Origin of the sequence: Burkholderia sp. COPS (assembly GCF_019425585.1) — a bacterium.
Lineage (GTDB): Bacteria > Pseudomonadota > Gammaproteobacteria > Burkholderiales > Burkholderiaceae > Burkholderia > Burkholderia cepacia.
This window is the reverse complement of record NZ_WIXR01000030.1, coordinates 1-56676: the sequence shown is the minus strand read 5'-3', so window position 1 is coordinate 56676 and position 56676 is coordinate 1. Positions and strand designations below refer to the sequence as shown.

The following is a 56676-nucleotide window of genomic DNA, read 5'->3' as shown; positions in this document are numbered from 1 at the left end:
GGCCGACCTGCACCGAACGCTGCCCGATCGTGCCGTCGACAGGCGCGACGATCGTCGTGCGCTTCAGGTTGCGGTACGCGAGCTTGAACTGCGCGGCCGCCTGCACGACGGCCGGGTTTTCGTCGACGGGCAGCCTGGTGCCGAGCGCGCGCGCCGCGTCGAGCTGCGCCTGCGCGGCCGCGAGATTCGCCTGCGCACCGGCGACCGCCGCCCGTGCACGTGCGAGTTCCTCGGGGGCGACGATCTCGACCGATGCACCGGAGCGCGCGGCGAACGCACGCTGCGCGAGCGACAGGTCGGCGCGCCGCGCGTTCACGGCCTCGACGTACATCGTGTTCGAGATCTTCGCGTTCGCGACCTGCCGCACGGCCTGTGCGAGCTGCGCCTTCGCCTGCGCGAACGCAACGGACGCCTCGGTGTCGTCGAGCTTCACGAGCGTCTGGCCGGCGCGCACGGCCTGCGTATCGGCGACCACGACATCGGTCACCGATCCCGGGATCTGCGCGGCGACCTGCACGATGCTGCCGGCCACGTACGCGTCGTCGGTGTCTTCGTAATAACGATCGCTCAGCAACCAGTATGCGATCCATGCAAGCGCGGCCACCAGCACGACCGCGAAGAACACGATGAAGCGCTTGCGACGCGTCGCGCGGCGCGCGTCGAGTGCAGGATCGTTCAGTGCGGCCGGCGGCGCGGCGGTATGTAGGTTGTCGTGGTGCATCAGTCGCTTTGCGTAACGATCAGACGATCGTGCTGGAACAGGGGGATCGGCGGCATGACCGACTGGCTCGGCGCCGGAGTCGCAGCCGCCGTGCGCGCGGGAACGGCGGTGCCGCGAGGCGTCGCGCCGACAGCCGGCGTGCGTGCCGCGTCGTCGCGTCGTGCGGCACCGGTATCCGATGCGGCGACGCCCTGCGGGACGGCCACGCTCCGCGCACGCGCATCGGCCGACGGCCCCGCCATCGATGTGCCCGCGTTCGCGGCGGATGCGGTCGTGGCGGTCGCAGCCGCCATCGCGAGTGCTGCGGGCGCTGCCGGTGCGACGGTCGACGCACCTCGCTTCGCCGCCCCGCTACGCGCCCGATGCGCGGCCGGCGCCTGCGCGACCGTCGCGCCCGCATCGAACCCGCCGCCCAACGCACCGACCAGCCCGACACGCAGCGTGCGCTGCCGGCCGAGCAGCGCGATCAACTGCGCGCGCTCGTCGATCAGCGTGAGATCCGCGACATCCACGTCCTTCTGCATCAGCACGCCGCGCCGATGGCGGTCGGTCGCGATCTGCACGATCTTTTGCGCGGCCGCGACCGCATCCTGCTGCTGTGCGACGAGCGTCTGCGACGTCTGCAGCGACGTGACGAGCTGCGCGACCTGCCCGAGCGCATCGTCGACGGTCTTGTTGTACAGCCCGATCGCCACGTCGGCCTGCGCGACGTCCGCACCGAGCTTCGCCTTCAGCCGGCCGCGATCGAAGACCGGCAGCGAGATCGCCGGGCCGACCGAACCGGCGAGCGCGTCGCGCGAGAACAGCGACGCGGGCGTCAGCGCGAACACGCCGCCGAGCGCGACGAGGTTCACGTCCGGATAGAACTGCGCGCGCGTCGAATCGGCATTCGCGAACGCGGCTTCAACACGCAACCGCGCGGCGACGATGTCGGGCCGGCGGCCGAGGAGACCGGCCGGCAGCCGCGCGGGCAGCACGCCGCCAGCAAATGCGCCGACGCGCGGCCGCTGCAGCGCGAGCCCGCGCTCCGGGCCGCGGCCCGACAGCACGCCGAGCTGCAGTTGCGCGAGCTTGATCTGCTCGTCGTTCTGCGCGATCTGCGCGAGCAGCTTGCTGCGCTTGATCGAGGCATCGCTCGCGTCGTATGCGTTGTCGAGCCCGCGCGCGGTGCGCTCGCGCAGCACGGTCGTCACGCGCTGGCTCACCTTCAGCTTCTGCTGCAGCAGTTCCTGCATCGCATAGGCCTGGTCGAGCTGGCAATACACGGTGACGATCGCGACCGCCAGCGTGAGCCGCACCTGTTCGGCCTCGACCCGCGCCGCTTCACGCAGCGACAACAGGCTCTTCGTCGCGGCGCGGTTCTTGCCCCACAGGTCGAGCTGGTAGTTGAGCCCGACGAACACCGACGACGGCGATACGTTCGGATCGCCGAAGATCTCGACCGGCACGCGGTAGCCGCCGACCGACACGTTGGCGACGTCGTCGCCCGGCTTCGGCATCCGTGCGCGGCTGACCGTTGCGCCGGCCGTGCCCGTCAGCCCCGTCAACGAATCGAACTGCTGAAGCTGCGCCTGCGCGATCCGCAGCCGCGCCTGCGCAACCTGCAGGTCGGGGTTGTTCTGCGAAGCCTCGGCGACCAGCGCGTCGAGCTGCGGATCCTGCAACTGCTTCACCCAGTCGGGCGCGGGCCATGCGCCGTTCACGCCGGGGCCGGCCGTCTGCGCGAGCGCATCGTCGGCCGGCGCGTGCAACGACAGCGACGGCAGGAAGCCCGTCGGCACGCATCCGCCCAATGCCAGCGACACCGCCGCGGCACCGATCGCCGCGCCGCCCTTCATGCGGTGCGCCCAACCCGCCGCTTGTTTCACCCGCCGCATCTCGCTCCTCATCCCTGCTGAATGCGCTGCTCGACGCGCCGCGCACGCTCGGCCAGCCGTGGCCGCGTGCGCTCGAGCGGACCGAGCCGGCCGAACAGGCCGTCCGCGATGCCGAACAGGATGCCGACGAGCTTCGCGCGCTTGTCGCGTTCGACGAGCGCGATCTGCACGACCTGCCACACGGTCAGCAGGTTCGGCACGATCGCCACCGGAAAACGCAGCCCGTACTGCATCCCGAGCTGCACCGCATTGCGTGCGCTGTAGTAGCGCCGTTGCCACGAGTGATTCATCGACGTCATTTCGAACGGGCCGATCGCGTGGCGCTGCTTCGCGCCGATCCGGTGCGGCAGCACCAGCGACGGCACGACATAAAGCGGCACGTTGCGCGCCAGTGCGCGAAAGCTGTACTCGGTGTCGACGTGATCGATGAACAGGGTCTCGTCGAAGCGGCCGAGCACGTCGAACGCCTCGCGCGACACGACGCAGCCCGACGAGATCAGGAACGCGCAACGCTGCAGCGACGCGCCCGGCTCGATGCGCAAGCGGCGCAGCCCGATCCCGTTGGTCGAGAGTTCGGGCAGGAAACTGCGCGCGTTCTCGTCGAAAATGCGCGGGCCGGCCAGGAACGCGCGCCCCGCGAGCCCTGCGCAGACGTCGCGCATCGCGGGGAAGTACGCGGCGGGCACGGACGAATCCTGGTCGAACAGCGCGACGGCATCGACGCGGTCGCGAAACAGCGCCGCGAGGCCCGCGTTGTACGCGCCGGCAATGCCGCCGCGATTGCCGTGATGCAGCAGCGCAATGCCTTCCCTATCGCACAGCGCGCGCGCCCGCGCATCGGGCTGCGGCGTGTTGTCGACGACGAGCAGCGCGTCGCACGCGTGCCGCCAGGTGCCGAGCGCGTCGAGCTGCGCGTCGCTCGGGTGATACAGGATCACGAGTGCGCCGAGTGTCGTCATGTTCCTCTCCTCAATGCCCGAACGACGCGGCCGCGCCACGCTTCGGCCGCGTCAGCCACATCATCGCCGCGAGTGCGAGACACGTCATGCTCGCCATCCAGAACATGTCGTTGGTCGCCATCATGTAGGCCTGCTGCATCACGACCTGGTGCAGCGTCGTCAGCTCGCGCACGCCGTCCACGCCCATCGCGTTCAGCGTGTGCACGAAACGCTGCGTGTTCGCCGATGCGTGCGTGACGGATTGCGACACGACGTCGTAGTGATAGGTCGCGCGGTTGTCCCACAGCGTCACGCTCATCGCGGTGCCGAACGCGGCCGACAGCGTGCGCAGGAAGTTCGACAGGCTCGACGCGGCGGCAAGCCGGTCGTCCGGAATGCGCGACAGCGTCGCGGCCGTCAGCGGAATGAAGAAGCACGGCAGCCCGATCCCCTGGATCAACCCGGGCGCGGCGATCTGCGCGAACGTCATCTTCAGCGTGAAATGCGCATCCCATGCGAGCACGGCCGCGAACACGAGGAAGCCGAAGGTCGCGAGCACGCGCGCGTCGAAGCGATGCGCATGCAGCCCGACGAGAATCGAGAACACCAGCGCGAGCACGCCGAGCGACGCCGTCGCGAGCCCCGCGTGAAACGCGTTGTAGCCCATCACGGCCTGCATCCACAGCGGGAACACGACGCCGACCACCGAGAAGCTCATCATCCCGAGCGAGATGATCAGCACGCAGAACGAGAACGTGCGATCGCGGAACAGGCTCAGGTCGACGACGGGATGCGCCTCGCCCGCCTCCCAGATCAGCAACGACACGATCGCGAGCGCCGCGACCACCGCCAGCGTGACGATCAGCGGCGAGCCGAACCAGCCGCGATCATGGCCGAGATCGAGCATCGCCTGCAGCGAGCCGACGCCGATCACGAGCAGCACGATGCCCGGCACGTCGATCGGGCCGGCCGTGCCGCGTTGCGCGTCGGGGCGCAGCATCGCGGTGCAGACCGCGAACGAGAACAGCCCGATCGGCAAGTTGATCAGGAAGATCCACGGCCACGAGAAGTTGTCGACGATCCAGCCGCCGACCACCGGCCCGAAGATCGGTGCGAGCAGCACCGTCATCGCCCACAGCGCGAGCGCGATCGTGCGCTTGTCCGGCGGGAACGTGCGCAGCAGGATCGTCTGCGACAGCGGCACCATCGGCCCCGAGCACAGCCCCTGCAGCGCGCGGCAGATCACGAGCACGTGCAGGTCGCGCGCGAGCCCGCACAGCAGCGACGTCAGCGTGAACAGCAGCACCGCGCCGACGAACAGCCGCAGTTCGCCGACGCGGCGCGCGAGCCAGCCCGTCAGCGGCACCGCGATCGCGGCCGCGACCGAATACGAACTGATCACCCACGTGCCCTGGCTGTTCGAGACGCCGAGACTGCCGGAAATGGCCGGCACCGCGACGTTCGTCACGGTCGAGTCGAGCACCTCGATGAAGGTCGCGAGCGACAGCGCGAACGTCAGCAGCGCGAGCCGGATGCCGCGCACCGGCTGCGCGGCCGGTTCCGACGCCGTGGCCGGCGCATCGAACGCGGACGCCGCGACGGGCTCGCCTTGAAGCGGCGACGCGGTGCTCATGCGCCGGCCGCCGCGACAGCGGCCCGCGCGGTCGCCCGCGTGCGCTTCGGCGCGAACCGTTCGATGAAATCGGCGGCCGCGCGACAGCCGTCCGGCGCGGCGTCGAGCAGCGCACGGGCGCGCTCCGCATGCACCGCGAACGCGGGTTCGTCGAGCACGTGCGCGAGCGCCGCGCCGAGACGCGCGCCGTCGATCGGGCCGTCTACGCGCACGCCGCAGCCGCTCGCCGCAACGCGTTGCGCGTTGTCGAACTGGTCGTGCGCGAACGGCGTGACGACCTGGACGATCCCGGCTTCGAACGCGAGCGCCGCCGTGCCGATCCCGCCGTGATGCACGAGCGCGCGGCAGCGCGGCAGCAGCGTGCGCATCGGCACGAAGCGGCGCACCAGCAACCGGTTGCCGTCCGGCGCCGCATCGTGCGGCGTCAGCAGGATCCCGCGCGCGCCGGTCGCGCGCAGCGCGTCCGCCACCGCGCGCGCATACGCCGCGTGATCGACGAGCGTCGAGCCGGCCGTGAACACGACGGGTGGCTCGCCGGCCGCAAGAAACGCATCGAGTTCCGCATCGTCGTCAGGCACCGCGATATCGTTGAACAGCGGAAAACCGCTTTGCAGATGATTCGACGGCCAGTCCGGCTGCGGCGGCGCGAACCAGCCGGGAAACAGGCACAGCACGCCGTCGGTGGAATGCAGCCAGCGGCCCAGCACGCGCCGCGCGGGCGCGAGCCCGAGATCGCGGCGCACCGCGTTGAGCGCGGGGCCGCATGTGCGATCGAGCACCTGGCGCTCGATCAGTGTCATCAGCGCCGTCTTCACGGGCAGCGGCCAACGCGCGGGAATCGTCAGGCGCGGGTGGGTCGGCGGCGCATGCGCGGACAGCAGCGTCGACGGCGATACCTGCACCGACACATACGGCGTGCCGTGCAGCTCCTGCATGAAGCGCGCGGAGAACGCCCACAGCGTGCCGACGAGCACCGTGTCGCCGTCGGCCAGCGCACGCAGCGCGTCGTAGTGCGGGCGCAGCGTTGGCGCGATCACCTGCCACAGCGTGCGAAACGACGTGCGCGAATCCCACAGCGCGGGGTTCGCCATCGCGGCCTCGTATTCGGCCGCGGTGCCGATCGGCACGAATTCGAACCCGCAATGGCGCACGGCTGACTCGAACGGCGCGTGCGTGCAGAACACGACGTCGTGGCCGCGCGCCGCGAGCGTGCGCGCGACGCCGAGCAGCGGATGCACGTCGCCCGCCGAGCCGATCGCGGTCACGATCATCTTCGCCATCGCGCGCCTCGCGGGGATCAGTAGAAGCCGGGAATCAGCGCCGCGACCTCGCGGCGGTACTGCGTGTATGCCGGCCCGAAATACCCGGTCAGCCAGCTTTCCTCGACACGCACCTTGTACGCGAGCGACGCGAACACGAGCAGCACGCCGATCGCGCCGCGCCATTCGCCGCCGATCAGCGCGGCACCGGCGAGCGCGATCAGGCAGCCCGTATAGATCGGGTGACGCACGAGCGCGTACGGCCCGGTGCGCACGAGTTCATGGTCTTCCTTCAGCGTGACCGACACGCTCCAGTTCGTGCCGAGATGCAGCCGCGCCCACACCGAGAACAGCAGGCCCGCGACCAGCACCGCGAGCCCGCACTGCGCCTGCAGGCCGAAGCGCTGCCAGTCGGGCACGAGTGCCTGCCACGACGGATCGGGCAGGATGATCAGCGCGCCGCCGACGATCAGCGGAATCGACTGCAGCGTGCGCGAGCGCGACGCTTCCTTGCGCACGGTCGCCTTCACGCCTTGCGAAGTGGCGATCCAGTAGGCGAGCCACGCGGCCCACGGAACGACGATGGCGATGGTCTGAACGATATTCACGGCTGGCCTGCCTCGTTGGGATGGGAATTCGGATGCGCGTTGCGTACCGGACGCACGGCGCGCGGCGTCACGACGACAGCGCGTGCATCGGCGCGGGCACGCACGCCTGCGCGGCGGCGAGCGCGATGCCGGGGGCGAGCGACGACTCGCCGCAGAAAAAGTCGAGCAGCGCCGCACGCGTGTATTCGCGCTGCGCGCGGCCTTCGATGTCGAGGAAGTGGCCGGCGTCCGGCACCGTCGCGAACCGCGCGCGCGGCACGTGCGCGCCGAGCTGGCGCACGTCGGCGGGCGTCGTGTATTCGTCACGCTCGCCGTTCAGGAACAGCAGCTCGCAGCCGATGTTCGAGAACTCGCTGAGGTAGCGCTCGGGCTGCAGCGACAGGATCTGGTCGACGTGGAACGCGACCTGGTCCTGCTCGTCGCGCGGCAGGCGCGTGAGATAGCGGTAGTTGTACAGCTTCATGATGCGCGGCAGATAGCGGCCGACGGTGTCGTTCAGCAACTGCGCGGCCTTCAGGTTCTCGCCGGCCGCGATGTGGTCGCGGGCGCGCGTCACGTAGTCGACCATCGCGTCGTTCAGGAACGGCGAGAACGAGCAGATCGCCGCGCGCCGCACGCTCGGGCAGCCGCGCGCGAGCGCGAACAGCGACGCCACGCCGCCCCACGACACCGACACGAGGTAGGCCGGCGCGAAACGCTCGACCAGGTACTGCAGGATCGCGGCTTCGTCGTCTTTCGTCAGGATGAAGCAGCCCGGGTTGTGCTGGCGCGACTGCCCCGCGTACGGCAGGTCGAAGCAGATCGTGTTCATCCGCTCGCCGAGATACTGGACGGTCTGCCCGAACGACGCGGTCGTCGCGAGCGCGCCGTTGACGAGCATCGCCGTGTCGAACGCCGGGTCGAACACGTTCCGTTCGACGTAGACCTTCAGACCATTCGGTAGCGGGACCACGTGTTTTTCGGTCAGCATCGTCGTTCTCCGGTGGATGCGGCGTCTCGACGTCGCGGCATGCTGCAGGTGCGCAATGGCTGCGCCGGTTTTCGCGCGCAATCCGAATCGCGCGATTGGCCAATGCACCGCGGCAATACCGGCGGCATCGATTCATTCCTCGTAGTGCGGCGCCATACTAATACGGACAATATTACTGACTCAAGTCATTCCAACGATACCCTCTACTCTGTCGGGAAATACCGCCGCTTCAAATTATTCCGTCATTTTTTATGGTAAGCGGAATCCTTTCGAGGGTGACCGCAATCGTTTGCGGAGCGCCGGCCCAAGCCCGCCTTACCATGCATTATTCATTGCAAATCAATGACTTGATCCGTTTCATTCGTTTATTTCAAACGGATTTTCATGAATGAATCGTGACGTCGTTTCTTCGTCCGACTTCGATATTTCACCGAATATCACATAGCTCAATATTCTTTCATTCCGTAATCGCTTCGACACCCGCAACGATTAACCGGATTGATTGCCGACTTCAGAAAGCGTTTTAAACAAACTTCTGTTTTCTTAACCATCTTTCGATTATTTTTCCGCACCTGCACAACGCTCGGCCGACTGCCCTTTCGTCTGCCCGGCACCCGTCGTCACCGTCAGACCCCGATTTTTTGTTGATTGAACGATCAATAAAAAACCGCTAAGCTCTCGACTTCCATGGACGGCCCGTCCGGGCGAAGGGAGTCGCGATGCCGAAAGTCGGAATGCGGGAGATTCGCCGCGCACAGTTGATCGACGCCACGCTGCGTTCGATCGACGAAGCGGGCCTGCCCGGCACGACGCTCGCGTCCGTCGCGCAGCGCGCGAACATCTCGACGGGTATCGTCAGCCACTACTTCGGCGACAAGGACGGCCTGCTCGAAGCGACGATGCGGCACGTGCTGCGCGACCTGTGGTCGGCCACCACGCGCCGCCGCGTGGCGGCACACAAGGACCCGCGCTCGCGGCTGCGCGCGATCGTCGCCGCGAACTTCGACGACACACAGGTGAGCGCACCCGTCATGAAGACGTGGCTCGCGTTCTGGTCGCAGAGCATGCACGACCCGATGCTCAAGCGCCTGCAGCACGTCAACACGCGGCGCCTCCATTCGAACCTGTGCGCGGAATTCGCGAAGGCGTTGCCCCGCACGCAAGCGCGCGAAGCGGCCAGCGGCCTCGCCGCGCTGATCGACGGCCTGTGGCTGCGCGGCGCACTCGCCGGCGGCCCGATCGACACCCGGGCTGCATTGAAGCTCGCCCACGATTACATCGACCTGCTGCTCGCGTCCGACTGACGCGCGACGCAGTCGCCCTCAAGGAGATCCTCATGTCCGTATTCGGTTTGCAGCGCCTCTACATCGGTGGCGGTTACGTCGACGCCACGAGCGGCAAGACTTTCGACACCTTCGACCCCGCCACCGGCGAACTGCTCGCGCAGGTGCAGCAGGCCAGCGCGGCCGACGTCGATCGCGCGGTTGCATCCGCGCAGGAAGGCCAGCGTGAATGGGCCGCGATGACCGCGATGCAGCGCTCGCGCATCCTGCGCCGCGCGGTCGACCTGCTGCGCGAGCGCAACGACGAGCTCGCGGCGCTGGAAACGCGCGACACAGGCAAGCCGATCGCCGAGACGCTCGCGGTCGACATCGTCACCGGCGCGGACGTGATCGAGTACTACGCGGGCCTCGCCACCGCGATCGAAGGGCTGCAGGTGCCGCTGCGCGCCGAATCGTTCGTCTACACGCGGCGCGAGCCGCTCGGCGTGTGCGCGGGCATCGGCGCATGGAACTACCCGATCCAGATCGCGTGCTGGAAGACGGCACCCGCGCTCGCGGCCGGCAACGCGATGGTGTTCAAGCCGAGCGAAGTCACGCCGCTCACCGCGCTGAAGCTCGCGGAGATCTACACGGAAGCCGGTGTGCCGGCCGGCGTGTTCAACGTCGTGCAGGGCGACGGCTCGGTCGGCGCGCTGCTGACGGGCCATCCGGACATCGCGAAGGTGTCGTTCACCGGCGGCGTCGAGACGGGCAAGAAGGTGATGTCGCTGGCCGGCGCATCGTCGCTGAAGGAAGTGACGATGGAGCTCGGCGGCAAGTCGCCGCTGATCGTGTTCGACGATGCGGATCTCGACCGTGCGGCCGACATCGCGGTCACCGCCAACTTCTTCAGCTCGGGCCAGGTCTGCACCAACGGCACGCGCGTGTTCGTGCACCGTTCGGTCAAGGACGCGTTCACGCAGAAGGTGCTCGAACGCGTGAAACGCATCCGCGTGGGCAAGCCGACCGACGCCGATACCAACTTCGGCCCGCTCGTATCGGCCGCGCAGCTCGACAAGGTGCTCGGCTTCATCGAAAGCGGCAAGGCCGAAGGCGCGAAGCTGCTCGCGGGCGGCACGCGCCTGACGGACGGCCACTTCGGCGGCGGCCAGTACGTCGCGCCGACCGTGTTCGGCGATTGCCGCGACGACATGAAGATCGTCCGCGAGGAAATCTTCGGGCCGGTGATGAGCATCCTCGATTTCGAATCGGAAGACGAAGTGATTGCGCGCGCGAACGACACGCACTACGGGCTCGCCGCCGGCGTGGTGACGGAGAACCTGTCGCGCGCGCACCGCACGATCCATCGCCTCGAAGCCGGCATCTGCTGGATCAACACGTGGGGCGAATCGCCGGCCGAGATGCCGGTTGGCGGATACAAGCAATCCGGTGTCGGACGCGAGAACGGCATCACGACGCTCGAGCACTACACTCGAATCAAGTCGGTGCAGGTCGAGCTCGGCCGCTACAACCCGGTGTTTTAAGGATCACGAAAGGAGATTGACCGTCATGACGACACGCGAATACGACTACATCATCTGCGGCGCGGGTTCCGCGGGCAACGTGCTCGCAACGCGCCTGACGGAAGATCCGGACGTGACGGTGCTGCTGCTCGAAGCGGGCGGCCCCGACTACCGCTTCGACTTCCGCACGCAGATGCCGGCGGCGCTCGCCTATCCGCTGCAGGGCCGCCGCTACAACTGGGCGTACGAAACCGACCCCGAGCCGCACATGGACAACCGCCGGATGGAATGCGGGCGCGGCAAGGGGCTCGGCGGCTCGTCGCTGATCAACGGGATGTGCTACATCCGCGGCAACGCGCTCGACTACGACAACTGGTCGACGCACAAGGGCCTCGAGAACTGGACGTATCTCGACTGCCTGCCGTACTTCAAGAAAGCCGAGACGCGCGACGTCGGCCCGAACGACTATCACGGCGGCAGCGGCCCCGTGTCGGTTACGACCAGCAAGCCGGGCGTGAACCCGCTGTTCGAGGCGATGGTCGACGCGGGCGTGCAGGCCGGTTATCCGCGCACCGACGACCTGAACGGCTATCAGCAGGAAGGCTTCGGCCCGATGGACCGCACCGTCACGCCGAAGGGCCGCCGGGCGAGCACCGCGCGCGGCTACCTCGACCAGGCGCGTGCACGGCCGAACCTCGAGATCGTCACGCATGCGCTCGCCGACCGCATCCTGTTCGACGGCAAGCGCGCATCGGGCGTCACGTACCTGCGCGGCAACGAACGCGCGACCGCGCATGCGCGCCGCGAAGTGCTCGTGTGCAGCGGCGCGATCGCGTCCCCGCAACTGCTGCAGCGCTCGGGCGTCGGCCCCGGCGCGTGGCTGAAGGAGCTCGACATTCCCGTCGTGCTCGACCTGCCCGGTGTCGGCCAGAACCTGCAGGATCACCTGGAGATGTACATCCAGTACGAGTGCAAGGAGCCCGTCTCCCTGTACCCGGCGCTGAAGTGGTGGAACCAGCCGAAGATCGGCCTCGAATGGATGCTGAACGGTACGGGCCTCGGCGCGAGCAACCATTTCGAGGCGGGTGGCTTCATCCGCACGCGCGACGACGACCTGTGGCCGAACATCCAGTACCACTTCCTGCCGGTAGCGATCAACTACAACGGCTCGAACGCGATCGAGATGCACGGCTTCCAGGCACACGTCGGCTCGATGCGCTCGCCGAGCCGCGGCCGCGTGAAGCTGCGCTCGCGCGATCCGAACCAGCACCCGAGCATCCTGTTCAACTACATGGCCGAAGCGCTCGACTGGCGCGAGTTCCGCGATGCGATCCGCGCGACACGTGAAATCATGCGGCAGCCGGCGCTCGACCGCTATCGTGGCCGCGAGCTGAACCCGGGCGCGGACTGCAAGACCGACAAGGAACTCGACGCGTTCGTGCGGGCCCGCGCGGAAACCGCGTTCCATCCGTCGTGCTCGTGCAAGATGGGTTACGACGATATGGCGGTGGTCGACGAAGAAGGCCGCGTGCACGGGCTGGAAGGGCTGCGCGTGGTCGATGCGTCGATCATGCCGATCATCACGACCGGCAACCTCAATGCGCCGACGATCATGATCGCGGAGAAAATCGCGGACAAGATTCGTGGCAAGCAACCACTCGCGCGCGTGGACGTGCCTTATTTCGTCGCGAACGGGGCGATGGCGCGGAATGTCGCGAAGGCCGTGCGGCAGCCGGAGACGGTTTGACGACGGCGGACGCACTGCCCGCTCATCAATATACTGACGAAGCGCCGCCGACAGGGATTGTCGGCGGCGTTTTTACGTGCATCCTCACCGGCGAGCGCGCCCCACGGGAGCCTGGCGAAGCAGGCCAACGTTCTCGTTGATGCGGCCCTGGATCGTGCGCAGGGTATCTCGAGTAATGATCCGCGGGTACATGTTCTCGGCCATGCCCGAGAATTGACCGGCCACTTCGCAAATGTCGTCGATCATCCTGCCGGCAACGTCGTGGGGCACTTCGGCTTCCTCGGCAAGCCGAAGCATGTGCGTGCAGGAAATCTCCAGTGCCTCCCCCATCACGTCCATCTGGTGATATCCACCGGGCCCCTCGCAGAAGGTCACATCGTAGGCCGGCGCCAGTTTCCACTGACCATGTGGCGCCATGACGTAGGCGAAGTTCTTGGGATGGTCGTCGCGGTTGTTGAACGCGACGTTGAAGACGGCGCGCTCGAAGGCCCTCCTCATCTCTCGCACGTCGTTGGTACAGATCCGGGTCGCCCGCAAGAAGTTGAGGTAGTCCAGCGAACCCGCATGCCGGTAATCGGCCCCCGTAAACGCCGCGAGACTCTGCATGGGGACACGCGATCCCTCATGCCGATCAAAGCGCTTGCTGGCGAACGCCGCCAGCCCATTGGGCAAACTGAAGTACTGCGTGTCCGGAGTCTCGATGCCACATCTGCGCAGACATTCGGCGTAGACCATCTCGATGGCGCACACCTCGGCGTGCTCGTCTCTTGCGGGGAACTTGACCAGCCAGGCTTCGAAGCCCGGTGTGGCGGCCGTGGTCAACCCGCCGGTTTGCGGATCGCGATAGATCAGGACCTTGGGCCGTGCACCTTGGGGCGAGCCGCCCACCCGCAGCAACGTCTGCAGGAACTCACCCCCTTCACCATGGAGCACGTCCTGAATTTCGGCAGCAAGCTGTTCCAGCGGGATGTGGGCGTCCGGCGCTTCCCCTTCGGGTGCGACGGGTTCGAACGCCATGGCCCCCATCGCGTTGCTGCCGATATACGCCAACCGCTCCAGGGCGCCAATGCGCGCCGTGTTGAGCCCACGACGCCGGAACATACGGTCCATCAGCAGCATGCCCCACCCGTCCGGCAACGCGTCATAGACAGGCCCCGGCAGTTGCAATTGATGAACCGGGAAATCTCGCCGCAACCGGGGCCCCTCCAGCGGCAATGTGTACAAAGACAGCTCCAGGCCCCTCTGCCTCGCCTCGTTGCTGTACTCGAACACGATCAGCGGGCGACCGGTCAGCGCAGTCGTGGAGACCAGCGTGCCCCAAAGCCACCGCTCCCCCCAGCCCTCATAGAAAACATTCACTTGTTCAGGCATCGCCGGATTTCCTCCTCGTACGGAGGCGCTTGGCTGATTTCTCGTAGCGCAGAATGTCCTCGATGCTGTCCAGCTTTGGCTGGAACAGGCCTTCGAGCTCCTTGATCCGGCCGAGCGCCATCGCCACCCGGACCACGGCCTCGAAGCCGACATTGCGCCCGGCCTCCAGGTTCGACACGGTGTTGGTCGCGATGCCGGCACGCCCCGCAAGATCCGACTGCGTCATGCCCGCAGCCAGACGCTCGGTGCGCAGGCGCTCGCAGAGTCGCTTGACGACCTCGCTCGGCTTGCTGAAGCTTAAATCCAACATAGTGCGTCTTACACCCTTTCCATGCCGGTTAACACCCAAAATTATAGAATTAACGCCACCTTGGCTCAAGGAGGCTAATTCTTTAATTCTGCGTTTTATCGGCAAAATTACCCGCTTAGCCACAGTATGTTGGATTTAAGTGGCTTCCCCTCAAAGATGCGGTCGATCAGATCGCCCCGCGGCTGCGCGAACGATCCGGGGCAGTGCAAAGGCCGCATTCCGTGTTGCACGGGTGCACGGCCTTGTTCGCGCCTCTTCGAGGATCGTGGTGGAGCCGACCGGCTGCTTGGGCTTTGCTGCAGCTCGTGGGTGAAGAGCCGGCTGCATGCCGGGAAAGTCGGCTTTCTGCTGCTGCAGCAAAGTCGAGCGCCGAGCGCTACGGTGACGTCGGGAGCTGGTCCTCGCAGGTCGGGCTCAGCCGCTATTGACCTCCTGCCGCAACCGCTCGACATCCACGCGCTTCAGATAGTTCGTGATGTTCTGCCAGATCGGATGGAACCCGTAGCCGCCATGCTGCAGCTCGTCGAGCGCCTGCTCGCGCGTCCAGCCCTGGTACACCATCCGGTACAACGCCGACACGAGGCCGGTACGATCGGCACCGTGCTGGCAGTGGATCAGCACGGGGCCATCCTGGTCGGCCGTACGCAGCGCCTTCAGCGCCGCGACCATGTCTTCGTCGCGGATGTCCCAGGTGTTGATCCGGATGCGCTGCATCTTGATCTGCGTGCCGGCCAGGATGCTGTCGTCCGCGTGAAACGAACGGAAGCTGATGACCTTGCGAATGCCGAGCTTCTGCAGTTCCGGCACATCCGCGCGCGACAGCTGCGCACTGCGGTACAGCGTCGGCGTGATGCGATGCAGGTTGTTTACATGCGCATCGGTCACGCCCTGCGCCCATTTGATCGGCCTCGGCCGGGCGGACACCTCGGAGGCCGGGTCCGCATGGGCCGGCTGCACGAGCCCGGCGAGCGTGACGGAGAGCGCGGCGATGAAGGCGAGTTTCATGTCGGGTCGGGGATCAGTAAAACGCGCGCTTGCGCTCGCGGGAAAGAATGAACAGCACGATCGCGGCGGCGCTCATCGTCCAGTAGTCGGTCGGTGCCACGCCGAACCAGTGGATATGCCACGGCACGTTGGCGGGATTGAAGCGGGCGAGACCGTAGGCCGGATTCAGCACGAACCACAGGAAATCCTCGGTCAGCCAGAACACCATGATGCACGCGACGATCCGCGCTTCGATGCGCCACGACCACCGTCGGTTGAACACGGCCGGCCAGTGAAAGAACAGCGCGACGAACGGGAAGACCCACGCGTGGTAGCCGGTCATCGGCCGGCCGCCCCAGAAGATGTCGAGCAGCCAGTGATGCTCGATGCGCCACGTCGGCAGGTTGGCCGCCCAGCCCGCGCTGCCTTCGATCTGGATCTCCACGTTCGCGAAGAAATACGCGAGCAACACGACCCATGCAACGACAAACAGCGTATGGCGCGTCGGCACGAAGCGCGCGACGCTCATGCGGCAGGCTCCAGGCCCAGCACGCGATCGAGCACGAAGCGGCCGGCAAGCGGCCGGCCGAGCGGCGCGAGGCGGCGGCGCATGTCGGCGAGACGCTCCGGCGCCTGCAGCAGCGCGCGGATCCGGTAGACGAGCGCGTCGTCGTCGATCGCCTTCAGCGCGACACCCTGTTCGAGCAGGAAATCCGCATTGCGCTCTTCCTGGCCCGGAATCGGCGAGTTGACGATCATCGGCAACTGCATCGCGAGACATTCGGACGTCGTCAGGCCGCCCGGCTTCGTGATGACGAGGTCGGCGCAGGCCATCAGGCGCTCGACCTGCTGCGTGAAGCCCTGCGGAAACAACCGGCCCGGATGTTGCGCGGCCAGTTCCTGCAACGACGCCAGCATCGCCTGGTTCTTGCCGGCCAGCGCGATCAGCTGGAAGTCGGCGTCCATCCCGAGCAGGCGCGCCGCCAGCACGTCGAGCCCGCCGAGGCCCGCGCCGCCGGACATCATCAGGAAGGTCGGGCGCGCGGGATCGAGGCCGTACTCGGCCGCACAGGCCGCGCGATCGAGCGGCTGGCCGAACGCCGGCATGATCGGGATGCCGCTGACGTGCACCGTTTCAGGCGCCATGCCGCGGGCATGCATGCGCCACGCGATCTCGTCGTTGGCCGCGAAATAACCGCGCATGTTCGGCACGACCCACATGCTGTGCAGGTCGAAATCCGTGACCTGCACCCACACCGGCGTGTCGACGCGCCCCTTGCGGATCTCGCGCGACAGCAGCTCGGCCGGCAGGAAGTGCGTGCAGATGATCGCGTCCGGGCGCTGGCGTTCGATCTCCGCGATCAGCGCCCTGCAATTGAGCCGTTCGATCGCACGCCGGATCTTCTGCGACGGCGCGGCGGGATCGACTTCGTCCGTCTTCTGGTACAGGTAGCCCCACAGCGCCGGCTGGCTGCTGACGAGCTTGATGTAGAGATCGGTGTACAGCTTGCGGAAGCCGGTGGACACGAAATCCATCACGTCCAGGTGGGTGGCTTCGATGCCGGCGGGATGATGGTCGGCGAATGCGCGGATCGCCTCGGCCGCTCGGGTATGGCCGGCGCCGGCGCTGACGCTCAGGAGGAGGATCTTCTTGTTTTGCTTTGACATCTGACTGACCGTTTCGATGAAGGTGGTCGGAACGCGGGTTCGCGGCGGCGCTCTCACACGGCGGCTGTTTGCGTCCGGCTTACAGCAAGCTTGGCAATTCTTCGGCGACGCGGGCGGGCAGTGACGTCGAAGCGGTCGCCGGCATCGTCTGCGGAATCATACTGCGTTCGGGCGATGGCGCCGGAATCGGGGGGCGCAGGCGGGATGGATGGTGCGGTGTGCGGCCAGTGTGGACTGGTGACGGCATGACGGCTCGGCGCGCTGCCGCCCGATGCCCGTTCGCGTGAGCGAACGGGGTCCGGCATGGCGCGCGAATCAGGATGCGCGTACGCGAATCGTTTGGCATCCTTGCGGATTACCTCGAAAGAGGCTTCGGAAAAGCTGGCGCGTCAGCCGGCCTTGCCCCCTTGCTCGTGGAATCAGGGCGCTACACCGGCCCGCTTCCGCATCCGCTTCCCGCGGACGATCGGATTCCATCGCGATGTCAGGCTCATTGCGCCACGCAGGTGATCGAACGCGACGTCCTCCTTCGGCCCGAAGCGGCTGACCGCCGGCCACGCGAGCACGTGATCGAGGCACGCCTGCCACTCGTCGCCATGAAAGCGGCGACCGATTTCCCGCACGGCGTCAGGCGCTGCGATCGCGATACCCGCCAGCAGGTAATAAGCCCAAAAGCTGCCCGCGCCGACGAGTTGATCCAGCCTGCATACGGATAACGCCGCGAGCAGCCCGTCCACCGACGCGAGATCGGCGCGATGCGTGCGGATCGCCCGTGCGACGAGGTTGTGCTCACCGCCATACGCGGCAATGGAGATCCCGTTGCCGGCAGCGATCACGGCCGAGAACGTCACGAGCGCAGCCATCTCGTCGATGCGCGATGCATCGTCGCGCGGCCCGCATACACGCAGCACGATCGCGTCGATGACGGCGCCCGGCAGGGTCGACGTTTCTCCGCTCGCCGCCGCGATGACGGCGAGCCTGTCTCTCAGGTTCTTCGCAGGCAGCGTGTCGCCCTGCACGCCCGTCTCATGTGCGGTGCATGTGCCGGCATCCCCCCCGCTGCATTCGAGACCGCTGGCAATCCGCTCGAGTGCGGCCCAGCCGACATCGGGATCGTCGAATGCGCACGCATCGATCACGCCGTGCGCGGTGTCGAACACGGCACGCGAGCCGGGACAACTGCGTTCGGCTTCGGCGAGCTGCTGCATCGAAGGCACATGCGAGCATGCGCCGTGCGGGTCGGTCAGGTCGCATGCACAGGCGCTGCCATCCGATGCGATCCACGGCGCGAGCCCGTGAAGCACGGCCGTTGCGTCACGCGACAGATTCGCGCCTGTCCGCATGCGTATCGCCTGCGACGCGGCGACGGTCGTGTCGCCGGCATCGGCCGCCATCGCTACGCAAGCGGCAGCGTCGAGATGTTCGATCAGGTACTGCAGCCACGCGGCTGTGCGCAGCCGGTCAGGCGTCGCGCCGCGGGCATCGCCATACTTTGCTGGATCGGTAAGCATGGGTCTTCCGGGATAGTTCTGGCCAATTTGGAATAGTGGTAATTCAGTCGAATCGGATGGCGCGGTACGCCGTACCGATCCTGCAACGCCACACGCATCGGATCGCGATACGTGCGGCCAGCCTGTCGTCACGCTGACACGGAAGACGGCTCGAGCGCATCGACGAAGCGGCAACCCGTGTACATCCCGCACGGCCTTCGTGAACGGCGAGTTCCCCGCTTCGACTCTCGACGCTTACTGCACGTGGAACTTCGGCGACGTCATGATCCAGCCGTTCACCGTGCAATCCGGCGTCAGCACAGCGTTGTTGAGCGTCAGCCGCGAGTCCGGATCACTCCACGCCGTCGTGACCTTGCTCGGTCCACAAGTACCGAGCACCCGCATGTCCAGCTTCACGTTGTCGATCGACACTTGCGTCGTGCTGTCCACGTTTCCCGTCCATGGCGCCGCACTGCTCGCGCTACCGGTGAACAACACGCACAATGTGCCGCCGGTGAACTGGGTCGACGTGATGTTGACGATGCCGGTCGGCGTGACCGTGCCGTTGACCGTCGTCGTACAGGAGATCGGACTGAACGCTCCCTTCTGGACCGACGTGAGCCCCGACGCGGAAAACGGCTCGCCGTTCGGATTCATCGGCTGGCCGTCCACGCGCGAAACGGTCACTGCAAAAGCAGGCGCGGCCGAACCTGCGGTGAATGCCACTGCAGCAACAAGCGATGCAATTTGACGAATGTTCATCTGTACGGCCTCTCTCTTGATATATGGCGGCCTTACACGAGAAACCCGACCGCTCTGCCGAATGAATCCGGCCGTCGCGCCCATGCACGCGACGGCACAAACCCATCGAAACCGCGAATACCCGCCGCACCTGTCGCGCGACCCTCGCGCGCGGCGGGTACCCGCTTCGATCCGCGACGCTTACTGCACGTGGAACTTCGGCGACGTCAGCACCGTGCCGCCCACCGTGCAATCCGGCGTCAGCGTGGCGTTATTGAACGTCAGCGAAGAGTTCGTATCGCTCCACGTCGTGACAACCTTGCTCGGCCCGCAGGTGCCGAGCAGCGTGACGTTCACCTTCACGTTGTTGATCGACAATTGCGTCGTGCTGTCGGCCTGCCCCGTCCACGGCGACGTGCTGCTCGCGCTGCCGTTGATCAGCGAGCATGTCGCGCCGCCCGAGAACGTCGTCGACGTGATGTTGACGATGCCGGTCGACGTGATCGTGCCGTTGAACGTCGCGGTACAGCCTGCGCTGATCGCGCCCTTGCTGAGGTTCGTGAGCCCGGTCGCCGAGAACGGCTCGCCATTCGGGTTCATCGGCTGACCATCAGCCCGCGAAACGGTGACTGCGAAAGCAGGCGCGGCGGAAACCGCGGTGAAAGCCACTGCAGCAACAAGCGATACGATTTTGCGAATGCTCATTTGAACTGCCCCCTCTCTTCACAAATGGCGGCACGCCGCCAGGAACGCGACCGCCCGGCCGGATCGTTCCGGCCCGACGGTCGCAGGAAGCCGCCGGTGCGCGTCATGCGCGCCGGACGGCTCAGAACTTGTAGGAAATCCCGACGAACGTGATCAGCGGATCCGCCTTCAACCGCGTGCGCGTGGTGGCGAGCGTCGAACCGTCGGCCGCCTTGATCACGAGCGACGAGTAGGTCTTCAGCGGCATGTACGTCAGCGTCGCCGTCAGCCCCCAGTGCTTGTCGATCGCGTAGCTCGCGCCCACGTTGTAGACCGGCGTGAACGACGACGACGCCTTGCCCTCGACCGACGTCGGCCCCGGCTTGCCGGCGCCCGCCGCGAGCACGCTGCCGAGGTTTTCGTTGATGTCCTTCGCGAAGTTGCCGTTCAGTTCGATGTTGCTGAACCAGCTGTAGGCCACACCGATCCCGACGAACGGGCGGAACTTCGCCGTCGGCGAATTGAAGTAGTACTGCAGAATGATCGTCGGGCTCCACTGCCTTGCGTTCTTCACGGCCGGCTGGTTGGCCGGGTTGTCCATGTTGACGCTGCCCAGCGCGCCGGACGGGCCCGGCGGCTTGATCGTGCCGTGCCCGGTCAGCGTGAACTCGGGCGGCACGCCGAGCACCGACGTCACCGCGATGTGGTCGGTAAAGAAGTGCGTGAGCGTCAGGCCGACCGTATCGGCGTTGTTGACAGTCAGGCTCGTGCCCGGCGACGTGAACGACCCGGGCAGGCGCAGCGGCCCGTTGATCGGCATGCCGGCGAGATTCGTCGTGAGCCCGTTGGTCGAATCCTGCGGCATGATGTGCAACCAGCCCAGCGTCGCGACGTTGTCGCCCGCCTGCTGGGCCGATGCGAGCGTCGATACGCCTGCGACGACACCCGCGACAATCAGCTTCTTCATGAAGTCTCCTTCTCGTTCTGTCCGGGCGCCGCGCGCTTTCGCGCGGCGCCGCCGTGTCTCCATCCGGGCTTGCGTCACTGCACGAAGGCGCCGACCGTGAAGTACGGATTACTCGTATCGTTCATGTCGAGGAACCCGAACACGCCGCCGGTGAACACGAACTTGCCGGTCGCGGGCCCCGACGCCGCATCCGCATGCACGGTCGTGACGACACCCGGCACCTTCTGCGTGAAATCGAGGTTCAGTGCACGCGTGAGCGCGGCCTGCGACGCGTTGAACGGATCGAGCAGCGTGGCCTGCGCGCCGACGAGCGCGGTCGCGCGGTAGTTGAACGCGCTGTCGACACCCGTGTACTCGCCGTTCTGCGAGCCTTGCGTGATCGCCGTCTGCGGGCTCAGGAACGAGATGCCCGATTCGTCGTCCGCGCTCGGCGAGCCCTGCGTCAGGTCCGCATTCGCCGCGCCGGTGCGGATGAAGATCGGCACGAGCTGGTTGCGCAGCTTGCCGACGATCAGGATCCCCTTGCCGGCCTTCGCGGGATCGACCGCCGCGAGCGTCGGCGGAATCTGCGGCAGGTAGTTGAGCGACTGGAACGCCGGCGCATCCGGACGCAGCGTGAACGGCTGGTTCACGGTCGCGCTCGACGCGAGCGGCTGCCCGCCGTTCTTCTTGCCGAAGTTGTCGGTCTCGACGTAGCTGCCGTCCGCGTTGATCGTCACCTGCTGGTCGAGCGCCACCGGCTGGAAGCTTTGCGACGGCACCTGGTGGTAGCCGAGCTGGTTGTACTTGCCGGCGATCTTCGTCAGGTCGGTTTCCAGCGACGAGAAGCTGATGAACGGGTAGTACGGGAACGTCGTCTTCGGGATCTTGCCGACGCCGATCACGCCGTCGAACTGGATCGTCGCGCCGGGGATCGCGCCGCCCAGCACGCCTTCGCCGAGGAACAGCCGCGCCGGCCGGCTCGGGTCGAGGCTCGCGTTCTGCATCCGGAACGTGCACTGGTTCAGCTTCACCGTCGGCAGCCCCGTCTCGTCGGCCAGCGTGCCGTCGACCACATTGGCGGGCGCAGTATCGCGCGTCGGCTGCACGGTGCCCGTCGTGGTCGGCACCGGCGACGCGAGATAGGTCATCCGGTACGTCATCTTCGTCGTGTCGAGCTGCACCTTCACGAGTTCGCCCGATCCCGAGCCGCCGATGAACACCGTGTTGTAGTCGATCGTCTGCGGGCACAGCCGGACCACCGGCGCGGGCGGCGGGTCGCCGTCTCCGCCGCACGCAGCCAGCACGGGCGCGAGCGATGCCGCGGCCATCCATTGCTTCAAATTCATAGGAATCCTCTTGAAATTCGATTCGCCGGCGGCGACGCATGCGCCGCCGGTGTTACGTGTTCAATACAGGGTCACTGGACGAACGCGCCGACCGTGAAGAACGGGTTGACCTGGCTGTTGTTGACGACCATCGCGTAGACATTGCCGGCCGTCACGAGCCAGCCCGTGTCGCCCTTCTTGAAGATCGCCACGTTGCCGCTCGCGCCCTTCGCGTTGAAGTCCTGCGTGGCCGTGACCTTGATCTTGCCGGGCGTCGCCTGCGTGTAGTCGAGCCCGAACTGCGAGGTCACCCCCGACGTCTGCGGATCGATGAACGCCGCGGTACTGCCCTGGAACAGCGTGGACGTATAGTTCGCGGCCATCGTCGAGACGGCCGTGCCGTCATCGCAACTGCCTGCTACCGAATAGAAGGTGTTATTGGTGAAGACACCGGGCAGGTCTGGGTGCGGCATGTTCGGGTTGAAGCTCGGCCCCGGCGACGTCACCTTGTTCGCCTGACCGCTGGATGTCACAACGCCGCATGCGGATGCGCTGGTCGCACCGATATATCCCCCCTTCAGGGAGTTCGCGGCAATCGCTTTCGTCGACGCCAGCATCGAGATGCCGACTTCGGCATCGGCGACCGATGCGAACAGATTGACCGTATCGACGTGCGTATAGCCGACACGAATCACGATCGGCACAAGTACGCCGTTCAGCCTGCCGACGATCATGATGCCTTTCGCCTGACTCGGTGCAATGATCAGCGTCGAGCCCTGCCCCGCGATCGGATACCCCTGCCCCACCGGATTGCTCACGAATACATTGTCTGCCGATCCGTCCGCGTTCTTGCGCTGCGCCCACGGCGTCCCGGTCGTCTGACACGAGTAGTCGCTGCCCTGCGTGATAGAACACGAACCGTCCGCATTGAACGTCTGATTCCAGTTGACGACGTCGGGCTCCCAGCCGACCGGCCCGGTCGGGCTCTGACCATCACCGCCGATCGGCGACAGATGGATGCCGACCTCGTTGTAGTTGCCCGCCACTTTCGTGAAGTCGGTTTCGGTGTCGGTGAAGCCGATGAACGGATAGAAATCGAAGGTGCGCGACGGTACGACGCCGAGCGTGATGCCCGGGAGCAGCGGGATACCGGCGAACGCAATCGTCGCCCCCGGAATCCCGCCGCCCACCACGCCATTGCCGACGAACAGCATCGGCGGATCCGCACGGTTGATCGTCACCGAATACGCGCCGTCGCTCGTCGCACCGCTGTCGAGCACGAACGCACAGCGGTTCTGCTCGGCGGTCGGGAGCGTGGTCGGATGATGGAACGCGCCGCTGATCGTCAGGCCTGCGCGCGTGTTGTTGACCTGCCCTGCCGATGTCGGCACCGACGATTCGATGAACTGCATCTGGTAAGTCATCTTCGTCGTGTCGAACTTCACCTTCACGTACTCGCCGCTGCCTGCGCCACCCGTGTACGTCGTCGTGTAATCGAGCGCGTCAGGGCACAGCTTCGTGACGACGGGCGGCGTCGTGACGGAACCGCTCGGCCCGCATGCGCTCCCCGAGCACTGCGGCACGTTGATCGGCCCCGGATCGTCGCCGCCGCCGCAACCGGCGACGAACGGCAAAGCGATGACCGCGCACGACAGGATCGCTTTCCGCCATTCAGGAATGCAAATCATCAACCCCTCCTTTTCAGGTACGACAAGTCTCGTCCGGACAGGCTGCATGGCCCGCCGGTTGGTATCGCGCCGCCGCACGAACGCGCGGCGCATGACGGTGTGCGCCAGGTTGCCGCGATGCCGGTCAGGCAAATGCGGCACGCGCCGCGGCGGCAGGCAAGCGCTCTCCCGCGGCGCCGTCATGCGGCACGGCGCCGTGAGAACAATCGAAACGGGATGTGGTTCGCCGCTACACGGCGGTATGACAACGCAGGTACGCGACCTGCATCGCGCCTGCGTTCAGCGAAAAAACGGGAAACGGCAGTCCGACTGGCCCCGCGGATAGGCGTCTCATCAATTGGTCTCCATCCGTACGCTTGATTCGTTATCGTGATGCGTCGTTTGACGAGACTATGATCGGACGATTCCTACAAGTAAATGGATGCAGAGTTCCAAACGGCCGAAACCGCGCAATCGCAGTGCGTGCCGGGGATTTGACAGATTTTCAAACAGCCTTCAATTTATTTGCTCAGACAAATACATGGCCCGTGTAACACGCGTTTGAATAACCATGGCCGATCCACGCTCTGCCTTGCCGGCCGGCCCTCGACGCTCCGCCCGCATGCTGCAGCGCAACCTCATACGTCGACGATCGCGAGCGTGCCGTGGCTGCCCGGCAGCACCGCGTGAGGCGTGCCGGCGAGCGCCAGGTACATCTGCCCGGCCTCGACGACAACCGTCTCGCCCCCGACCTCGAGCATCATCCGGCCGTCGAGCACCAGCAGCCCCTCGTTGTAGTCGTGCACTTCCGCTTCGTAAGCCTGCGCATCCATGCGCAGCACCTTGATCCTGGCCGGCCCGACCTCGCCGACGATCGTGGATTTCCACGCGACGGCCTGTGCGGCCGCTACGGATTTGAAATCGATCAAAGACATGCGTTTCGCTCCGTAAACGATGAAAGGAACGCATTATCGCGAGCGCGGCACACGCCGTCCCGGTACGGCGCGACAGGCTTCGGGCAGCACAGTCGGCCGGCCGGCCGCGCCGCATCCGGGCGGACACGCGATCGCCTCCCTGTTCGCGGAAAATGGCGCTCATTGTTCGCAAGCCGCAAATAAATCACCCACGTTATTGGGTAATGCGCCGTCAATTCGCACCAATCCGGCACCGGCAATGCTCGCCCTTTCCACGAGAATGCATTTCCATCTGTCGATTGCTAATATGGCGATCCCGCGATCCCGCACCACAACGCCGTTCGACATGACGCCCGTTCGCCATGCCGTCCCCGGCCCCGGCCGCTTCGCAGCGGCGGCGGCGCCGGGCACGCGCGGCGCACACCGTTGCGCCGGCCGGCCGTGCCATCCGTGAGCATGCAACCGATCCTTTCCGTCTCCGACCTCTCCAAGACTTACGCGTCCGGCTTCCAGGCGCTGAAGCACGTGACCCTCGACATCCGCCCCGGCGAGATCTTCGCGTTGCTCGGGCCGAACGGCGCCGGCAAGACGACGCTGATCGGCTCGATCTGCGGCATCGTCACGCCGACCTCGGGCCGCGTGACGGTCGGCGGCCACGACATCCGCGATCACTACCGCGCGGCCCGCGAAATGATCGGCCTCGTACCGCAGGAACTGACGACCGACGCGTTCGAAACCGTATGGGCGACCGTGTCGTTCAGCCGCGGCCTGTTCGGCAAGGCGCCCGATCCCGCGCATATCGAGAAGACGCTGAGGGCGCTGTCGCTGTGGGACAAGCGCGAGAACAAGCTGATGACGCTGTCGGGCGGCATGAAGCGCCGCGTGATGATCGCGAAGGCGCTGTCGCACGAGCCGCGCATCCTGTTCCTCGACGAGCCGACGGCCGGCGTCGACGTCGAGCTGCGCCGCGACATGTGGAAGCTCGTCGATTCGCTGCGCGAAAGCGGCGTGACGATCCTGCTGACCACGCACTACATCGAGGAAGCCGAGGAAATGGCCGACCGGATCGGCATCATCCTCGGCGGCGAGCTCGTGCTCGTCGAGGAGAAGCGCGAGCTGATGCGCAAGCTCGGCAAGAAGCAGCTCACCGTGCAGCTCGAGCACCCGCTCGCGGACGTGCCGCCCGCGCTCGCGCCGTTCGGCCTCGAACGCGCGGACGACGGCACAGCGCTCGTCTACACGTACGACTCGCAGCGCGACGACGCGAGCATCGCGACGCTGATCAACGCGCTCGGCTCGGCCGGCATCGGTTTTCGCGACCTGCATACGACGCAGAGCTCGCTCGAGGACATTTTCGTCAGCCTGATCGACAACCGCCGCAACGGCGTGCAGCAAGGAGCCTGACGCATGAACCTGCATGGAATCCGCGCGATCTACCGCGCCGAAATGGCCCGCACGCGCCGCACGCTGATGCAGAGCATCATCGCGCCGGTGATCTCGACGTCGCTGTATTTCGTCGTGTTCGGCTCCGCGATCGGCTCGCGCATCAGCGACGTGAACGGCATCGGCTACGGCTCGTTCATCGTGCCGGGGCTCGTGATGCTGTCGCTGCTGTCGCAGAGCATCTCGAACGCGTCGTTCGGCATCTACTTCCCGCGCTTCACGGGCACGATCTACGAGATCCTCTCCGCACCCGTGTCGTACTGGGAGATCGTGATCGCGTATGTGGGCGCGGCCGCGTCGAAGTCGATCCTGCTCGGCGTGATCATCCTCGCCACGGCCGGCCTGTTCGTGCCGCTGCACATCCTGCATCCGTTCTGGATGGTGCTGTTCCTCGTGCTGACGGCGGTCACGTTCAGCCTGTTCGGCTTCGTGATCGGCATCTGGGCCGACAGCTTCGAGAAGCTGCAGCTCGTGCCGCTGCTGATCATCACGCCGCTCACGTTCCTCGGCGGCAGCTTCTACTCGGTCGACATGCTGCCGCCCGCGTGGCGCGTCATCACGCTGTTCAACCCGATCGTCTACCTGGTCAGCGGCTTCCGCTGGTCGTTCTACGGGCTCGCCGACGTGCACGTGTGGATCAGCCTCGCCGCGACCGGGCTGTTCCTCGTGATCCTGCTGGCGATCGTCGCGTGGATGTTCCGCACCGGCTACAAGCTGAAGAACTGATGCAAAGCGGCCGCACCTCGCGCCGCCGCCGATGACGCATTTGGGCAAGCAGGCGGCGTTTTTCCTCTGATGCGGCATTTTGTGGTCGCGTCTACTGAAGACGAAGCATCGGGGCCGCGAAGCACGCGCTTCGCGGCCCCTTTTCATTTCAGAGGACGCCATGCCCGCCGCCACCGCTCCCGCCTCCGCCGCCGCCCGGCTCGAACGCCTGCCGTTCTCCGGCTATCACAAGCGGATCTTCTTCATCATCGCGATTGCGTTCTTCTTCGACTCGGTCGACCTCGGCACGATGACGTTCGTGCTCGGCTCGATCCGCAAGGAGTTCGGCCTGTCGACCGCGGCCGCCGGCCTCGTCGCGAGCGCGAGCTTCTTCGGGATGGTGCTCGGCGCGGCCGTCGCCGGCCTGCTCGCCGACCGCTTCGGCCGCCGGCCGGTATTCCAGTGGAGCATGGTGCTGTGGGGCGCGGCCTCTTACCTGTGCTCGACCGCGCAGAGCGTCGACGCGCTGATCGTCTACCGCGTGCTGCTCGGGATCGGGATGGGGATGGAATTCCCGGTCGCGCAAACATTGCTGTCCGAATTCGTGCCGACCGAGAAGCGCGGCCGCCTGATCGCGCTGATGGACGGCTTCTGGCCGCTCGGCTTCATCACGGCCGGCATCGTCGCGTATTTCGTGCTGCCGCAGTTCGGCTGGCGCACCGTGTTCGCGCTGCTCGCGATTCCCGCCGTGTTCGTGCTCGTCGTGCGCCGAATCGTGCCCGAATCGCCGCGCTGGCTCGAGCATGCGGGCCGGCACACGGAAGCCGACACGGTAATGCGCACGATCGAGGCGAAGGTGATGCGCTCGGCCGGCGTCACGACGCTGCCGCCGCCGTCGCGGCTTGCGGAACCGGTCGTGGCACGCGGCCACGGCGCGCTTCGCGAGATCTGGAGCGGCGTGTATCGTCGCCGCACGGTGATGGTGTGGCTGCTGTGGTTCTTCGCGCTGCTCGGTTTCTATGGCCTCACGTCGTGGCTCGGCGCGCTGCTGCAGCAGGCCGGTTTCGAGGTCACGAAATCTGTGTTCTACACGGTGCTGATCTCGCTCGGCGGCGTGCCGGGCTTCCTGTGCGCCGCGTGGCTCGTCGAACGCTGGGGGCGCAAGCCGACCTGCATCGCGTCGCTGATCGGCGGCGGTGCGATGGCATACGCATACGGCCAGAGCGCGCTGTACGGCGGCAGCACGACGCTGCTGATCGTCACGGGCCTCGCGATGCAGTTCTTCCTGTTCGGGATGTGGGCCGCGCTGTACACGTACACGCCCGAACTGTACGGCACGGGTGCGCGTGCGACGGGGTCGGGCTTCGCATCGGCGATCGGGCGCGTCGGCTCGCTGATCGGGCCTTATGTGGTCGGCGTCGTGCTGCCGGTGTTCGGCCAGGGCGGCGTATTCACGCTCGGCGCGCTGTCGTTCGTCGCGGCGGCAATTGCAGTGTGGACGCTCGGTATCGAGACGAAGGGGCTCGCGCTGGAACAGCTCGCGGCAGGCGACGAAGCCGGCGGCGGCGGCCGGTATGCGGCAGCGGCCGACAAGATGTCCTGAGCGCCGAGTCGACGACCCGGGCGTGCTTTCCGGCCGGCATGGCGTTCAGCGCCGTGCCGGCCGCTGCGTGAACTGACGGGATTCGCGCCCGATCACACACGACATCCCGCGCGTGCTCGCCGGCGCGATCGCGCATTGCGAGGCCGCCGCCGCGTAAGCCGTGGAGGCGGCCACCCGACGACGGTCCGGCTGGCTCCGGTCAGGCGCCGGCGACGACGAACTCTTCGGCCGCCTTGCGCTGGACCGCGGCCATCACCGCCAGTTCGCGCTTGCTGCGCGTGTCGCCGGACACGACACCCGTCGCGTTCTTCGCTTTCGCACCCAGCGGGAAAAAGACAAACGACGCGCCGGCCGGGGCCTCCGGTTCCGCGCGCAGGCGTTTGTTCAGGATTTTCAGGTACTTCTTCTTCGACACTTCCTTAGCAGCCATGGCACCCTCCGCGTGAACGTGGTGGGGATCAGCATACCAGTTTTGGCACAGGGCTCCGCCGCATCGCCCGCCGGTGCGTGCATCCCCGAATATTCGTCGGAACCGATGTCGATTCGCGTCGCCGTCGCGCGTCGTGTTGTCGTAACCGATCGTTTTGCCGTCGGCGCGGCCGGCGGCGCCCCCTCATTCCCTTCAAGGAGGTACGACCATGCGCGTCCTGGTAATCGTCAAGGCCACCGCCGATTCCGAATCCGGCCGGATGCCCGACCCCGAAATGATCGCCGCGATGGGCCGGTTCAACGAAGAACTGGCGAAAGCCGGCATCCTGCTCGCCGCCGACGGGCTGCACCCGAGCATGCGCGGCAAGCGCGTGCACTTTGCCGGCAGGAACCGCACCGTCATCGACGGCCCGTTCGCGGAAACGAAGGAACTCGTCGCCGGCTTCTGGCTGTGGCAGGTGAAATCGATGGAAGAAGCGGTCGAATGGGTGAAGCGCTGCCCGAACCCGATGCCCGGCGACTCCGACATCGAGATCCGCCCGCTGTTCGAGGCCGAGGATTTCAGCCCGGCATTCACGACCGAGTTGCAGGAACTGAAAGCGCGGCAGAGTGCGCAAGCCGAGGCGGGGAAACACGCGTAAGACGGGCGGCGCCGGACGGTTTCACATGACCGCCGGGCGCCGCCCTGTTTTTTTGAGTGTGCTCGGCTCATGCGCGTTTGCGCGGCACCGCGAGCCGCTCGACCGCCCCGCCGGTCACGTCCCGGAACAGCCCGGCATTGCCGTACGCCCGCGCGGCAAGCATCGCGCCATAGACCAGCGCCACGAACGTCGCGGCCTCGGTCTGCACCGACACGTCCGGCTGCACGATGCCGTCTTTCACCCCTGCCTCGAGCACGCGCACCAGCCATGCGGCAAGGTCGTCGAAATGCGCCTTTACCGCCCGCGCGACTTCGTCAGGCAGCGCCGGCAGCTCCGCGCCGAGCATGCCGGCCACGCAGAACGGCGCGCTGTCGTCCGAGATGCAGCGTTCCCAGTAGCCGATGTATGCGCGCATCTGCACCAGCGCGTCGGCGCCGCTCGCGTCGAGCAGCGCCATGTCGGCATCGAATTTCGCCTGCGACTGCTGCAGCACGGCGACCGCCAGGTCCGCCTTCGTCGGGAAGTGGTGGTGAATGCTCGCCTTCCGGATGTCGATCGCGTCGGCGATGTCGGCGTAACTGAACCCGCTGTAGCCGCGCCGCATGATCAGTTGCCGCCCGGCCTCGAGAATGCGGCCCGCCGTACTGTCCCCCGTTACCGTCATATCTGCCTACCATCTAGTCGGATGAAAAACAGGGATAGTTTACCGCCCTGAGATACTCTTTTCCAGCCGTGATTTTTCATTGCATCTCACCCTACCTACTAGTAGGATGAGCACATCGACAGAACGAGATAGCTGTCGATATCCGACGGTTTCCTACCCTGTCTTCCTTCTGGAGAATGAAAATGAAGCGTTTTTCCCAAGTCCGCCAGATCGCCGCGGCACTCGCATTGTCCGCCGCCGCACTCGGTTCGCATGCGGCCGTCGCGGCCCCCGTCAAGAACGTCGTACTGGTTCACGGCTACTTCGCCGACGGTTCGGGCTGGCAAGCCGTCTCGAACATCCTCACGCGCGACGGCTACAAGGTTTCGGTGGTTCAGCAACCCGAAACGTCGTTCGACGACGACGTGAAGGCGACCCGGCGTGTCGTCGACGCGCAGGACGGCCCGAGCATCCTCGTCGGCCACAGCTACGGCGGCGCGGTGATCACCGAAGCCGGCAACGACGACAAGGTCGCGGGCCTCGTCTACGTGGCCGCGTTCCAGCCCGACACCGGCGAAAGCCCGCTCGACCTCACCAAGAAGACGCCGCCCGCGACGAAGGCGATCAAGGCCACCGAAGACGGCCACCTGTATTTCGACGAAGCGTCGTTCCACGCCGACTTCGCGGCCGACGTGCCGGCCGCCGAAGCGAAATTCATGGCGATCTCGCAAGTCACGCCGGCCGCGCAGTCGTTCGGCGTACCCATCACGCACGCCGCATGGCGGACGAAACCGAGCTGGGCGGTGGTCGCCTCCGCGGATCGCGCGATCAACCCCGAGCTCGAACGCTTCATGACGCAACGCGCCGGAAGCAAGACGATCGAACTCAAGTCGAGCCACGTGGCCTACATCTCGCATCCGGCCGAAGTCGCGAAGCTGATCGAACAGGCCGCCAGGGGCGCCGGCAAGGAGTGATGCCGCGCATCGCCCGACTTCTCCGGTTGACGCTCCCCACCGGGTAACGTATCGTTTTGATACGTTACCCGGCGAGCGCCTTCCATCATGCATTCCCGTTTCGACCGCTTCCGCACCACCGCGCTCGGCGCCCAGCTCGAAGCACTGATCGCTCAACCCGAGCGCTACGTCGAATTCGCGGCGCTGTCGCGCGTGGGCGTCGCCGCGATCGGCGCGATCCAGCACGAGATCGCGCTGAAATTCCCCGAAATCGAAACCGACACGACGGCCCGCCAGTTCTGCGGCGCGATGGTCGCGGACGTCATGCGCCGCCACGGCCACGACGTCGTGCAGGCGCGCGGGCGGCTCGGCGGCACGCTGTTCAGTTACGGCGCGGTGTTCAGCGCGCATCCGCAGTTGCTGCCGTTCGCCGGTGTCGTCGCCGCGCTGGCGCAGCTGCCCGATCGGCTCGCCGCGTATGCGGCGCACGTGCCGGCCGCACTCCGGACGCGCCGCCCCGACGGCACGGGCTTCTCGCTCGTCGAGCATGCGTGCCACCTGCGGGATCTCGACGCGGTGTTCGCCGAACGCATCGACGCCGTACGCACGCTCGACCTGCCGGTGATCGCCTCCGTCGACGGCACCGCACTCGCCGCGCAACGCGACTATCTCGCGCAGCCGCTCGACGCGGCGGTCGCGGCATTCCGCACGGGCCGCGCGGCGCTGTGCGCAGTCGCCGCCGCGCTCGATCCCGCGCAGCTCGCACGCTGCGGGCTGCGCGACGGCATCCGCCGCATGTCGCTCGACGAACTCGTGCGCGAACTGCTCGATCACGACCGCACGCACGTGCTCGAACTCGACGAACTGCTCGCCGAACTCGCATTGCCGCCCCTTCCTTGCCCGCCCGCGCCATGACCCAGCCCACGCCCGTCGTCTTCATTCACGGTTTCATCGGCACGCTCGACGTGCGCGGATGGAACGGCCCGCATCTCGCGCCCGACCTGCTCGGCTACGGCGCATATCGCGCGGCGCCATTCGACGCGATCTCGCTTGCCGGCCAGGTCGAGCATGTGCGCCAAACCGTCGATGCTCACTTCGGCGCGCAGCCGGTCGATGTCGTCGGCCACTCGGTCGGTGGCGCGATCGCGATGCTGTTCGCGCATGCGCACCCGGAACGCGTGCGGCGGATCGTCAACGTCGAAGGCAACTTCACGCTCGACGATGCGTTCTGGTCGGCGTCGGTCGGCCGCATGACACCCGACGAAGCCGATGCGATGCTCGACGGGCTGCGCGCCGATGCGCCCGGCTGGCTGCGCGGCGCGATCGACGCGCCGTCGCCGGCCCAGCTCGACGACGCCCGCCGCTGGCTCGCGCATCAGCCTGCATCGACGCTGCGCGCGATGGGCCGCTCCGTCGTCGCGACGACAGGCGAACCCGGCTACCTGCAGGCGCTCGCGCAGGTGTTCGAGCGTCATCCCGTCTGGCTCGTCGCCGGCGAACGCTCGCGCGCGGGCTGGCACGTGCCCGACTGGGCGCTCGCGCGCTGCGCCGGCTTCGACATGATCGCAGGCTGCGGGCACTTGATTCCGGCCGAGCGGCCGGATGCGTTTCGCGATGCAATCGGGCGCATCCTGGGCGCAGCAGGAAACTCCGGTCGTCAGGCGGGGAAGATGTCGAAACCGTATGATTCGCCGAAATTTGGTTGAAAGGCGCGGTTGCTAGAGTCACCGGAACAGGGTTTTCCCGGCGCCCGACGCCGGACGGGGTCGACACATGCAACGATCGATGCACCTGGCACGTACCTTCTGGCTGCTTCTGCTGCTGGCCGTCACGAGCCCTGCCTTCGCGTTTCATGCGCGGGTCGTTGCGATCCCGAGCGCTGCGATGAGCGAGACACTGAAGGCGACGATCGTGCTGCCCGACGATTACGCGCGCGACAATCGCGGCAACGAACGCTATCCGGTCGTCTATCTGCTGCACGGCTCGGGCGGCGACCATACCGACTGGACGTCGAACACGCACATCGCCGCGCTCGCCGACCGCTATCACGTGATCCTCGTGATGCCCGACGGCGGGCACGAAAGCTGGTATATCGACAGCCCGTTCGATTCGGGCAGCCGCTACGAAACCTTCATCGGCGATGAAGTCGTGTCCTACGTCGACCTGCATTTCCGTACGATCGCGACGCAGCACGCGCGCGCGATCACCGGGCTCAGCATGGGCGGCTTCGGCGCACTGCGCATCGCACTCGACCGGCCCGACACGTTCGGCGCGGTCGGCAGCATCAGCGGCGCGGTCGATCCGCGCTGCTGCGCGGACGAGCCGGGCATCGACCACGTGTTCGGCGATCCCGAACGCCATTCGTCATTCTGGAACCGCAACGTGATCGTCGAAAGCGCGCGCGCGTTCGTGCGCGCCCATCTCGACCTGGCGATCGATTGCGGCCGCGACGATTCATTCGTCGGCTCGAACCGCACGCTGCACGAACGCCTGCTCGCGCTCGGCGTGCCGCACGACTATACGGAGCGGCCCGGCGGTCATACGTGGGATTACTGGGCGAATGCGATCCGCTACCAGATGCGGTTCTTCGCGACCTCGTTCCAGCATCGCGGTTACGCGTACCATCCCGCACCGGCTGTGCCGGAGATGACGCGCGCGGGCTGACGCGTACGCCGCGCGGCCCGCTGAACCCGGTGGTACGTTGCACTGGCATCGACCACCCGACACCTCCCACGCCGCGCGACAACCTGGCGGACCTCCCCGCCTTCATCGCCGTCGCGCGCGAGCGCAGATTCACGCGAGCGGCCGGGCGCTGTGCGACATCGGTGGCGTTCGCGCTCGCATGGGTCATGAAGAACCGCATCGTCGGCTCGACGATCGCAGGGCTGCGCACCGATGCGCATCGGGACAGCGACATCGATATGCTGACGCTCGAACCCGGCCCGGACGACGAACGGTTCGTCGATTCGCTCGTGCCGCCCGGGCACGCATCGACGCACGGGTATACCGATCCCGGCTATCCGGTCGAAGGCCGCAAGGTCTGAAATCTGAACGGGACGAACGAGATGCCGGGCTGCTCTGCCCGGCATGAAGAGGCGCGCGCGTCACTCGACGCGCGGATACATGGAAGCGGCGGAATCAGCTGTCGTGCGCAGTCGTATCGGCGCCGACCACGCGATCGAAGAACTCCTGCGCACGCGCCAGCTCGGCGAGCGCACGATCGAGGCGCGACATCGCGCGCGCGTATTCGGCCGACGAACCGTCGTCGTCGCTTTCGCCGCGCACAGCGCGAAAGGCCTGATCGACGTTGCGCGTCGCTTCGACGAAGCGTTGCGCGGCCCGGGCTTCCCGCGAACAGATGTGGGTCGACATCGACACTTCTCCCTCAGGGTTGCAGTGTGAAGCACGCCGACGCCCCGTGTGCGTGGTGCGCATGTCTGCAGCGTGAACCACGACCCGTCGATCGTCGACGCATCGGCCGCCGCGCAGCGCGCTTCGAGCCGATTGTCCCTCCGCACTCGCCGCTCCGCTATGGCGAGATTGCAACAAATTCTTGCGCGACGTACTGCGCGCGATTCGTCACGCGCGCCCGACGCGCGGATGTGCAAGGCCCGCGAACGCGGACGCTTCGCCCGGCGACAGGTCGAACAGGTCGCCCGTGAGATCGCGCGGATGCTCGGCCGCCGGCCGGTTGCGCAAGCGCGCCACGTGCGTGGGCGCCACATACGCGGCCGCCGTTTCGATCGGCGGCACGTCGAACAGATCGCGTGTGACGCCGCGCACGGCGTCCGTCGGCGAACGGCCGCGCAAGCGCGCGACGAGTTCGACGAAACGATCGAAATCACCGGCGCGCGTCGCCTTGTTCACTTCCGCGAGATCGCGCGCCTTCAGCACGCACGGCTGGGCGAGCCGCACGAAATACGGGGCCTCGAGCTCGACCGACAGCGCGAGCGGATAGCTCTTGCCCGTCTGCTCCTTCGCTCGCCCGACGCAATCGACCACGGCCGCGCCCTGTGCGGCGCCGAGCGCCTTGCCGGTGCTCACGCTGCGCAGGTGATCGGGAAACACGCGCAATTGCGTGCCGACCGTCAGCGCGGTGGAGGACGCGCAGACGAGCGCGTAGTGCTGCTCGCGGCGCCGGCCCGACGGCAAGGTCGAGCGGCTCGCGATGAAGGTATGCGGCGGCAACGGCCGCACCTGCCCGCTCGCGTCGATCCACGCATTCCACAACAGCGCGTCCTTGCGCTCGCCCGCGCGCGGGCGCGACGCGACCGGCGAGAACAGCGCGAGCAGCGAGCCCGTGCGATGCGCGGCGATCTGCGCGCTGTTGCCGAGCGGCTGGTTGATGCCCCACAGAAAACGCCCGCCCCCGAGCCGGCGCTCCCATTCCTTGCGGAGCACGACGGTCGGCAGTTCCTCGCCGGACTCGGTACCGATCTTGGTCCAGCAGAACGTGGGTGGGAGGTGTTTCAGTGTCATCAACTTTCTCGGGATACAGCCTCGCTGGTGACAGCAAGCCCATTCAACAGCCGTAACTGTATAGGTATAATGCATCGCATGGAAGCCCCGGACCAAGATTTTCCCGTACAAGACCTGTTGCGCCGCCTGCTGGCAGATACACGCTCGTCCAGCGAAATAGCGCGACTCTCCGGGGTCAGCCAGCCGACCGTATCGCGCCTGAGGCTGTCGAACGGGCATCGGCTGCGCCGCAGCGCGCCATTCAATAAGCTATGCAATTTCTACGGCGTCGATACCGAGCCATCGCGCCGCCAATACAACGACCTGTTGCGCGACGCGATCGTCGACGCGTGGGACGGATCGGACGAGCACGGCCGCGCGCTGCTGGTCGTGATCCAGGGGTTGAAGGGATTGCAGGCCAAGGCGGACGACGGATGATCGCCGGGCCATGATGCGCGGCACATGGCGCGCGACCCGCGCGCCGCCGCTGCGGGAAGCAGGAAAGCCGGCAAGAAGGAAAAGAAGATGCCGTGCAACACCAGGCGTGCGATCCGCCTGGTTTCAATCGAAGGGAATCGAGCGCTGCGCCGAACGCGCGCGCTCCCGCCACACGCCAGCAAGCAAACCTCGAGATCCGGCTTCGGAACGCCGCCGCGAAATGACAACGGACAGCGGACAGCTGACAGCGGCCGCACCGGTTCTCGGCAACGCCTGCGCTTCGCCTGCATTGCGTCAATGCCTCATTCGTCAAGGATGACGAATGACTTACATCATCGTTTCCCGTTTATAAAAAACACCCTGAGAAGCGATTATCTAAACTTTTTAAACCTAATCAAAAAAAGTTTGACTCGTCGTTTTCTTTCTTGTTATCTTTCCCCGCAAGAAATATCGCCGGGAAATCGAATCCGCATCAGGGAATCAACGGCCCGACAATTCACTTCCGTTTTTATTACGTTTCAAACGACAAGTAGCTGATTCGTAAGCCGCAGCACCCGCTCGCAACACACAGCTCCCGCTTCACCGGTCATCCCGTTCCGCTTCTGGCGGAAGAGGACGATGTCGACATCTCTCCCGGCTGACCGGGACATTCGATCTCGCCCGCAGCACCTCACACGAAACACGCACACCACGTCGTCGCTCGACAATGCATTGCCCGCTTATACGGATTTCATACATTGGATTCCTAATTAAGTGATAACGCAGTGAAGCATCCGCAACAGCAGATTGAAGGGAAACAGATGGCCGGCACGCGCGCCGTTGCTGCGACGCGAGCCGGCACGACAGCAGGCCGTGCGCGGGATCGACGTTCGCGATATGCGAATCCGACACCCGGGCCGGCCTCCGATCTTGATGGTGGGAGGGGGAGGAAAACTCATGTCGCCGTGAATCACGCCGGTCGGTCCGGTCTTGCGTCAGGTTGCATGCGCCGCCCTGCCGCTACCCGCGATCCGGGTCGCGCGCTGCACCGGTTCTTCGTCGAAATCTCGGAGCTCACAATGCAGAGAACTCAGCACGTCAATCGCACACGCTCGCAACGCTTTGCCCTCGCCGCACTGCCGCTCGCGCTAGCCGCCACGCTGGCACCGCTGCCCGCCCAGGCCGCCACCAGCTGGGTGCCGACCCGCACCGCCGCTTTCCTGCTGTCGAATGCGCCCGCCGCGGCTGCTTCGGCCGCCACGCAGGCCCAGCCAGCGTACTCGCTCAACAGCATCGGCACGCCGGCGCTCACCGACACGCACGTCACCCCGCTCGAACTGAGCCAGCCGCTGCATGTCACCGTGGTGCTGAAGAACCGCAACACCGACCAGCTCGACGCGTTCCTGCGCGACGTCAACCAGCCGGGCAGCGCGAACTACCGCAAGTACCTGACGCCCGCGCAGTTCAAGGCGCGCTTCGCGCCGACCGACGACCAGGTCGCGGCCGTCGTGGCCCACCTGAAGGCAAACGGCTTCAGCAACGTCACGGTGTCGGAGAACAACACGCTGGTCTCCGCCGACGGCAACGCGACCAACGCACAAAACGGCTTCCACGCGAGCATCAAGCGCTTCAACTATCGCGGCAAGCCGGTCTTCGCGAACGATTCGGCCGCGTTGATCCCGGCGTCGCTCGGCCCGGTCGTCGATGCGGTGCTCGGCCTGCAGAACGCCGCCGTGCCGCACCGCCTGCTCCACCGCTTCGCGCCGGCCGCCGCCATCGAGCCGAACAGGATCGCGAAGAACGCGGCCGCCGCGTCGCAACAAGTCGGCCACCAGCCGACCGATTTCGCGAAGATCTACGATGCGAGCGGCCTGCCCGCCGCGACCAACACCACGGTGGGCATCATCACCTGGGGCGACATGACCCAGACCATCGCCGACCTGAACACCTTCACGCAGAATGCCGGCCTGCCGACCGTCAACACGGCCGTGGTCGCGGGCGGATCGGGCACGCTGGCCGACGACGGCGATCCGGGCGAATGGGATCTCGACAGCCAGGACATCATCGGCACGTCCGGCGGCGTCAAGCAGCTGATCTTCTACTCGGCGGTGAACGGCGACAGCAACGACAGCGGCCTCACCGACGCGACGCTGACCGCGGCGTACAACAAGGCCGTGACCGACAACAAGGCGACCGTCATCAACGTGTCGCTCGGCCTCGACGAAACCGCCGCGAACTCGGACGGCTCGCTCGCCGCCGACGACGCGGTGTTCAAGCAGGCCGTCGCGCAGGGCCAGATCTTCTCGGTCTCGGCCGGCGACGCGGGCGTCTATCAATGGTCGACGTCGCCGCAAGGCGCGCCCGGCTACATCGGCACGTACAACGGCACGTCGGTCAGGACGACGATCAACCTGTCCAAGTACAGCGTGTCGTCGCCCGCGAGTTCGCCGTATGTCGTCGCGGTCGGCGGCACGACGCTCTCGACCACCGGCACCACGACGTGGGCCGGCGAAACCGTGTGGAACGAAGGCGTCGCGTACGCGGATCTCGACAGCAACGGCAACCCGGTCGACAACGCCGTACGGATCTGGGCGACGGGCGGCGGCGTGAGCGCGTTCGAAACCGCGCCGAGCTGGCAGACGGCCGCGCTCGGCAGCACGGTGACGAAACGCGTGGTGCCCGACGTGGCGTTCGACGCCGCGCAATCGACGGGCGCGTACATCGTCATCAACGGGCAGGCCAACCAGCTCGTCGGCGGCACGAGCCTCGCCTCGCCGATCTTCGTCGGCGGCTGGGCGCGGGTCGAATCGGCGAACAACAACAGCCTCGGCCTGCCGACGTCGGCGTTCTACCAGAACTTCCCGACCAATACGTCGCTGCTCCACGACGTGACCTCGGGCAACAACGGTTATAGCAGCCACGGCTATACCGCAAAGGCCGGCTGGGACGACGATACGGGCTTCGGCAGCCTGGACTTCGCGAAGGTCAGCGCGAGTTCGGCGAAGTAAGCCCCCGGCACGATGCGGTGCGGCGAAGGTGCCGCATCGCATCGTCCATGCAACGCGACACCGCGTGAACGAGATCGACGAACGGACTGTCCTGCTCCCCGAGCGTGTGCATCGCGCCGGCCGCGCCGCCGGCGCCCCGAAAGCGCGCTTCCGCGCGCACCGCGCGGCAACGGATGCCGACCCGTTTTATCGCCTTGATCACGATCACCTTCCACGATGCGATCGACATCGCGACGAGCAACAGCGCGACCGCGCGCGTCATCGGGTCGCCCTGCGTCCATCCGTGCTCGATTCCATGGATTGTCGTGATGACGTGTCCTGTCAGTCGTCGAGGTTGAACGCGATCGGCACGCGTGCCCGCGTCGGCACCGGCGCGCCGTCGAACACATGCGGCGCGCAGCGGCTCGCCAGTACGGCTTCACGCGCCGCCGCGTCGAGACGCGGATAACCGCTGCCGGTCACGACACGCGCGGCGACGATCTGCCCCGTCGCATCGGTCTCCAGCTCGACGAGCACGGTGCCGTGCTCGCCCAGGCGCAGCGACTGCGGCGGGTAGTCGGGTTTGACCAGCGCGCAGTCGGGATGCGCGACGAAACGCGGCGGCGCAGATACGGAAGACGATCGGGATTCGGGTTGAGTCGGGGTCGGTGTCTGCGTCGGCATCCGTGCGGCCGCGTCGCCGCGCGACGTATCGCGTTGCGCCACGGCCGGCGGGGACGGATCTGGCCGTGCCGGAGCCGGCACGGGCGCATCATGCGCCGGCGGGCGGGTACGGCCGGACGCGACCTGCCGGTTCGTCCGCAACGCACTGCCCGCAGACGATCGGGGCGCAGACCTAGCCTCCTGCACCGCGCGCGACGCGGCAACCGGCTTCGCCTTCGCAGCCGCCATCGTCGACGCCTCCGGCACCGCCGCGATCAGCGTCGCCACCATCACCTGCCGTTGCAGTGGTTCGCGTCGTACGATCTGCTGATGTGCGAGCAGAACGAACAGGGCGGCATGCAGAGCGCATACGACTGCGAAAACCGACGCGACGCAAATTCCGCGATGGCGCGCCCGATCGCCAGCGGCACCACGCACGCCGGTCGCCTGCCGCGCGCCGAAGGCAGCGGTGCTCATCGCCCCCGCCTTCCCGCGTTCACCCATCCTCGTACATGCGCGCCACATCGCCGACATGAAGAGGAATGCATATCTATCGATCCGTCTTCCATCGCGTTGCCTTGCCTTGTTAGCCGCGCCGCCTTTGCCGTTGCCGTGTCAGCAGTCGCAGGCCGCCCCACATTGCGCGAGCGAATTCTCCTTGCTGCGGAACACCAGCGGTCGTTCGTCGCGCGGCGCGGGCCGCCGCGCGAATTGCACGGCCTGCTCGACCCGGCCGTGATGCGCGGACTTCTCGCACACCGGATCGGGCTGCGCCGGGTCGCCGGCCAACTGGTACGCCTGGCACCGGCAGCCGCCGTGATCGACATGCCGCTCGTCGCACGTGCGGCACGGCTCGCGCATCCAGTCCTCGCCGCGATACGCGTTGAATGCGTCGCTGTCGTACCAGATTTCCTTCAGCGATCGGTCGCGCACGTTCGGCAGCGCGAGCCCCGGCAGCGACCGCGCCGCATGACACGGCAGCGCGGTACCGTCCGGCGCGACGCCGAGAAACACCGAACCCCAGCCGTTCATGCACGCTTTCGGGCGACGCTCGAAATAGTCGGGCACGACGAACAGGATCTTGCAACGCTCGCCGATCAGCTTGCGATAGCGGTTGACCGTTTCCTCCGCCTCGCGCACCTGCTCGACGGTCGGCATCAGCTGGTCGCGGTTCACCATCGCCCAGCCGTAGTACTGCGTGTTCGCGAGCTCGAGGTAATCGGCGCCGAGGTCGAGCGCCATCTCGATGATCTGTCCGACGTGCGGCAGGTTGTAACGATGCAGCACGCAGTTGAGCACCATCGGGTAGCCGTGCGCCTTGATCAGCCGCGCGACGCCGCGCTTCAGCTCGAACGTGCGCGTGCTCGTCAGGAAATCGTTCAGCTCGCGCGTCGAATCCTGCAGCGACAACTGGATATGGTCGAGCCCGGCCGCCTTGAGCCGCTCGATGCGCGTGACGTTCAGCCCGACGCCCGACGTGATCAGGTTCGTATAGAAGCCGAGCCCGCGCGCATGCGCGACGAGCGTCTCGAGGTCGTCGCGCTGCAGCGGCTCGCCGCCCGAGAAACCGATCTGCGCGGCGCCGAGCGCGCGCGCATCGCTGATGACCGTGCGCCACGCATCGGTGTCGAGTTCCGCGCCGTGCGTCGCGAAATCGACCGGGTTGTAGCAGAACGCGCAGTGCAGCGGGCATCGGTACGTCAGTTCCGCGAGCAGCCACAGCGGCGCGGACGGACGGGAAGTGTCGGGCGTCATGTCAGTCCAGCCAGCCGCGCAGTCGCGCATGATCGAGGAAACGGTACACGTCGGTCGCGAGGTCCGACTGGCTGAACAGGCGCTCGAGTTCGCCGATGATGTCGTCCAGCTCGCGCGTGCCGTCGCAACGCGCGAGGATCTCGCCGGCACTCGGGTTCAGTTTGACCATTCCTTCCGGATAGAGGAGCACGTATGCATCCTGGGCCGCCTCCCATTGCAGGCGGTACATGCCCCTGAGACAGGGGCGCAGCGGCACGCCGCTGGCAGCTTCGATCGCGTTCATAGCGGGTAGGCCTTTTCGACGGCGTCGAGCATCGACCACAGGATGTCGAGCTTGAATTGCAGGATGCCGAGCGCACGCTGCTGCGCATCCGGCGTCGTGAAGTGCTGCAGCGTGACCGCAAGCCCGTGCTCGACGTCGCGTTGCGCAAGCGGCACGCGGCTGCGGAAGTAATGCAGCCCGTCCGGCTCGATCCACGGGTAATGCGACGGCCAGCCCGCGAGCCGGTCGAGATGGATCTGCGGCGCGAACATCTCGGTCAGCGACGAGCACACGGCTTCCTGCCATGGCGCGCGCCGCGCGAAATTCACATACGCGTCCACCGCGAAACGCACGCCGGGCAGCACGTGTTCGAGCGACCACAGTTCGTCTCGCGTCAGACCGCATGCCTCGCCGAGGCGCACCCATGCCTCGATGCCGCCTTCGTTGTCGCCCTGCCCGTCGTGGTCGATCAGCCGCTGGATCCAGCGGCGCCGCGTGTCGCGGTCGGGGCAGTTCGACAGGATCGCCGCATCCTTGAGCGGGATGTTGATCTGGTAGTAGAAGCGGTTCGCGACCCAGCCGCGGATCTGCGTGGGCGAACAGGCACCGCTGTTGAGCCGGCGGTTGAACGGGTGATGGATGTGATAGCGCGATTCGAGCGCGCGCAGGCGCGCCTCGAACTCGGTCGCGCTCCAGGGCGTCGGATGCAATGCCGTAGCGGGAATCGGTGCGTTCATGGTCAGACCTGGAATTGCATGCCGTCGTGCGCGACGTCGATGCCATGCGCGCGCAGGTGCGCGTGCTCGACGGAATGCGGATCGAGAATCGGATTCGTGTTGTTGATGTGCGTGAGCACCTTGCGCGTGCGCGCGGGCAGCGTGTCGAGCCAGTCGATCATGCCGGGCCGCCCGTGCTCCGCGCATTGCGCGAGATGCCCCATGTCGGCCGCGTGCTTGCCCGACAGGCCGAGGTCGATCATCTCGGTGCCGCTCCAGAACGTGCCGTCCACCAGCACGAGATCGGCGCCGTCCATCGCCGCGCGCACGTCGTCGGTGACGGCCGCGAGCCCCGGCGCATAGAACGCGCGCCGGCCGCTCGCGACATCCTCGATCGACAGCGCGATGTTGTCGCCGGGCGCGGCCGACGCACGCCGCGGCGAATAAGGCGGCGCCTTGCTGTCGACGGGAATCGCGGTGAAGCGGACGCCGCTCGCCGCCGGCACCGTGAATGGCTCGCCGAGCACGATCGTGTGCGCGGCGACGCCGCAGTAATGGCCGAGCAGCGGCACGAGCGGCAAGCCGGTCGACAGGTCGTCGAGCACCGGCGCGCTCGCGTAGAGCGGCAGCGGCGTCGAACGCTCGCGCAACATCAGCAGGCCCGTCACGTGATCGATCTGCGCGTCGCACAGCACGACGGCGGCGATGCCGCTGTCGCGAATCGCGCGTGCCGGCTGCAGCTCCGGATCCGCGCGCAACTGGGAAAGGATGTCGGGCGACGCGTTGACGAGGACCCAGTCGATGCCGTCGTCGCTGACCGCGATCGACGACTGTGTGCGAGGCAGCACGTGGCCGCTTCCGCTGCGTGCGCGGCGACAGTTCGCGCAATTGCAGTTCCATTGCGGCAGGCCGCCGCCGGCTCCCGAGCCGAGTATCTTGATCTTCATGGGCGTCAGCTCCCGACGCCGCCCGCGCCGATCACGGCAAGACGGGCGGCACGCTCGGCGATCAGCGGTTGGCGATGTACATCGTGATTTCGAAGCCGAAACGCAGGTCGGTGTAAGACGGGGTGGTCCACTGCATGATGTGTCTCCTGATTGAGTTGATGAGTTGCGTCGGTGAGTCGTACAACCGCGGCAATCGAGCGGTCGGTTCCTATTCAGCAAGGAGCGTGCCGAGGCCGCACTTCGACGGCCCGACAGCGATACGCGGCGGTCGCCCGGGCATCGGGACGGAATCCTTACGATTTGCCTACGCGATTGGCACGAATGCGGTTCGGCGCCACGGCCGCACGATGCGCGTGGGCGGTGACAGGTGTTGAATCGTTGAACACCGGTGTTGCAACTTGACACACCGGCTGTGACAGGCCGCGCGGCCGCGAACCCGTGGTGCGCGTCAGCTTTCGTCGGACGGCTGGCGCTGCGGGTCGGCGGCCGGCATCTTCCGGTAGATCGTGTTGCGCGACACGCCGAGCGCGCGCGCCGCTGCGGACACGTTGCCGCCATGGCGCGCGAGCGCAGCCGCAATCGCGGACGCGGCGACATCCTGCAACCGCGCATCGCCTGCCGGGAGCGCGTCCGCGGGCCATGCCGCGGCGGACGGATCGTGCGCGGCCGGCTCGGCCCGCGTATCGTCGCGGCGCAGGTCGTCGAAGAAATCGTCCGGCAGGTGCTCGCGCCGGATCTCGCCGTCGTCGTCGACCATCGCCGCCGCCGTGCGCAGCAGGTTGCCGAGCTGGCGGAAGTTGCCGGGCCACGCGCAGCGCACGAACAGCGCCATCACGTCCGGCGCGACGGACAGCGGCGGCCGGCCCGGGCCCGCGTAGGCTTCCCGTTGCAGCATCTTCTGCACGACCACCGCGAGATCCGTGCGGTCGCGCAGCGGCGGCAGGCGCACCACGAGGCCGTTCAGCCGGTAGTACAGATCCTCGCGAAAGCGGTTCTGCGCAATCATGTCGCGCAAGTCGCGGTGCGTCGCGCAGATGATCGCGATGTCCACGGCGATCGTCTTCGTCGATCCGAGCGGGTTGACGAGGCGCTCCTGCAGCACGCGAAGCAGCCGCACCTGCAGCGGATACGGCATGTCGCCGATCTCGTCGAGAAACAGCGTGCCGCCGTTGGCTTGCAGCAGCTTGCCGATCGAGCCCTTGCGGCGCGCGCCGGTGAAGGCGCCCTCTTCGTAGCCGAACAGCTCGGACTCGATCAGCGTCTCCGGAATCGACGCGCAGTTGACCGCGACGAACGGTGCATCGCGCCGCGGCGAGTCGTTGTGGATCGCCTGCGCGAGCAGCTCCTTGCCGGTACCGGTCTCGCCGGTGATCAGAATCGGGATGTCCTTGCCGATCACCTTGCGCACCTTCGCGATCACGCTTGCAACCTGCGGATCGCCGGTATCGAGGTAGTTGAGCCGCGACAGGCCGGCCGACGTGCCGGCCGCCGGCGCGGGCACGGCATTCGCGCGCGCGGCCGGCGCACCCGCATCGTGAACGTCAGTCGGCCGGCTGCCTTCGGCGAGCGTCGCGCGCCGGAAATGCACGCGCGCGCAGACCACCGCGCCGTTGCAGAGGTTCAGCATCAGGTGCCGGTCGGTGCTTGCGCGCATGCGGTCGATCAACTGCGCGCTCGTGACGTCGAACAGCGACGACAGCGTATGCGCGCGCAGCGCGGCGAGCGGCATGCCGAGCTGGAACTGCGCACTGCGATTGGCGGACAGGAAACGGCCGTCGGCGGTGAAGGCGACGATCCCCTCCATCAGCGTGCCGAGGAATTCGGGGCGGCCATGGAACGACACCTGCAACGTCTCCTGAAAGGTCGTCGTAAACAGGTGATTCTCGATCATCTGCACCGACATCTTCGCGAGCGCCATCGTGTGCTGGTGATAGCTGCGGTGGTCGCCGGTCACGTCGAGCACGCCGATCGCGTCGCCGTACGGATCGAGGATCGGCACGCTCGAACAGGTGAGGAAGCGGTTCGCTGCGAGGAAGTGCTGGTCGCCGTGAACGACCATCGGGCACAGCTCGGCGAGCGCCGTACCGATCGCGTTGGTGCCCTGCCGGTCCTCCGCCCAGTTCGCGCCCGGGCGCAGCGCGACCTTCTCCGCGCGGCGCAGGAAATCGTCGTCGCCGATCGAATGCAGGATCAACCCCTGCGCATCGGTCAGCACGATCATGCTCTGCGTGTTGACGATCTGCTCGTGCAGCGTCTCCATCACCGGCATCGCATGCGCGCACAGCACGCGGCTCTGCTCGCGCTTGAGCACCAGCGCCGCGCTCGACAGCACGTCGTAGTCGGGGCGCGCCGAAACCTGCAGGCCGAACGTCTCGGACCGCTCATGGGCTTTCTGGATCGACGGCGCGGGCCAGCCGGCGGGATGCGCGGCCCGCGTTCCGGCCGCCTGCTCTACGTCATCGCGCATTGTCTCCTCCGGGGATCTTCCGGTCAGTTGCCGGACTCTTTGCCGTCATTGCAAGCAAGCATCGGGCCACGCGAGCGGCACGGCTTCAATCGAAAGCAGGATGTAAGACACGATCCGGTTCCGCCGGCGTGTCGAGTCACCGCACGGGCCGGTCTTCGTGATACCGCGTCTGCCCGGCGCGTGACTACCCGTGCGAATCCCGATCTTTGCGGCTGGCGCGTTTCTGGCTTTGTCATGGATCAATTACAGTGGTCGCTTCGGCTCTCTCGCGGCCGCATGACGATTGCCCCGATTCCCCGAACCGATTCGACACGATGCCTGCCCCGATTCGCCCCCTATCCCGATCCCGACCCGCGTCGCCAGCGTCACCGGCCGCGCTCGCCGCGCCCGTTCGCGGACGCTTGCACCGCGACGCGCAATCGATCGCGTTCTCCGTCGCCGGCGCGGCGCACGGCCATCCGGTCGTCGTGCTGCACGGCGGGCCCGGCAGCGGCAGCCAGGCCGGCATCCTGCGGCTGTTCGACCTGACGCGGGTACGCGTCGTGCTCGTCGACCAGCGCGGCGCGGGCGCGTCGGAACCGCGCGGCGGCACACGCCACAACGACACCGCGCGGTTGATCGACGATCTCGAAGCGGTGCGCGCGCAGCTCGGCATCGCGCGCTGGGGCGTCGTCGGCGGCTCGTGGGGCGCGGCGCTCGCACTGGCATACGCGGGCACACATCCCGCACGGATCACCGGCGTCGTGCTGCGCGGGCTGTTCCTGACGTCGCGACGCGAAGTCCGCCGGTTGTTCACGACGTCGCGAACGCGCGCGCCCCGCGAATGGCGACGCCTGTACGCGGCGGCCGGCTGCAGCCGGCCGGATCGCCTGCTGTCGTGCTGCGCGCGGCGGCTGCAACCCGGCGCGGGCGCGGCCCGGCAGCGGGCGGTGGCGCTTGCTTGGCTCGCATACGAGAACGCCATCCTCGCATCGCCGAACCCGCGCCGCTCACCCGCGGATGCGATCCGCTCGCACAAGACCGTCGCCCGGCTGATCGACAAGTACCGGATCCAGGCGCATTACCTGCTGCGCGACTGCTGGCTCGGCGAGCGCCGCGTGCTCGCGCTCGCGCGCCGGGCGGCGCAGGCGGGCGTGCCGCTGTTCGCCGCGCACGGGATGCACGATCCCGTCTGCCCGGCCGCCAACGTCGCCCGCCTCGCGCGTGCCGTGCCCGCCGCCGCGATCGAACACGTGAGCGCCGGGCACCTCGCAAGCGACCCGGCATTGGCACGCAGCATCGCCCGCGCCGTGGCCGCGATGTTCGCGGCGGCACCGCTCGCCCGACCGGGCCCGTCGCGCACATCCTGAGCGCCGCTCAGGCTGCGACGCGGCAACGCACGCAGCCGGGCAACGCTCAATCCCACGCGTAACGCACGCCGACCCACGCACCGCGCGGCGCACCCGGCCCGACGAACTGTTCGTTGACCGGATTCGCACCGTCGAACGTGTGATTCGGCCCGTTGAAGAAGTTCTGGCCCAGCACGCCGAAGCTCGCATAGCGCTTGTCGAACAGGTTCGTCACGCTCGCGAAGACTTCGAAGCGCTTCGTGATCCGGTAGCGCATGTCGAGATCGACGAGCACGTAGCCCGCGATCCTGCCGTTCACGTCCTGGTTGTTCTCGTCGCCGCGCGCATACACGCCGCTGCGCCACGTGACGTTCGCGCCGATATCCCACCTGGGCGTCGCCGCGTAATCGAGCCGGAGTTTCACCGTGTGCGCGGGAATACCGGGAATATGGTCGCCTTGCTTGACGGCCACGTTGCCGTTCGCGTCGGCCGCCGAATTCGCCGGGCTGTGCTCGGTCCACGACGACCGGTAGGTCGCATCGACATAGCTGTACGAAAGCCCGACACCGAGCGGGCCGAACCGCGTGCGGCCCGCGAGTTCGATGCCTTGCCGCCGCGTATCGCCGACGTTGCGGAAATAACCCTGCGCGCTTGCCGGGCTGCTGATGAACTGGATGTCGTCGGTCAGCGTCGTGCGGTAGGCGGCGGCGCTCCAGGTCGTCGCGGCGCCGATGCGGCCGCGCATGCCGGCTTCGAACGTCTTCGAGATCACCGGCTTGAGCGCCGGGTCCGCGATGAAGTCGTTCGGCAGCGAACACGGCGCGGCCGGATCGGCGCATGCGAGTTCGATCGCGGTCGGCGAGCGCATCCCTTCGTTGTACGTCGCATAGGCGGTGAAGCCCGCGACCGGGTTCCAGTTGAGCCCGACTGCCGGGTTGAACCGGGAGAACACGTGGTTGCCGTCGAGCAGCGGCTGCACGCCGCTCTCGTCGCCGATCTGCGCCTTCGACCAGTCGTAGCGCCCCGACACCGTCAGCGTCCAGTGCGGCGTCAGCGACAGTGCATCGCTCAGGTACACGCCGAGGTTCGCGTTGCGCGTCTTCGCGCGGGTCTGCGGCTCGAAATCACCGACGCCGATCGCCGCGCGCGTGTCGGTGAAATACGCGTCCTGCGACGACGCGACGTAGCTCGAGTTCGCGACATCGGCCGCCACGCCCGCGATCAGCTGGTTCGCCATCCCGCCGAGCTTGCCGAGCAGCGTGAGCTGCAGGCTGCCGCCGTAGCTGTCGGTCACGATCGTCGACTGCGCATTGGTGCCCTGCACCGCGTCGACCGTGCCGTCGTCGCCGACCGATCCGTAATCGGTATTGTTGTTGCTGCTGATGTTGGTGTTGCGCAGGTGCCGATAATACGCATTGCCGCTCAGCTCGACGTGCTCGCCGAAGAAGTGATCGCCCGACAGCGTCAGGTAGCCGGCGCTGTTGCGATTCAGGTCGGGATAGGTGTACGCCTGCTTCCGGTTGTCGAGGAACGAGCGCGGGATCGTCTGGGTGCCGTACAGCGCGTTGTCGGCGCCGCCCGCGGAAATCGACAGCGTCGTGTCCGAATCCGTGTAGCGCAGCTTGCCGAACGCCTGCCGCACGCGGCTCGCATTGTGGTCGGCCCAGCCGCCGTCGTTCGCGACGTTCGCCGTCGCGTAGTAGTCGAGGTTCGGGCCGATCGTTCCGCCCTGCTCGATTGCGGCCGTCTTGCGGCCCCACGAGCCGCCCGACACCTCCGCTTCGCCGCCCGGGTTCGACTTGCCGTTCTTCGTCGTGATCGCCAGTGCGCCGCCGAGCGTATTGCGTCCGTATACCGGGTTGGAGCCCGGGATCAATTGCATCCGGTCGATTGCCTGCGTCGGCAGGATGTCCCAGTTCACGACGTCGCCGAACGGTTCGTTCACGCGCACGCCGTCGACGAACACCGACAGCCCCTGCGGCGTACCGAGCAGCGGCGATGCGGTGAAGCCGCGATAGTTGACGTCCGTCTGGTACGGATTGCCCTGCGCCTCCGAGATCGTCACGCTCTGCAGGTTCGCGGCAAAGAAGTCGGCAAGCGTCGCGCGGTGCTGGGCGTCGAGTTCCGCCGTGCGTACCGTCTGCACGTTCGCCGGCACCTTCTGCAGCGGCGTACCGATCCCGAGCAGCGGCGTCGTGCCGACCACCACCACCGTCGGCAATGTGACGGCCGGCGCTTGCGACGCTTCCGGCGCAACCGCGACGGCGGCCGGCGGCACGGCGCCGCCCGTCGCGGCCGTGCCGTCCGCAGGCTGCTGCGCACGCGCGCTGCCTGTCGACAGGCCGAACAGCGCGATGGCGCCGAGGGCCGGCCCGAGAAGCGCGCCACGCATCGCGCCACCGTGCCGCGCGCGACGTTCGCGTCGCATCGCGCCGCCCTTTCCGGCTGCCTTTGGCCTCCTGATCATTTCATTCGTCTCCATGCTTGTATTCCGCCGTGGTGTGCCCCGCACCGCGCGGCGTGCTGTTGTCGCGAAGCAGCGTGCGAGAACCGTGCCAGCCGCATCGGCGCGACGCCCACGCGCGTCGCCGCGCACGGCGTGCGTGACACCGGCGCGGGCGGCGCTCCACCTGTCACGGATGCCGCGCCACCTGTCATGTTTGGCAACACTGCGCGCACGGGGGTGTACCTGAATGCAACACCTTCGTTGCCACGTGCGCGCGACGCGCACCGACGCCGCACGACGCACGATGCGCCCGTGTGCCGTGTCACACCGGCTTCGCGCCGCGATGGCATGCGACTTGCGTGAACGGCAGCGCACTCGGCCCGGAATCCCCACCGTGCCGGCGCGACGAACCGTTCGCGGCGGTGCGACCACAATGACTCAGGAGACAACCATGAAGAAACTCTCGGCTTCAGCGAGCCGGCTGGCGACGATCGGCATCGCGGCGGCAGCGGCCGTCGTGTTGAACCCCGGCCTCGTCGAAGCGGCCGCGGACTACCCGGCCGTGACCTACCAGCGGCTGACCGATGCGCACACCGATCCGGGCTGGCTGACCTACTACCGCACTTACGACGGCCAGTCGCATTCGCCGCTCAAGCAGATCGACGCGTCGAACGCGAAGGAACTCAAGCAGGTGTGGGCCTACAAGTTCCCCGCCGAGCTGAAGCAGGGCTTCGAAGCCACGCCGATCATCAACGGCAACTACCTGTTCGTGACCACGCCGAAGGACAACGTCTACGCATTCGATGCGAAGAGCGGCAAGCAGCTGTGGAAATACGAACCGAAGCTTGGCGCGGCATCGTTCAAGACCGCATGCTGCGACGTCGTCAACCGTGGCGTCGCGCTGTACGGCAAGAACGTCTACGTCGCGATGCTGAGCGGCGAGGTCGTGGCGCTCGACGCGCAGACGGGCAATCTCGTCTGGAAGAAACAGATGTTCGAGCCGGGCCTCGGTTATGCGTTCTCGCTCGCGCCGCTCGCGCTGGACGGCTCGATCATCGTCGGCACCTCCGGCGGCGAATACGGGATTCGCGGGTACATCGCCGCGCTGAGCCCCGAAGACGGCTCGCTGGTCTGGAAGCGCTACACGATCCCGAGCCCCGGCGAAAAAGGCGCGGACACCTGGCCCGACGGGATGCAGGCACACGGCGGCGGCGCCGCCTGGCTGACGGGCACGTACGATGCGGCAAGCCGCACGCTGTACTGGGGCGTCGGCAACCCCGGCCCGTGGCTCGCGGCGCTGCGTCCCGGCGACAACCTGTATTCCGACTCGCTGCTCGCGCTCGATCCGAAGAACGGCAACCTGAAGTGGCACTACCAGTACACGAGCAACGACACGTGGGACTACGACGGCGTCAACACGCCGATCCTCGCGGACATCAAGTACAAAGGCAAGGACTACGATGCGATCATTCACGCCGACCGCAACGGCTTCTTCCATGCGATCGATCGCACGACCGGCAAGCTGATCTACGCGGAGCCGTTCGTCACGGCAACGTCGGTCACCGGCTACACGGCCGACGGCAAGCCCATCGCGGACCCATCGAAGTTCCCGAAGGCCGGCACGACGATCGACACGTGCCCGAGCTTCCTCGGCGGCAAGAACTGGTGGTCGGTGTCCTACGACCCCGCGCGCCACATCGCGGTCGTCCCTTCCCTTCACGCGTGCATGAGCCTGTCCGGCAAGTCGGTCAGCTACATGGAAGGCCTGCCGTATCTCGGCGAAGGCTTCGAGATCAAGCCTGAACCGGGCAGCCAGGGTTACGGCGAACTGCAGGCCATCGACGTGAACACCGGCAAGAAACTGTGGGGCCACTGGTCGAAGAAGCCGTGGAACGGCGGCGTCGCGACCACCGCGAGCGGTCTTGCGTTCAGCGGCTCGCTCGACGGCCACCTGTATGCCTTCGACACGGCGACCGGCAAGGTGCTGTGGGAAAGCCCGCAGCTCGCGAGCGGCATCATCGCGCAGCCGTCGGTGTACGAGGTCGACGGCAAGGAATATGTCGCGGTGCTCGCCGGATACGGCGGCGCGAACCCGATCTGGGGCGGCCCGATGGCCGACGTCGCGAAAGACGTTCCGCGCGGCGGCACGCTCTACGTATTCGCGCTCGACTGAACGCGCGTCGCGCCCGGCATGCGCCCGATCCGGGCGCGACGCCCCCACTGTTTCAACCGGAATGCACGACCATGAAGACTCGACTCGCTCCCCTGACCCTCGCCAGTCTGCTCGCCGCGGGCGTGGCGCTGACCCCGATGTCCGCCGCGGCCGGCGGCGTGCGCGTCTGCACGCTGCCCGGCAGCCCGACCGCCGCCCTCGACATGTCGGTCGCACGTGAAGTGCTGCGCACCGCCGGCATCGCCGCCTCGTTCAACCGGCGCGGCGTGGACGACGACGGCGGCGACGACGGCATCTCCGCCGCCGAACTGAAGCAATCGCTCGAACGCGACTGCGACATGATCGCCGGCTTCCCGCGCTCGGCGATCGCCGATGCATCGAATGCCCGGATGAGTTTCTCGCAGGGGTATCTGCGCTCCAGCTACGTCAGCGTGACGCTGCGCGACGCGCATGCATCGTCCACCGGCAAGGAAACGATCGCGGCCACGTACTCGAGCCCGTCGCAACTGATCGCGGCACAGGCGACGAATGCCCGCTTCGATCTCGAGAACACGTCCGAGAAGACCATCGACGCGCTCGCGACCGGCCGCGCCCAGCGCGCGATCGTCTGGTATCCGAGTGTCGTGGCGTACCGGCGTGCGCATCCCGGCCAGCCGTTCCGGATCGCGGCCACGGCGTCGCCGTACTCGGACTGGCAGCTCGCGTTCGCGTTCGGCCCCGATCGGGACGCGCTGCGGCAGCGCATCGACGCGGCGTTGTCGCGGCTGAATGCCAACGGCCGGATCGCCGCGCTCACACGCGGCTGGAACCTGCCGGAAAACATCGCTCAAGCGGCCAATACACCGTCGCGCGGCCGCTTCCTCGACGGCGCGGTCGCGTCGGCCGGGCATTCGCGCACCGGCGTGCTGCTCGCCGGCGGAACGTCCGCGACGGGCGGCTTCATCAAGGTCTCGGCGAGTGACGACAGCGGCGTGCCGTCGTTCGACAATGCGCAGGCACAGCACGGCAAGAAGCTCTATATCGATGCCTGCGCGAAATGCCACGGCGACCAGCTCGAAGGCAATACCGCTCCCGCGCTGAGCGGGGAATCATTCGCGCCCGAGGGGAAATCGCACATCACGGTCGGCGGCATCTTCCAGTACATGTCGAACAACATGCCGGCCGATCGCCCCGGCAAGATGACGGCACAGGAATACGAGGACCTGATGGCGTTCCTGCTCTATTCGAACGGTTATGACGCGTCGAAGAGCAAGCTGACCGCCGATGTCGCAACCTCGTCGAAGGCGCCGCTCGTCGCCGGCCCGCGCAAATAACGCCGTTCTCCCTTCGTTTCGATCGACCGCCGCGCCGGGAAACAATCCCGGCGCGCGGAGCCGTACTTTTTTATTCAGGAAAACCACATGATCTCCCGCACTCGCAGAACCTTCATCGTTCAGACCGCCAGCCTGTGTGCCGCACTCGCAGCCGGAACCGGCGCATTCGCGGCAGCGCCGCTCGTCGACGAAAACGACGCGGCCGCGAAGACACTCGGTTACCGCGCGAAGGCAACGACCGTCGATGCAGGCAAGTTCCCGAAGTACCAGGCCGGCCAGACGTGCTCGAACTGCCGCTTCTACAAGGCCGGCGCCGGCGAATCCTCCGGCACGTGCCCGATGTTCGGCGGCAAGGCGGTTGCCGCCGAAGGCTGGTGCAACGTCTATGCAAAGCTTGCTTGATCCCGGGCGCGGGCGCGAACACGACGGCGTGCCGCGCGGCGGCACGAACGCGGAGCGCACCGACCATTTGAATGCGCTGGTCGCGCTGGGCATCGGGCGCGGCTACGTGACGCGCGGTGAAATCGTCGACGCGTTGCCCGACGATGCGGCAGACGGCGCGGATTTCGACGCCGCCGCGTCGATGCTCGGCGAATGGGGGATCGAGGTTCGCGAGCACGTCGACTCGCGAAGCGCATGGACGCTCGATCGTCATTTCGCGCGAGCGGCGGACACGACGTCGCCGCTCGCCGACGCGTCGGCCCCGCTCGCGACCGCCGATCTGCTCGCGGCCCGCACGAGCGATCCCGTGCGCATCTACCTGCGCGAAATAAGCGCGACACCGCTGCTCGACCGTGAAGAAGAGATCGCGCTCGCGCTTCATCTGGAGAGCGGGCGCGCGGCGTGCATCGACGCATTGAGCCGCGACCCGGCTGCGCTCGATGCCGTCGCGTCGATCGCCGGCGACATCCGCGCCGGCAAGGTGGCGGCATCGGTCTACGTGACGGGGTTCGTCGGCGACGCCGAATCGCTCGATGAAGCGCGCGCGGCTTTGCCCGGGGAATCTCCCGGCAATGCAACGGCACCTGATTCAACCATCGAATCACCGGAGGGGGAGGACGACACGGATCGCGCGCCGGACAGCCCCGCATGGCGCGACAGCGTCGTCGCATCGCTCGACCGCGCCGGCGCACTGGCCGCCGGGATGCAGCATGCATTGCGCACCGGCGGTTTCGCGTCGGCCGGTTACCGGGCGCTGCTTCGTGAGGCCGCCGCGTCGACCGGCAGGATCCGCTTCACCGCACGCGCGATCGAACGCATCGGGCACGCGATTCGAGACCGTGCGACGCAAGCACGCAAGTTCGAGAAGCGCATCGTCGACATCCTGGCCGAATCGGGCATCCGCACCGATTCGCCGCGCCGTGACCTCTTCATGCCGTGCGACGACGTGCGCGCATGGATGACCGACTGCATCGCCGCGCATGCCGACCGTGCCGCCGCCCTCACCCGCCGCGCGCCGGCGCTGATCGAAGCACGCACCGCGCTCGCCGGCCTCGCCCGCGAGTCGAGCCTGCCGCTCGACATCGCGATCGCGATCGACGCACGACTGTCGCGTATCGAGTGCGCGATGCAGCCCGCGAGAACGAAGCTGTTCCAGAGCAATCTGCGGCTCGTCGTGTCGATCGCCAAGCGCTATCCCGATCGCGGCCTGCAGTTTCTCGACCTGATCCAGGAGGGCAATCTCGGCCTGATGAAGGCCGTCGATCGCTACGATCATCGGCGCGGCTTCAAATTCGCGACGTATGCGACCTGGTGGGTCCGGCAGGCCATCACGCACGCGATCGCCGATCAGGGCCGCACGATCCGCGTGCCCGCGCATACGGTCGACGCGATCAACAAGCTGGCGCGCCTCGCGCGCACGCATGCGCAACGAACCGGCGAGGTTGCCGGCGCCCCGACGCTCTCGGCGCAGATGCGGATCCCGGTCGACAAGGTGCGGGACCTGATGGATATCGTGCGCGAGCCCATCTCCGCGGACCTGCCCGTTTCGCCCGATCACGACCTCACGTTGTGCGACGTCGCGATCGACCACGCCGCGCCGACCCCGGAAGAATCCGCGAGCGCCCGCCAGCTTCGCGCGGCGGTTGCGGCGCTGATCGACCGCCTGCCGGCACGCGAAGCGTGGATTCTTCGCTTGAGGTACGGCATCGACGTCGAAAGCGAGTATTCGCTGCGCGAGATCGGCCGGCAACTGAACCTGTCCGCCGAACGCGTTCGCCAGATCGAAGTGTCGGCGCTCGAACGGATCAGACAGTTCGGGCACGCACCGGCGCTTCGGTCGCTGATCGCCTGACGCCGCCAGGTCGCCCCACCGCGCTCCGGAACGAGCGGCCGATCACCTTCCCCGGCGCGCGCCACCTGTTGAGGACTGCAACACGATGTGCTGCATTTATGAACGGCCGGCTTCGGCTTGACGGCATCCACCCCGTCGCCCGTTCGACCGGATCGCCCGAAACGCGCACGGTGCGCCGCGACTTTCGCCGAATGCGCGCATCGATCGCTGACGCTGGCACGCATGTTGCGTTTTCCCGAACAGCAGCCCTGCATCCCAAGAACGCATGGAGACACGCTTGTCCACGATTGAATCGGTTCTTCACGAAACCCGCCAGTTTGCGCCGCCCGCGGCGCTCGAGCAGGCGGCGACCATTTCCGGCATGCCGGCCTATCGGGCGCTCGTCGCCGAGGCCGAGCGCGATTACGAAGGCTTCTGGGCACGTCTCGCGCGCGAGGGCCTCGCGTGGCACAAGCCGTTCACCAAAGTGCTCGACGAGTCCAACGCGCCGTTCTACAAGTGGTTCGACGACGGCGAGCTGAACGCGTCGTACAACTGCCTCGACCGTCACGTCGAAGCCGGCAACGGCGAGCGCGTCGCGGTGATCTTCGAAGCCGACGACGGCACCGTCACGCGCGTCACCTATGCGGATCTCCTCGCGCGCGTGTCGCGTTTCGCGAATGCGCTGAAGAAGCGCGGCATCGGCAAGGGCGACCGCGTCGTCATCTATATCCCGATGTCGATCGAAGGCATCGTCGCGATGCAGGCCTGCGCGCGCATCGGCGCGACGCACTCGGTCGTGTTCGGCGGCTTCTCCGCGAAGTCGCTGAACGAGCGGCTCGTCGACGTCGGCGCGACGGCGCTGATCACGGCCGACGAGCAGGCACGCGGCGGCAAGACGCTGCCGCTCAAGAGCATCGCCGACGAGGCGCTTGCGCTGGGCGGCTGCGAAGCGGTGAAGAGCGTGATCGTCTATCGCCGCACCGGCGGCAAGATCGACTGGCATGCCGACCGCGACCTGTGGATGCACGAACTGACGGCCGGCGAGTCCGACACGTGCGAGCCGGAATGGGTGAGCGCCGAGCATCCGCTGTTCATCCTGTACACGTCGGGCTCGACCGGCAAGCCGAAGGGCGTGCAGCACAGCACCGGCGGCTACCTGCTGTGGGCCGCGCAGACGATGAAGTGGACCTTCGACTGGAAGCCCACCGACGTGTTCTGGTGCACGGCCGACATCGGCTGGGTCACCGGCCACACGTACATCACGTACGGCCCGCTCGCCTGCGGCGGCACGCAGGTCGTGTTCGAAGGCGTGCCGACCTGGCCGGACGCCGGCCGCTTCTGGAAGATGATCGGCGACCACAAGGTCAGCGTGTTCTACACCGCGCCGACTGCGATCCGTTCGCTGATCAAG

Annotated in this window: 52 protein-coding genes and 1 pseudogene (1 of these 53 only partly in view); 21 read left to right on the top strand and 32 right to left on the bottom strand. The window is 67.0% G+C overall.

What is annotated here, in order from left to right; translation table 11 throughout:
* The 7 genes from FOZ70_RS24710 to FOZ70_RS24680 form a co-directional block, all read right to left on the bottom strand.
* Positions 1–721 carry the 5' portion of an efflux RND transporter periplasmic adaptor subunit gene (locus FOZ70_RS24710; protein WP_021160621.1) on the bottom strand. The gene continues 470 nt to the left of window position 1, outside the view, so 721 of the gene's 1191 nt are visible here — the first part of the coding sequence; its start codon is at positions 719–721; its stop codon lies beyond the left edge, outside the window.
* Positions 721–2598, bottom strand: a complete 1878-nt coding sequence (locus FOZ70_RS24705; protein WP_219707025.1) for an efflux transporter outer membrane subunit — start codon at positions 2596–2598, stop codon at positions 721–723. Before FOZ70_RS24705 ends, FOZ70_RS24710 begins: the two co-directional genes overlap by 1 nt.
* Positions 2599–2606: 8 nt before the next feature.
* Positions 2607–3557: a glycosyltransferase family 2 protein gene (locus FOZ70_RS24700; RefSeq protein ID WP_059812657.1), complete on the bottom strand. Its 951-nt coding sequence runs from the start codon at positions 3555–3557 to the stop codon at positions 2607–2609.
* Positions 3558–3567: 10 nt separating this feature from the next.
* A complete protein-coding gene (locus tag FOZ70_RS24695) occupies positions 3568–5169 on the bottom strand; it encodes a DHA2 family efflux MFS transporter permease subunit (RefSeq protein WP_219707023.1) in 1602 nt (533 codons plus the stop codon).
* Positions 5166–6449, bottom strand: coding sequence for a nucleotide disphospho-sugar-binding domain-containing protein (locus FOZ70_RS24690; protein ID WP_060229474.1), 1284 nt, complete (start codon positions 6447–6449; stop codon positions 5166–5168). The genes FOZ70_RS24695 and FOZ70_RS24690 overlap by 4 nt, the downstream gene beginning before the upstream one ends.
* A gap of 17 nt (positions 6450–6466) precedes the next feature.
* Positions 6467–7036 carry an isoprenylcysteine carboxylmethyltransferase family protein gene (locus tag FOZ70_RS24685; RefSeq protein ID WP_021160336.1) on the bottom strand — a complete coding sequence of 190 codons (570 nt, stop codon included), beginning with the start codon at positions 7034–7036 and terminating at the stop codon, positions 6467–6469.
* 67 nt (positions 7037–7103) lie between these two features.
* The gene (locus FOZ70_RS24680) at positions 7104–8006 is read right to left on the bottom strand and encodes an alpha/beta hydrolase (protein ID WP_059620296.1); all 903 of its coding nucleotides are present in this window, start codon (positions 8004–8006) and stop codon (positions 7104–7106) included.
* Positions 8007–8725: 719 nt separating this feature from the next.
* On the opposite strand from FOZ70_RS24680, the gene betI reads away from it, so the two are divergent.
* From betI to betA, 3 genes are read left to right on the top strand one after another with little or no spacing between them, the layout of a single operon-like run.
* The gene (betI, locus tag FOZ70_RS24675) at positions 8726–9310 is read left to right on the top strand and encodes a transcriptional regulator BetI (protein WP_219707021.1); all 585 of its coding nucleotides are present in this window, start codon (positions 8726–8728) and stop codon (positions 9308–9310) included.
* A 32-nt stretch (positions 9311–9342) separates the two neighbouring features.
* Complete coding sequence (gene betB, locus FOZ70_RS24670; RefSeq protein ID WP_027789748.1) at positions 9343–10812, top strand: betaine-aldehyde dehydrogenase; 1470 nt, start codon at positions 9343–9345, stop codon at positions 10810–10812.
* Between the two features lie 25 nt (positions 10813–10837).
* The gene (gene betA / locus FOZ70_RS24665; protein WP_027789749.1) at positions 10838–12538 is read left to right on the top strand and encodes a choline dehydrogenase; all 1701 of its coding nucleotides are present in this window, start codon (positions 10838–10840) and stop codon (positions 12536–12538) included.
* Between the two features lie 84 nt (positions 12539–12622).
* Here betA and FOZ70_RS24660 read toward each other — a convergent pair whose 3' ends face one another.
* The 12 genes from FOZ70_RS24660 to FOZ70_RS24605 form a co-directional block, all read right to left on the bottom strand.
* Positions 12623–13909 carry a type II toxin-antitoxin system HipA family toxin gene (locus FOZ70_RS24660; protein ID WP_059620298.1) on the bottom strand — a complete coding sequence of 429 codons (1287 nt, stop codon included), beginning with the start codon at positions 13907–13909 and terminating at the stop codon, positions 12623–12625.
* Positions 13902–14216, bottom strand: coding sequence for a helix-turn-helix transcriptional regulator (locus tag FOZ70_RS24655; protein ID WP_319002050.1), 315 nt, complete (start codon positions 14214–14216; stop codon positions 13902–13904). The genes FOZ70_RS24660 and FOZ70_RS24655 overlap by 8 nt, the downstream gene beginning before the upstream one ends.
* Positions 14217–14633: 417 nt before the next feature.
* Positions 14634–15224, bottom strand: a complete 591-nt coding sequence (locus FOZ70_RS24650; RefSeq protein ID WP_021160329.1) for a dual specificity protein phosphatase family protein — start codon at positions 15222–15224, stop codon at positions 14634–14636.
* Positions 15225–15237: 13 nt separating this feature from the next.
* Positions 15238–15732, bottom strand: coding sequence for a hypothetical protein (locus FOZ70_RS24645; RefSeq protein ID WP_048026409.1), 495 nt, complete (start codon positions 15730–15732; stop codon positions 15238–15240).
* Positions 15729–16871, bottom strand: a complete 1143-nt coding sequence (locus FOZ70_RS24640) for a glycosyltransferase (protein WP_219707019.1) — start codon at positions 16869–16871, stop codon at positions 15729–15731. Before FOZ70_RS24640 ends, FOZ70_RS24645 begins: the two co-directional genes overlap by 4 nt.
* Positions 16872–17290: 419 nt before the next feature.
* Positions 17291–18382: a hypothetical protein gene (locus FOZ70_RS24635; RefSeq protein ID WP_059812650.1), complete on the bottom strand. Its 1092-nt coding sequence runs from the start codon at positions 18380–18382 to the stop codon at positions 17291–17293.
* A 234-nt stretch (positions 18383–18616) separates the two neighbouring features.
* On the bottom strand, positions 18617–19123 hold the full coding sequence (locus FOZ70_RS24630) for an activator protein (protein ID WP_219707017.1): 507 nt from the start codon (positions 19121–19123) through the stop codon (positions 18617–18619).
* Positions 19124–19303: 180 nt separating this feature from the next.
* A complete protein-coding gene (locus FOZ70_RS24625; RefSeq protein WP_021160324.1) occupies positions 19304–19807 on the bottom strand; it encodes a hypothetical protein in 504 nt (167 codons plus the stop codon).
* Positions 19808–19928: 121 nt separating this feature from the next.
* Complete coding sequence (locus FOZ70_RS24620) at positions 19929–20753, bottom strand: OmpW family outer membrane protein (RefSeq protein WP_060086136.1); 825 nt, start codon at positions 20751–20753, stop codon at positions 19929–19931.
* A 74-nt stretch (positions 20754–20827) separates the two neighbouring features.
* The gene (locus tag FOZ70_RS24615) at positions 20828–22081 is read right to left on the bottom strand and encodes a DUF2957 domain-containing protein (RefSeq protein ID WP_048026403.1); all 1254 of its coding nucleotides are present in this window, start codon (positions 22079–22081) and stop codon (positions 20828–20830) included.
* A 71-nt stretch (positions 22082–22152) separates the two neighbouring features.
* The gene (locus tag FOZ70_RS24610; protein ID WP_059589851.1) at positions 22153–23748 is read right to left on the bottom strand and encodes a DUF2957 domain-containing protein; all 1596 of its coding nucleotides are present in this window, start codon (positions 23746–23748) and stop codon (positions 22153–22155) included.
* A gap of 617 nt (positions 23749–24365) precedes the next feature.
* Positions 24366–24662: a cupin domain-containing protein gene (locus FOZ70_RS24605; RefSeq protein WP_021160319.1), complete on the bottom strand. Its 297-nt coding sequence runs from the start codon at positions 24660–24662 to the stop codon at positions 24366–24368.
* A 19-nt stretch (positions 24663–24681) separates the two neighbouring features.
* Here FOZ70_RS24605 and FOZ70_RS24600 point away from each other — a divergent pair, with 19 nt between their 5' ends.
* The 4 genes from FOZ70_RS24600 (at position 24682) to FOZ70_RS24585 (ending at position 28392) form a co-directional block, all read left to right on the top strand.
* Positions 24682–25095: a hypothetical protein gene (locus FOZ70_RS24600; RefSeq protein WP_219707015.1), complete on the top strand. Its 414-nt coding sequence runs from the start codon at positions 24682–24684 to the stop codon at positions 25093–25095.
* A gap of 2 nt (positions 25096–25097) precedes the next feature.
* The gene (locus FOZ70_RS24595; protein ID WP_219707013.1) at positions 25098–26045 is read left to right on the top strand and encodes an ABC transporter ATP-binding protein; all 948 of its coding nucleotides are present in this window, start codon (positions 25098–25100) and stop codon (positions 26043–26045) included.
* Between the two features lie 3 nt (positions 26046–26048).
* Positions 26049–26810, top strand: coding sequence for an ABC transporter permease (locus FOZ70_RS24590; protein ID WP_021160316.1), 762 nt, complete (start codon positions 26049–26051; stop codon positions 26808–26810).
* 160 nt (positions 26811–26970) lie between these two features.
* Positions 26971–28392, top strand: a complete 1422-nt coding sequence (locus tag FOZ70_RS24585) for an MFS transporter (protein WP_021160315.1) — start codon at positions 26971–26973, stop codon at positions 28390–28392.
* 199 nt (positions 28393–28591) lie between these two features.
* Here FOZ70_RS24585 and FOZ70_RS24580 read toward each other — a convergent pair whose 3' ends face one another.
* On the bottom strand, positions 28592–28822 hold the full coding sequence (locus tag FOZ70_RS24580) for a hypothetical protein (RefSeq protein WP_060280344.1): 231 nt from the start codon (positions 28820–28822) through the stop codon (positions 28592–28594).
* A gap of 208 nt (positions 28823–29030) precedes the next feature.
* On the opposite strand from FOZ70_RS24580, the gene FOZ70_RS24575 reads away from it, so the two are divergent.
* A complete protein-coding gene (locus FOZ70_RS24575; protein WP_059494943.1) occupies positions 29031–29462 on the top strand; it encodes a YciI family protein in 432 nt (143 codons plus the stop codon).
* Between the two features lie 67 nt (positions 29463–29529).
* Here FOZ70_RS24575 and FOZ70_RS24570 read toward each other — a convergent pair whose 3' ends face one another.
* Positions 29530–30126 (bottom strand): TetR/AcrR family transcriptional regulator, encoded by a 597-nt coding sequence (locus FOZ70_RS24570; protein ID WP_219707011.1) that lies wholly within the window; start codon positions 30124–30126, stop codon positions 29530–29532.
* Positions 30127–30308: 182 nt separating this feature from the next.
* Here FOZ70_RS24570 and FOZ70_RS24565 point away from each other — a divergent pair, with 182 nt between their 5' ends.
* The 5 genes and pseudogenes from FOZ70_RS24565 to FOZ70_RS24545 form a co-directional block, all read left to right on the top strand.
* A complete protein-coding gene (locus FOZ70_RS24565; RefSeq protein WP_042975586.1) occupies positions 30309–31079 on the top strand; it encodes an alpha/beta hydrolase in 771 nt (256 codons plus the stop codon).
* Between the two features lie 87 nt (positions 31080–31166).
* The gene (locus tag FOZ70_RS24560) at positions 31167–31973 is read left to right on the top strand and encodes a DinB family protein (RefSeq protein ID WP_021160308.1); all 807 of its coding nucleotides are present in this window, start codon (positions 31167–31169) and stop codon (positions 31971–31973) included.
* Positions 31970–32764 carry an alpha/beta hydrolase gene (locus tag FOZ70_RS24555; protein ID WP_219707009.1) on the top strand — a complete coding sequence of 265 codons (795 nt, stop codon included), beginning with the start codon at positions 31970–31972 and terminating at the stop codon, positions 32762–32764. Before FOZ70_RS24560 ends, FOZ70_RS24555 begins: the two co-directional genes overlap by 4 nt.
* Positions 32765–32843: 79 nt before the next feature.
* Positions 32844–33722 (top strand): alpha/beta hydrolase family protein, encoded by an 879-nt coding sequence (locus FOZ70_RS24550; RefSeq protein WP_059552768.1) that lies wholly within the window; start codon positions 32844–32846, stop codon positions 33720–33722.
* 137 nt (positions 33723–33859) lie between these two features.
* Positions 33860–34102, top strand: a pseudogene (locus FOZ70_RS24545) (aldo/keto reductase); the annotation flags it as partial.
* A 94-nt stretch (positions 34103–34196) separates the two neighbouring features.
* Here FOZ70_RS24545 and FOZ70_RS24540 read toward each other — a convergent pair.
* Together FOZ70_RS24540 and FOZ70_RS24535 are read right to left on the bottom strand one after the other, a co-directional pair.
* Positions 34197–34430 (bottom strand): hypothetical protein, encoded by a 234-nt coding sequence (locus FOZ70_RS24540; protein ID WP_021160304.1) that lies wholly within the window; start codon positions 34428–34430, stop codon positions 34197–34199.
* A 207-nt stretch (positions 34431–34637) separates the two neighbouring features.
* The gene (locus FOZ70_RS24535; RefSeq protein WP_048026392.1) at positions 34638–35537 is read right to left on the bottom strand and encodes a hypothetical protein; all 900 of its coding nucleotides are present in this window, start codon (positions 35535–35537) and stop codon (positions 34638–34640) included.
* A 78-nt stretch (positions 35538–35615) separates the two neighbouring features.
* Here FOZ70_RS24535 and FOZ70_RS24530 point away from each other — a divergent pair, with 78 nt between their 5' ends.
* Both FOZ70_RS24530 and FOZ70_RS24525 read left to right on the top strand, forming a co-directional pair.
* Positions 35616–35954: a helix-turn-helix transcriptional regulator gene (locus FOZ70_RS24530; protein WP_021160302.1), complete on the top strand. Its 339-nt coding sequence runs from the start codon at positions 35616–35618 to the stop codon at positions 35952–35954.
* A gap of 1058 nt (positions 35955–37012) precedes the next feature.
* The gene (locus FOZ70_RS24525) at positions 37013–38941 is read left to right on the top strand and encodes a S53 family peptidase (RefSeq protein WP_060050367.1); all 1929 of its coding nucleotides are present in this window, start codon (positions 37013–37015) and stop codon (positions 38939–38941) included.
* Here the strand turns inward: FOZ70_RS24525 and FOZ70_RS24520 are convergent.
* The 8 genes from FOZ70_RS24520 to FOZ70_RS24485 form a co-directional block, all read right to left on the bottom strand.
* Complete coding sequence (locus FOZ70_RS24520; protein WP_219707007.1) at positions 38919–39203, bottom strand: hypothetical protein; 285 nt, start codon at positions 39201–39203, stop codon at positions 38919–38921. The genes FOZ70_RS24525 and FOZ70_RS24520 overlap by 23 nt on opposite strands.
* A gap of 59 nt (positions 39204–39262) precedes the next feature.
* Positions 39263–40060, bottom strand: coding sequence for an energy transducer TonB (locus tag FOZ70_RS24515; protein WP_219707005.1), 798 nt, complete (start codon positions 40058–40060; stop codon positions 39263–39265).
* A gap of 138 nt (positions 40061–40198) precedes the next feature.
* A complete protein-coding gene (gene pqqE, locus FOZ70_RS24510; protein WP_219707003.1) occupies positions 40199–41338 on the bottom strand; it encodes a pyrroloquinoline quinone biosynthesis protein PqqE in 1140 nt (379 codons plus the stop codon).
* A gap of 1 nt (position 41339) precedes the next feature.
* Complete coding sequence (pqqD, locus tag FOZ70_RS24505; RefSeq protein WP_021160296.1) at positions 41340–41621, bottom strand: pyrroloquinoline quinone biosynthesis peptide chaperone PqqD; 282 nt, start codon at positions 41619–41621, stop codon at positions 41340–41342.
* A complete protein-coding gene (gene pqqC, locus FOZ70_RS24500) occupies positions 41618–42337 on the bottom strand; it encodes a pyrroloquinoline-quinone synthase PqqC (protein ID WP_048026390.1) in 720 nt (239 codons plus the stop codon). The genes pqqD and pqqC overlap by 4 nt, the downstream gene beginning before the upstream one ends.
* 2 nt (positions 42338–42339) lie before the next feature.
* Positions 42340–43263 carry a pyrroloquinoline quinone biosynthesis protein PqqB gene (gene pqqB / locus FOZ70_RS24495; protein WP_021160294.1) on the bottom strand — a complete coding sequence of 308 codons (924 nt, stop codon included), beginning with the start codon at positions 43261–43263 and terminating at the stop codon, positions 42340–42342.
* Positions 43264–43324: 61 nt separating this feature from the next.
* Positions 43325–43399 carry a pyrroloquinoline quinone precursor peptide PqqA gene (gene pqqA / locus FOZ70_RS24490; protein ID WP_006485436.1) on the bottom strand — a complete coding sequence of 25 codons (75 nt, stop codon included), beginning with the start codon at positions 43397–43399 and terminating at the stop codon, positions 43325–43327.
* 312 nt (positions 43400–43711) lie between these two features.
* A complete protein-coding gene (locus FOZ70_RS24485) occupies positions 43712–45730 on the bottom strand; it encodes a sigma-54-dependent Fis family transcriptional regulator (protein ID WP_059494958.1) in 2019 nt (672 codons plus the stop codon).
* 314 nt (positions 45731–46044) lie between these two features.
* Here FOZ70_RS24485 and FOZ70_RS24480 point away from each other — a divergent pair, with 314 nt between their 5' ends.
* The gene (locus FOZ70_RS24480) at positions 46045–47079 is read left to right on the top strand and encodes an alpha/beta fold hydrolase (RefSeq protein ID WP_219707001.1); all 1035 of its coding nucleotides are present in this window, start codon (positions 46045–46047) and stop codon (positions 47077–47079) included.
* A 46-nt stretch (positions 47080–47125) separates the two neighbouring features.
* On the opposite strand, the gene FOZ70_RS24475 is transcribed toward FOZ70_RS24480, so the two are convergent.
* A complete protein-coding gene (locus tag FOZ70_RS24475) occupies positions 47126–49525 on the bottom strand; it encodes a TonB-dependent receptor (protein WP_219706999.1) in 2400 nt (799 codons plus the stop codon).
* Positions 49526–49955: 430 nt separating this feature from the next.
* On the opposite strand from FOZ70_RS24475, the gene FOZ70_RS24470 reads away from it, so the two are divergent.
* The 5 genes from FOZ70_RS24470 to FOZ70_RS24450 form a co-directional block, all read left to right on the top strand.
* The gene (locus FOZ70_RS24470) at positions 49956–51677 is read left to right on the top strand and encodes a methanol/ethanol family PQQ-dependent dehydrogenase (RefSeq protein ID WP_165582044.1); all 1722 of its coding nucleotides are present in this window, start codon (positions 49956–49958) and stop codon (positions 51675–51677) included.
* Positions 51678–51748: 71 nt separating this feature from the next.
* Positions 51749–52990: a transporter substrate-binding domain-containing protein gene (locus FOZ70_RS24465; protein ID WP_048026382.1), complete on the top strand. Its 1242-nt coding sequence runs from the start codon at positions 51749–51751 to the stop codon at positions 52988–52990.
* Between the two features lie 87 nt (positions 52991–53077).
* Positions 53078–53392, top strand: a complete 315-nt coding sequence (locus tag FOZ70_RS24460; RefSeq protein ID WP_124475077.1) for a high-potential iron-sulfur protein — start codon at positions 53078–53080, stop codon at positions 53390–53392.
* Complete coding sequence (locus FOZ70_RS24455) at positions 53376–55283, top strand: sigma-70 family RNA polymerase sigma factor (protein ID WP_219706997.1); 1908 nt, start codon at positions 53376–53378, stop codon at positions 55281–55283. Before FOZ70_RS24460 ends, FOZ70_RS24455 begins: the two co-directional genes overlap by 17 nt.
* 277 nt (positions 55284–55560) lie before the next feature.
* Positions 55561–56676, top strand: a 1116-nt coding sequence (locus FOZ70_RS24450) for an AMP-binding protein (RefSeq protein WP_219706995.1), incomplete at its 3' end; no start/stop codon positions are given.

What these genes read in the sequence shown, in the direction of transcription:
- FOZ70_RS24570 (WP_219707011.1), bottom strand. Translation starts at nt 30,126, where the DNA reads ATGACGGTAACGGGGGACAGTACGGCGGGCCGCATTCTCGAGGCCGGG.
- FOZ70_RS24645 (WP_048026409.1), bottom strand. Translation starts at nt 15,732, where the DNA reads ATGAGCGTCGCGCGCTTCGTGCCGACGCGCCATACGCTGTTTGTCGTT.
- FOZ70_RS24540 (WP_021160304.1), bottom strand. Translation starts at nt 34,430, where the DNA reads ATGTCGACCCACATCTGTTCGCGGGAAGCCCGGGCCGCGCAACGCTTC.
- FOZ70_RS24690 (WP_060229474.1), bottom strand. Translation starts at nt 6,449, where the DNA reads ATGGCGAAGATGATCGTGACCGCGATCGGCTCGGCGGGCGACGTGCAT.
- FOZ70_RS24555 (WP_219707009.1), top strand. Translation starts at nt 31,970, where the DNA reads ATGACCCAGCCCACGCCCGTCGTCTTCATTCACGGTTTCATCGGCACG.
- FOZ70_RS24560 (WP_021160308.1), top strand. Translation starts at nt 31,167, where the DNA reads ATGCATTCCCGTTTCGACCGCTTCCGCACCACCGCGCTCGGCGCCCAG.
- FOZ70_RS24530 (WP_021160302.1), top strand. Translation starts at nt 35,616, where the DNA reads ATGGAAGCCCCGGACCAAGATTTTCCCGTACAAGACCTGTTGCGCCGC.
- FOZ70_RS24460 (WP_124475077.1), top strand. Translation starts at nt 53,078, where the DNA reads ATGATCTCCCGCACTCGCAGAACCTTCATCGTTCAGACCGCCAGCCTG.
- FOZ70_RS24700 (WP_059812657.1), bottom strand. Translation starts at nt 3,557, where the DNA reads ATGACGACACTCGGCGCACTCGTGATCCTGTATCACCCGAGCGACGCG.
- FOZ70_RS24535 (WP_048026392.1), bottom strand. Translation starts at nt 35,537, where the DNA reads ATGACACTGAAACACCTCCCACCCACGTTCTGCTGGACCAAGATCGGT.
- FOZ70_RS24630 (WP_219707017.1), bottom strand. Translation starts at nt 19,123, where the DNA reads ATGAACATTCGTCAAATTGCATCGCTTGTTGCTGCAGTGGCATTCACC.
- FOZ70_RS24455 (WP_219706997.1), top strand. Translation starts at nt 53,376, where the DNA reads ATGCAAAGCTTGCTTGATCCCGGGCGCGGGCGCGAACACGACGGCGTG.
- FOZ70_RS24480 (WP_219707001.1), top strand. Translation starts at nt 46,045, where the DNA reads ATGCCTGCCCCGATTCGCCCCCTATCCCGATCCCGACCCGCGTCGCCA.
- pqqC (WP_048026390.1), bottom strand. Translation starts at nt 42,337, where the DNA reads ATGAACGCACCGATTCCCGCTACGGCATTGCATCCGACGCCCTGGAGC.
- FOZ70_RS24610 (WP_059589851.1), bottom strand. Translation starts at nt 23,748, where the DNA reads ATGATTTGCATTCCTGAATGGCGGAAAGCGATCCTGTCGTGCGCGGTC.
- FOZ70_RS24660 (WP_059620298.1), bottom strand. Translation starts at nt 13,909, where the DNA reads ATGCCTGAACAAGTGAATGTTTTCTATGAGGGCTGGGGGGAGCGGTGG.
- FOZ70_RS24470 (WP_165582044.1), top strand. Translation starts at nt 49,956, where the DNA reads ATGAAGAAACTCTCGGCTTCAGCGAGCCGGCTGGCGACGATCGGCATC.
- FOZ70_RS24550 (WP_059552768.1), top strand. Translation starts at nt 32,844, where the DNA reads ATGCACCTGGCACGTACCTTCTGGCTGCTTCTGCTGCTGGCCGTCACG.
- FOZ70_RS24705 (WP_219707025.1), bottom strand. Translation starts at nt 2,598, where the DNA reads ATGCGGCGGGTGAAACAAGCGGCGGGTTGGGCGCACCGCATGAAGGGC.
- FOZ70_RS24485 (WP_059494958.1), bottom strand. Translation starts at nt 45,730, where the DNA reads ATGCGCGATGACGTAGAGCAGGCGGCCGGAACGCGGGCCGCGCATCCC.
- FOZ70_RS24565 (WP_042975586.1), top strand. Translation starts at nt 30,309, where the DNA reads ATGAAGCGTTTTTCCCAAGTCCGCCAGATCGCCGCGGCACTCGCATTG.
- FOZ70_RS24590 (WP_021160316.1), top strand. Translation starts at nt 26,049, where the DNA reads ATGAACCTGCATGGAATCCGCGCGATCTACCGCGCCGAAATGGCCCGC.
- FOZ70_RS24595 (WP_219707013.1), top strand. Translation starts at nt 25,098, where the DNA reads ATGCAACCGATCCTTTCCGTCTCCGACCTCTCCAAGACTTACGCGTCC.
- FOZ70_RS24585 (WP_021160315.1), top strand. Translation starts at nt 26,971, where the DNA reads ATGCCCGCCGCCACCGCTCCCGCCTCCGCCGCCGCCCGGCTCGAACGC.
- pqqD (WP_021160296.1), bottom strand. Translation starts at nt 41,621, where the DNA reads ATGAACGCGATCGAAGCTGCCAGCGGCGTGCCGCTGCGCCCCTGTCTC.
- FOZ70_RS24635 (WP_059812650.1), bottom strand. Translation starts at nt 18,382, where the DNA reads ATGCTTACCGATCCAGCAAAGTATGGCGATGCCCGCGGCGCGACGCCT.
- FOZ70_RS24625 (WP_021160324.1), bottom strand. Translation starts at nt 19,807, where the DNA reads ATGAGCATTCGCAAAATCGTATCGCTTGTTGCTGCAGTGGCTTTCACC.
- FOZ70_RS24475 (WP_219706999.1), bottom strand. Translation starts at nt 49,525, where the DNA reads ATGATCAGGAGGCCAAAGGCAGCCGGAAAGGGCGGCGCGATGCGACGC.
- FOZ70_RS24650 (WP_021160329.1), bottom strand. Translation starts at nt 15,224, where the DNA reads ATGAAACTCGCCTTCATCGCCGCGCTCTCCGTCACGCTCGCCGGGCTC.
- FOZ70_RS24600 (WP_219707015.1), top strand. Translation starts at nt 24,682, where the DNA reads ATGAAAGGAACGCATTATCGCGAGCGCGGCACACGCCGTCCCGGTACG.
- FOZ70_RS24465 (WP_048026382.1), top strand. Translation starts at nt 51,749, where the DNA reads ATGAAGACTCGACTCGCTCCCCTGACCCTCGCCAGTCTGCTCGCCGCG.
- pqqE (WP_219707003.1), bottom strand. Translation starts at nt 41,338, where the DNA reads ATGACGCCCGACACTTCCCGTCCGTCCGCGCCGCTGTGGCTGCTCGCG.
- FOZ70_RS24695 (WP_219707023.1), bottom strand. Translation starts at nt 5,169, where the DNA reads ATGAGCACCGCGTCGCCGCTTCAAGGCGAGCCCGTCGCGGCGTCCGCG.
- FOZ70_RS24525 (WP_060050367.1), top strand. Translation starts at nt 37,013, where the DNA reads ATGCAGAGAACTCAGCACGTCAATCGCACACGCTCGCAACGCTTTGCC.
- FOZ70_RS24580 (WP_060280344.1), bottom strand. Translation starts at nt 28,822, where the DNA reads ATGGCTGCTAAGGAAGTGTCGAAGAAGAAGTACCTGAAAATCCTGAAC.
- FOZ70_RS24680 (WP_059620296.1), bottom strand. Translation starts at nt 8,006, where the DNA reads ATGCTGACCGAAAAACACGTGGTCCCGCTACCGAATGGTCTGAAGGTC.
- betI (WP_219707021.1), top strand. Translation starts at nt 8,726, where the DNA reads ATGCCGAAAGTCGGAATGCGGGAGATTCGCCGCGCACAGTTGATCGAC.
- FOZ70_RS24620 (WP_060086136.1), bottom strand. Translation starts at nt 20,753, where the DNA reads ATGAAGAAGCTGATTGTCGCGGGTGTCGTCGCAGGCGTATCGACGCTC.
- FOZ70_RS24605 (WP_021160319.1), bottom strand. Translation starts at nt 24,662, where the DNA reads ATGTCTTTGATCGATTTCAAATCCGTAGCGGCCGCACAGGCCGTCGCG.
- betB (WP_027789748.1), top strand. Translation starts at nt 9,343, where the DNA reads ATGTCCGTATTCGGTTTGCAGCGCCTCTACATCGGTGGCGGTTACGTC.
- FOZ70_RS24615 (WP_048026403.1), bottom strand. Translation starts at nt 22,081, where the DNA reads ATGAATTTGAAGCAATGGATGGCCGCGGCATCGCTCGCGCCCGTGCTG.
- FOZ70_RS24520 (WP_219707007.1), bottom strand. Translation starts at nt 39,203, where the DNA reads ATGACGCGCGCGGTCGCGCTGTTGCTCGTCGCGATGTCGATCGCATCG.
- betA (WP_027789749.1), top strand. Translation starts at nt 10,838, where the DNA reads ATGACGACACGCGAATACGACTACATCATCTGCGGCGCGGGTTCCGCG.
- FOZ70_RS24640 (WP_219707019.1), bottom strand. Translation starts at nt 16,871, where the DNA reads ATGTCAAAGCAAAACAAGAAGATCCTCCTCCTGAGCGTCAGCGCCGGC.
- pqqB (WP_021160294.1), bottom strand. Translation starts at nt 43,263, where the DNA reads ATGAAGATCAAGATACTCGGCTCGGGAGCCGGCGGCGGCCTGCCGCAA.
- FOZ70_RS24575 (WP_059494943.1), top strand. Translation starts at nt 29,031, where the DNA reads ATGCGCGTCCTGGTAATCGTCAAGGCCACCGCCGATTCCGAATCCGGC.
- FOZ70_RS24515 (WP_219707005.1), bottom strand. Translation starts at nt 40,060, where the DNA reads ATGAGCACCGCTGCCTTCGGCGCGCGGCAGGCGACCGGCGTGCGTGGT.